55 protein-coding genes (2 of these 55 running past the window's edge) are annotated in these 55,802 nt (G+C 65.8%); 33 read left to right on the top strand and 22 right to left on the bottom strand.

The annotated features are described in order from the left end of the window. Both H1S04_RS01400 and H1S04_RS01395 read right to left on the bottom strand, forming a co-directional pair. Positions 1–628: the 5' portion of an ABC transporter substrate-binding protein gene (locus H1S04_RS01400; protein ID WP_181743777.1), read on the bottom strand. The gene continues 353 nt to the left of window position 1, outside the view; 628 of the gene's 981 nt are visible here — the first part of the coding sequence; the start codon lies at positions 626–628; the stop codon falls past the left edge of the window. A gap of 113 nt (positions 629–741) precedes the next feature. Then, entirely contained in the window at positions 742–1,467 is a 726-nt protein-coding gene (locus H1S04_RS01395) for an SDR family oxidoreductase (protein ID WP_220185066.1), read from the bottom strand. Positions 1,468–1,766: 299 nt separating this feature from the next. Between H1S04_RS01395 and H1S04_RS01390 the strand changes: the two genes are divergently transcribed. The 10 genes from H1S04_RS01390 to H1S04_RS01345 all read left to right on the top strand — a co-directional run bounded on the left by H1S04_RS01390 (position 1,767) and on the right by H1S04_RS01345 (position 10,957). Next, positions 1,767–2,540: an SDR family NAD(P)-dependent oxidoreductase gene (locus H1S04_RS01390; protein ID WP_181743775.1), complete on the top strand. Its 774-nt coding sequence runs from the start codon at positions 1,767–1,769 to the stop codon at positions 2,538–2,540. Then, a complete protein-coding gene (locus tag H1S04_RS01385; RefSeq protein ID WP_220185065.1) occupies positions 2,537–3,610 on the top strand; it encodes a class II aldolase/adducin family protein in 1,074 nt (357 codons plus the stop codon). The genes H1S04_RS01390 and H1S04_RS01385 overlap by 4 nt, the downstream gene beginning before the upstream one ends. Then, positions 3,603–4,850 (top strand): FGGY family carbohydrate kinase, encoded by a 1,248-nt coding sequence (locus tag H1S04_RS01380; RefSeq protein ID WP_181743773.1) that lies wholly within the window; start codon positions 3,603–3,605, stop codon positions 4,848–4,850. The genes H1S04_RS01385 and H1S04_RS01380 overlap by 8 nt, the downstream gene beginning before the upstream one ends. Before the next feature lie 13 nt (positions 4,851–4,863). After that, the gene (locus H1S04_RS01375) at positions 4,864–5,904 is read left to right on the top strand and encodes a LacI family DNA-binding transcriptional regulator (protein WP_181743772.1); all 1,041 of its coding nucleotides are present in this window, start codon (positions 4,864–4,866) and stop codon (positions 5,902–5,904) included. Positions 5,905–6,092: 188 nt separating this feature from the next. Continuing rightward, positions 6,093–6,653 (top strand): adenylyl-sulfate kinase, encoded by a 561-nt coding sequence (locus H1S04_RS01370; protein ID WP_181743771.1) that lies wholly within the window; start codon positions 6,093–6,095, stop codon positions 6,651–6,653. Positions 6,654–6,674: 21 nt separating this feature from the next. Beyond that, the gene (locus H1S04_RS01365) at positions 6,675–7,403 is read left to right on the top strand and encodes an SDR family oxidoreductase (protein ID WP_181743770.1); all 729 of its coding nucleotides are present in this window, start codon (positions 6,675–6,677) and stop codon (positions 7,401–7,403) included. Between the two features lie 13 nt (positions 7,404–7,416). Next, positions 7,417–8,241: a class I fructose-bisphosphate aldolase gene (locus H1S04_RS01360; RefSeq protein ID WP_181743769.1), complete on the top strand. Its 825-nt coding sequence runs from the start codon at positions 7,417–7,419 to the stop codon at positions 8,239–8,241. Between the two features lie 3 nt (positions 8,242–8,244). Continuing rightward, entirely contained in the window at positions 8,245–9,390 is a 1,146-nt protein-coding gene (locus H1S04_RS01355; protein WP_181743768.1) for a Gfo/Idh/MocA family protein, read from the top strand. Further along, entirely contained in the window at positions 9,387–9,965 is a 579-nt protein-coding gene (locus tag H1S04_RS01350; protein ID WP_181743767.1) for a D-lyxose/D-mannose family sugar isomerase, read from the top strand. Before H1S04_RS01355 ends, H1S04_RS01350 begins: the two co-directional genes overlap by 4 nt. Next, positions 9,962–10,957 carry a carbohydrate kinase family protein gene (locus H1S04_RS01345; protein ID WP_181743766.1) on the top strand — a complete coding sequence of 332 codons (996 nt, stop codon included), beginning with the start codon at positions 9,962–9,964 and terminating at the stop codon, positions 10,955–10,957. The genes H1S04_RS01350 and H1S04_RS01345 overlap by 4 nt, the downstream gene beginning before the upstream one ends. Positions 10,958–11,313: 356 nt before the next feature. Here the strand turns inward: H1S04_RS01345 and H1S04_RS01340 are convergent, their stop codons facing one another. The 7 genes from H1S04_RS01340 to H1S04_RS01310 form a co-directional block, all read right to left on the bottom strand. Continuing rightward, positions 11,314–12,045 carry an SDR family oxidoreductase gene (locus H1S04_RS01340; RefSeq protein ID WP_181743765.1) on the bottom strand — a complete coding sequence of 244 codons (732 nt, stop codon included), beginning with the start codon at positions 12,043–12,045 and terminating at the stop codon, positions 11,314–11,316. A gap of 7 nt (positions 12,046–12,052) precedes the next feature. Next, positions 12,053–12,781: an SDR family oxidoreductase gene (locus tag H1S04_RS01335; RefSeq protein WP_181743764.1), complete on the bottom strand. Its 729-nt coding sequence runs from the start codon at positions 12,779–12,781 to the stop codon at positions 12,053–12,055. A 16-nt stretch (positions 12,782–12,797) separates the two neighbouring features. Further along, complete coding sequence (locus tag H1S04_RS01330) at positions 12,798–13,562, bottom strand: SDR family NAD(P)-dependent oxidoreductase (RefSeq protein ID WP_181743763.1); 765 nt, start codon at positions 13,560–13,562, stop codon at positions 12,798–12,800. Between the two features lie 2 nt (positions 13,563–13,564). After that, positions 13,565–14,863 carry a D-tagatose-bisphosphate aldolase, class II, non-catalytic subunit gene (locus tag H1S04_RS01325; RefSeq protein ID WP_181743762.1) on the bottom strand — a complete coding sequence of 433 codons (1,299 nt, stop codon included), beginning with the start codon at positions 14,861–14,863 and terminating at the stop codon, positions 13,565–13,567. Continuing rightward, positions 14,860–15,834: a sugar kinase gene (locus H1S04_RS01320; RefSeq protein WP_181743761.1), complete on the bottom strand. Its 975-nt coding sequence runs from the start codon at positions 15,832–15,834 to the stop codon at positions 14,860–14,862. The genes H1S04_RS01325 and H1S04_RS01320 overlap by 4 nt, the downstream gene beginning before the upstream one ends. A gap of 1 nt (position 15,835) precedes the next feature. Then, positions 15,836–16,720: a sugar phosphate isomerase/epimerase gene (locus H1S04_RS01315; protein ID WP_181743760.1), complete on the bottom strand. Its 885-nt coding sequence runs from the start codon at positions 16,718–16,720 to the stop codon at positions 15,836–15,838. Between the two features lie 112 nt (positions 16,721–16,832). Next, positions 16,833–17,792, bottom strand: a complete 960-nt coding sequence (locus tag H1S04_RS01310; RefSeq protein WP_181743759.1) for a sugar-binding transcriptional regulator — start codon at positions 17,790–17,792, stop codon at positions 16,833–16,835. Between the two features lie 222 nt (positions 17,793–18,014). On the opposite strand from H1S04_RS01310, the gene H1S04_RS01305 reads away from it, so the two are divergent. The 7 genes from H1S04_RS01305 to H1S04_RS01275 all read left to right on the top strand — a co-directional run bounded on the left by H1S04_RS01305 (position 18,015) and on the right by H1S04_RS01275 (position 24,354). Next, positions 18,015–19,454: an extracellular solute-binding protein gene (locus H1S04_RS01305; RefSeq protein ID WP_181743758.1), complete on the top strand. Its 1,440-nt coding sequence runs from the start codon at positions 18,015–18,017 to the stop codon at positions 19,452–19,454. An 84-nt stretch (positions 19,455–19,538) separates the two neighbouring features. Then, positions 19,539–20,417, top strand: coding sequence for a carbohydrate ABC transporter permease (locus tag H1S04_RS01300; protein WP_181743757.1), 879 nt, complete (start codon positions 19,539–19,541; stop codon positions 20,415–20,417). 3 nt (positions 20,418–20,420) lie between these two features. Next, the gene (locus tag H1S04_RS01295) at positions 20,421–21,257 is read left to right on the top strand and encodes a carbohydrate ABC transporter permease (protein WP_181743756.1); all 837 of its coding nucleotides are present in this window, start codon (positions 20,421–20,423) and stop codon (positions 21,255–21,257) included. A gap of 3 nt (positions 21,258–21,260) precedes the next feature. Continuing rightward, positions 21,261–21,533, top strand: a complete 273-nt coding sequence (locus H1S04_RS01290) for a DUF2160 family membrane protein (protein ID WP_181743755.1) — start codon at positions 21,261–21,263, stop codon at positions 21,531–21,533. 2 nt (positions 21,534–21,535) lie between these two features. Further along, positions 21,536–22,588, top strand: a complete 1,053-nt coding sequence (locus tag H1S04_RS01285) for an NAD(P)-dependent alcohol dehydrogenase (protein ID WP_181743754.1) — start codon at positions 21,536–21,538, stop codon at positions 22,586–22,588. 18 nt (positions 22,589–22,606) lie between these two features. Next, positions 22,607–23,668, top strand: coding sequence for an ABC transporter ATP-binding protein (locus H1S04_RS01280; protein WP_181743753.1), 1,062 nt, complete (start codon positions 22,607–22,609; stop codon positions 23,666–23,668). A gap of 5 nt (positions 23,669–23,673) precedes the next feature. After that, positions 23,674–24,354, top strand: coding sequence for an HAD family phosphatase (locus tag H1S04_RS01275; RefSeq protein ID WP_181743752.1), 681 nt, complete (start codon positions 23,674–23,676; stop codon positions 24,352–24,354). A 334-nt stretch (positions 24,355–24,688) separates the two neighbouring features. On the opposite strand, the gene H1S04_RS01270 is transcribed toward H1S04_RS01275, so the two are convergent. Further along, on the bottom strand, positions 24,689–25,783 hold the full coding sequence (locus tag H1S04_RS01270) for an NAD(P)/FAD-dependent oxidoreductase (RefSeq protein WP_181743751.1): 1,095 nt from the start codon (positions 25,781–25,783) through the stop codon (positions 24,689–24,691). 267 nt (positions 25,784–26,050) lie between these two features. On the opposite strand from H1S04_RS01270, the gene H1S04_RS01265 reads away from it, so the two are divergent. The 5 genes from H1S04_RS01265 to H1S04_RS01245 all read left to right on the top strand — a co-directional run bounded on the left by H1S04_RS01265 (position 26,051) and on the right by H1S04_RS01245 (position 29,297). After that, positions 26,051–26,644, top strand: a complete 594-nt coding sequence (locus H1S04_RS01265; protein ID WP_181745359.1) for an NADPH-dependent FMN reductase — start codon at positions 26,051–26,053, stop codon at positions 26,642–26,644. 60 nt (positions 26,645–26,704) lie between these two features. Continuing rightward, positions 26,705–27,274, top strand: coding sequence for a DoxX family protein (locus tag H1S04_RS01260; RefSeq protein ID WP_181743750.1), 570 nt, complete (start codon positions 26,705–26,707; stop codon positions 27,272–27,274). Between the two features lies 1 nt (position 27,275). Continuing rightward, entirely contained in the window at positions 27,276–27,587 is a 312-nt protein-coding gene (locus tag H1S04_RS01255; RefSeq protein ID WP_181743749.1) for a GNAT family N-acetyltransferase, read from the top strand. A gap of 23 nt (positions 27,588–27,610) precedes the next feature. Then, a complete protein-coding gene (locus H1S04_RS01250) occupies positions 27,611–28,258 on the top strand; it encodes an isochorismatase family protein (RefSeq protein ID WP_181743748.1) in 648 nt (215 codons plus the stop codon). A gap of 64 nt (positions 28,259–28,322) precedes the next feature. Beyond that, positions 28,323–29,297, top strand: coding sequence for a glutathione S-transferase family protein (locus tag H1S04_RS01245; RefSeq protein WP_181743747.1), 975 nt, complete (start codon positions 28,323–28,325; stop codon positions 29,295–29,297). 70 nt (positions 29,298–29,367) lie between these two features. On the opposite strand, the gene H1S04_RS01240 is transcribed toward H1S04_RS01245, so the two are convergent. Together H1S04_RS01240 and H1S04_RS01235 are read right to left on the bottom strand one after the other, a co-directional pair. Continuing rightward, a complete protein-coding gene (locus H1S04_RS01240) occupies positions 29,368–31,164 on the bottom strand; it encodes a monovalent cation:proton antiporter-2 (CPA2) family protein (RefSeq protein WP_181743746.1) in 1,797 nt (598 codons plus the stop codon). A gap of 364 nt (positions 31,165–31,528) precedes the next feature. Beyond that, positions 31,529–32,410, bottom strand: coding sequence for a LysR family transcriptional regulator (locus H1S04_RS01235; RefSeq protein ID WP_181743745.1), 882 nt, complete (start codon positions 32,408–32,410; stop codon positions 31,529–31,531). 104 nt (positions 32,411–32,514) lie between these two features. On the opposite strand from H1S04_RS01235, the gene H1S04_RS01230 reads away from it, so the two are divergent. From H1S04_RS01230 to H1S04_RS01210, 5 genes are read left to right on the top strand one after another with little or no spacing between them, the layout of a single operon-like run. Next, entirely contained in the window at positions 32,515–33,513 is a 999-nt protein-coding gene (locus H1S04_RS01230) for a hydroxyacid dehydrogenase (protein ID WP_181743744.1), read from the top strand. An 11-nt stretch (positions 33,514–33,524) separates the two neighbouring features. Then, the gene (locus H1S04_RS01225; protein WP_181743743.1) at positions 33,525–34,202 is read left to right on the top strand and encodes an RraA family protein; all 678 of its coding nucleotides are present in this window, start codon (positions 33,525–33,527) and stop codon (positions 34,200–34,202) included. 50 nt (positions 34,203–34,252) lie between these two features. Continuing rightward, positions 34,253–35,209 (top strand): tripartite tricarboxylate transporter substrate binding protein, encoded by a 957-nt coding sequence (locus tag H1S04_RS01220; RefSeq protein ID WP_181743742.1) that lies wholly within the window; start codon positions 34,253–34,255, stop codon positions 35,207–35,209. Further along, the gene (locus H1S04_RS01215; protein WP_181743741.1) at positions 35,209–35,670 is read left to right on the top strand and encodes a tripartite tricarboxylate transporter TctB family protein; all 462 of its coding nucleotides are present in this window, start codon (positions 35,209–35,211) and stop codon (positions 35,668–35,670) included. Before H1S04_RS01220 ends, H1S04_RS01215 begins: the two co-directional genes overlap by 1 nt. Before the next feature lie 25 nt (positions 35,671–35,695). Next, on the top strand, positions 35,696–37,204 hold the full coding sequence (locus H1S04_RS01210) for a tripartite tricarboxylate transporter permease (protein WP_181743740.1): 1,509 nt from the start codon (positions 35,696–35,698) through the stop codon (positions 37,202–37,204). Positions 37,205–37,955: 751 nt separating this feature from the next. Here H1S04_RS01210 and H1S04_RS01205 read toward each other — a convergent pair. After that, positions 37,956–38,897 carry a ring-cleaving dioxygenase gene (locus H1S04_RS01205; RefSeq protein ID WP_181743739.1) on the bottom strand — a complete coding sequence of 314 codons (942 nt, stop codon included), beginning with the start codon at positions 38,895–38,897 and terminating at the stop codon, positions 37,956–37,958. Positions 38,898–39,015: 118 nt separating this feature from the next. Here H1S04_RS01205 and H1S04_RS01200 point away from each other — a divergent pair, with 118 nt between their 5' ends. Next, a complete protein-coding gene (locus H1S04_RS01200; RefSeq protein ID WP_181743738.1) occupies positions 39,016–39,933 on the top strand; it encodes a LysR family transcriptional regulator in 918 nt (305 codons plus the stop codon). Here H1S04_RS01200 and H1S04_RS01195 read toward each other — a convergent pair. Then, positions 39,885–41,396, bottom strand: a complete 1,512-nt coding sequence (locus H1S04_RS01195) for an MFS transporter (protein WP_181743737.1) — start codon at positions 41,394–41,396, stop codon at positions 39,885–39,887. The two genes, H1S04_RS01200 and H1S04_RS01195, sit on opposite strands and share 49 nt — an antisense overlap. Positions 41,397–41,502: 106 nt before the next feature. On the opposite strand from H1S04_RS01195, the gene H1S04_RS01190 reads away from it, so the two are divergent. Then, entirely contained in the window at positions 41,503–42,072 is a 570-nt protein-coding gene (locus H1S04_RS01190; RefSeq protein WP_181743736.1) for a TetR/AcrR family transcriptional regulator, read from the top strand. 323 nt (positions 42,073–42,395) lie between these two features. Here H1S04_RS01190 and H1S04_RS01185 read toward each other — a convergent pair whose 3' ends face one another. Continuing rightward, the gene (locus tag H1S04_RS01185; protein WP_255435423.1) at positions 42,396–43,166 is read right to left on the bottom strand and encodes an IclR family transcriptional regulator C-terminal domain-containing protein; all 771 of its coding nucleotides are present in this window, start codon (positions 43,164–43,166) and stop codon (positions 42,396–42,398) included. 110 nt (positions 43,167–43,276) lie between these two features. Here H1S04_RS01185 and H1S04_RS01180 point away from each other — a divergent pair, with 110 nt between their 5' ends. Genes H1S04_RS01180 through pcaF form a run of 3 tightly spaced genes read left to right on the top strand, consistent with a single transcriptional unit; the run spans position 43,277 to position 45,853 of the window. Continuing rightward, positions 43,277–43,984, top strand: coding sequence for a 3-oxoacid CoA-transferase subunit A (locus H1S04_RS01180; RefSeq protein ID WP_181743734.1), 708 nt, complete (start codon positions 43,277–43,279; stop codon positions 43,982–43,984). After that, complete coding sequence (locus H1S04_RS01175) at positions 43,981–44,652, top strand: 3-oxoacid CoA-transferase subunit B (RefSeq protein WP_181743733.1); 672 nt, start codon at positions 43,981–43,983, stop codon at positions 44,650–44,652. Before H1S04_RS01180 ends, H1S04_RS01175 begins: the two co-directional genes overlap by 4 nt. Before the next feature lies 1 nt (position 44,653). After that, on the top strand, positions 44,654–45,853 hold the full coding sequence (gene pcaF / locus H1S04_RS01170) for a 3-oxoadipyl-CoA thiolase (RefSeq protein WP_181743732.1): 1,200 nt from the start codon (positions 44,654–44,656) through the stop codon (positions 45,851–45,853). A gap of 39 nt (positions 45,854–45,892) precedes the next feature. On the opposite strand, the gene tdh is transcribed toward pcaF, so the two are convergent. The 5 genes from tdh to H1S04_RS01145 all read right to left on the bottom strand — a co-directional run bounded on the left by tdh (position 45,893) and on the right by H1S04_RS01145 (position 54,330). Beyond that, a complete protein-coding gene (gene tdh, locus H1S04_RS01165; protein WP_181743731.1) occupies positions 45,893–46,918 on the bottom strand; it encodes an L-threonine 3-dehydrogenase in 1,026 nt (341 codons plus the stop codon). Next, positions 46,918–48,108 carry a glycine C-acetyltransferase gene (locus H1S04_RS01160; protein WP_181743730.1) on the bottom strand — a complete coding sequence of 397 codons (1,191 nt, stop codon included), beginning with the start codon at positions 48,106–48,108 and terminating at the stop codon, positions 46,918–46,920. The genes tdh and H1S04_RS01160 overlap by 1 nt, the downstream gene beginning before the upstream one ends. 84 nt (positions 48,109–48,192) lie before the next feature. Continuing rightward, positions 48,193–48,753: a helix-turn-helix domain-containing protein gene (locus H1S04_RS01155; protein WP_181743729.1), complete on the bottom strand. Its 561-nt coding sequence runs from the start codon at positions 48,751–48,753 to the stop codon at positions 48,193–48,195. 44 nt (positions 48,754–48,797) lie between these two features. After that, positions 48,798–51,452: a hypothetical protein gene (locus H1S04_RS01150; protein WP_181743728.1), complete on the bottom strand. Its 2,655-nt coding sequence runs from the start codon at positions 51,450–51,452 to the stop codon at positions 48,798–48,800. A 205-nt stretch (positions 51,453–51,657) separates the two neighbouring features. Continuing rightward, a complete protein-coding gene (locus tag H1S04_RS01145) occupies positions 51,658–54,330 on the bottom strand; it encodes an excinuclease ABC subunit UvrA (protein ID WP_181743727.1) in 2,673 nt (890 codons plus the stop codon). Between H1S04_RS01145 and H1S04_RS01140 the strand changes: the two genes are divergently transcribed. Continuing rightward, positions 54,329–54,670: a hypothetical protein gene (locus H1S04_RS01140; protein ID WP_181743726.1), complete on the top strand. Its 342-nt coding sequence runs from the start codon at positions 54,329–54,331 to the stop codon at positions 54,668–54,670. The two genes, H1S04_RS01145 and H1S04_RS01140, sit on opposite strands and share 2 nt — an antisense overlap. Positions 54,671–54,782: 112 nt before the next feature. On the opposite strand, the gene H1S04_RS01135 is transcribed toward H1S04_RS01140, so the two are convergent. Beyond that, positions 54,783–55,493, bottom strand: a complete 711-nt coding sequence (locus tag H1S04_RS01135; protein WP_181743725.1) for a sulfite exporter TauE/SafE family protein — start codon at positions 55,491–55,493, stop codon at positions 54,783–54,785. Between the two features lie 247 nt (positions 55,494–55,740). Continuing rightward, a protein-coding gene (locus H1S04_RS01130; protein WP_181743724.1) for an inositol monophosphatase crosses the window boundary here: on the bottom strand, positions 55,741–55,802 show its 3' end. 787 nt of this gene lie beyond the right edge of the window; only the last 62 of its 849 coding nucleotides appear in the window; the start codon falls outside the window, past its right edge — the gene reads right to left on this strand; it ends in the stop codon at positions 55,741–55,743.

The raw sequence follows: 55,802 nt of genomic DNA, 5'->3' as shown, positions 1-55,802 counted from the left end.
CGGCCAGCGAGGCGTCGTTGTCGTTATACTGGGTTTCCAGAACTTCGATCTTGGGGAAGCTGGCGGCCATCTCGGCCTTGAACCCTTCCTCGCGCTGATCGGTGGTCGAGACGCCCGGCCGCAGGTTGGACACGTAGACCTTGCCCTCGCCGCCGATCTTGTCGGCCATGTAACGCGCCGCCATCCGGCCGCCGCCCAGATTGTCCGAGGCAATATAGGCCAGCGGGAAATCCCCGTCGCCCGCGCCGTCCTGATATTTGCCATCGTCGATGAAGGTATCGACGGTGATGACCGGAATGCCCGCGTCAGAGGCGCGGCGTAGCGGCTCGATCATCTGCGTGCTGTCGGTCGGCGCGATCAGGATGGCGTCGGGCCCGCGCCCGATCACCGCATCCAGAACCGGGGTCTGCAGGACCGGGTCGAACTCCTCCGCGCCCTGAAAATCGACCTTGATGCCAAGTGCCTCGGCCGCCGCCTGCGCGCCCCTGTTCATGGTGATGTAGAAGGCGTCGGTGGTCAGGCCCGGCACCAACGCGATGGTGATGTCCTCGGGCGCCTTGGCGTCCTGTGCCAGACCGGCGGTGGCCATCGCGCAGGCAAGCGCTGCGGAGATGAAAAAGGTCTTCATGCTGTCTCCTCCTGTTGGGTGCGGCCCTTGCCGGGTCCGCTTTGGACCGCCGCGCCTCCTCGCGACGGGTGGCCCCCGGCGGCAATGAGGCCTGCCGGGCAAGCCTTTGGCTGTCAGATCTGCTGGGCCCGCGGCAGAATCACCAGATCGCGGATGGTCACGTTGCGCGGCCGGGTCAGCATGAACAGGGCCGCCTCGGCCACGTCCTCGGATCGCAGGCCCATGCCTTCGGCGGCCTTGCGGTCGATCTCCTCGGGATCGGAAATCCCCCAGAGATCGTTCAGCACCACGCCGGGCGCGATGGCCAACACCCGTACATTCTGCGGGCCGACCTGCTGGCGCAGCCCGTGCACGAAGGATTGCACCGCATGTTTCGAGGCGGAGTAGACCGGCTCCCACGGGATGGCCTGGTGACCCGCGACCGAGCTGGTCACCAGGATGTCACCGCCGCCGCGCGCGATCATGCCGGGCAGGACGGCGCGCACCATCTGGAAGACCGATGTGACATTGGTGGCCAGCACCCGGTCAATGGCGCCGGGATCGGCGCTGGCGACGTCCCCGGCAAGGTAGATTCCGGCATTGGCCATCAGGATGTCGACCGGCCCGAGCGCCTGCTCAACCTGCGCCAACACCTTCTCGGGGGCGTCCGGCGCGGTCAGGTCGGCTGCCACGGCGATGGCATCGGGGCCCAGCCGTTCGGCCGCAGCCTGCAATTTGTCGACAGAGCGCGCCAGCAGCGCCACCCTGGCGCCCTCACGGGCGAGTGCCTCGGCGGTGGCCAGCCCGATGCCGGAACTCGCTCCGGTGATCAGCGCCACCTTTCCCTGAACTTCAGACATCACCCCTCCCTGTCGATCGCCCGGGGCGGGACCGGCCCGCCGGGGCCTCCTCGCCCCGTCAGAGGCTGCCAGTATAAATTACGCGCGTAAAGAAAAAACTTCCTAATGCTGCCATGATACCCCGAACGGCGATGATGATGAGGGCGGCAGCGCGGCAGATGTGATCCGCGTTGTCGTGATATGCCAAAATTGAAATTGACGCATGTAAATAATATGCCGCATGATTTCATCCATGGTAGGGCGCCAGCCGGCGGACGCGGGCAGCCCTCTGCGAAATCGCGCGGCGAGGGAGAAAGGCGATGTATTTGCAGAAATTCGATCTGGGCGGCCGGCTGGCATTGGTCACCGGTGGCGCACAGGGAATCGGCGCCGCCTGCGCCGACGCGCTCGCCGAGGCGGGGGCGCGGGTGGTGATCGCCGATCTGGACCTGGTTGCCGCCACGACGAAGGCCGATGCCATGCGCGCGGACGGTCGTCAGGCGCAGGCGGTCGCGCTCGACGTGACCGACAGCGCGGCCGTTGACGCCGTTGCCGAAGCGCTCGAGGCCGAGGGCGGCGTCGATATCCTGATCAACAATGCCGGCATCGTGCAGTCCAACATGCCGGCCGAGAACTGCCCCGACGATCATTGGCGGCGCCACATGGCCGTCAACCTCGACGGGGTGTTCTTCTGTGCCCGCAGCTTCGGGCGGCGGATGCTGGCACGGGGACGCGGCAGCATCGTCAACATGGGGTCGATGTCGGGACTGATCGTGAACAAGCCGCAGGAGCAGAGCTTCTACAATGCCTCCAAGGCGGGGGTGCATCACCTGACGAAATCGCTGGCCGCCGAATGGGCGGCGCGCGGGGTCCGGGTCAATGCCGTCGCCCCCACGGTGATCGAGACCGAACTGGTCAGCCGGGTGCTGAAGGACATCCCCGAAATGGAACGGGTCTGGCTGGACATGACGCCGATGGGACGGCTGGGACGCCCGGATGAAATCGCCTCGGTGGTGCTGTTTCTCGCTTCGGACGCGTCCAGCCTGATGACCGGGGCCATTGTCTCGGCCGATGCCGGCTATACCTGCTGGTGAGAGACGTGGTGGCGCATCCCCAAAGCGCGCTCTGGGACGAGTTCCTGGCGGTCTCGGCCCGGATCGGCGGCGATATCGGGCTGATCCAGGGGGCGGGCGGAAACAGCTCGCTCAAGGATGGCGGGGTAATGTGGATCAAGGCCTCGGGCTGCTGGCTGGCCGAGGCTGCGAGGCAACCGATCATGGTGCCGCTTGATCTGGCGGCGCTCCGGGCGCGGGTGCTGGCGGGCAATCTGGCCGAAGCCGAGATCGCGGCGATGGCCCTGCCGGGCGGACCGGGGGGCCTGCGCGCCTCGGTCGAGGCGCCCTTTCATGCGCTGTTGCCCTCGCGTTGCGTGATCCATGTCCATTGCGTCGATACCATCGCCACGGCCATTCTGGCCGATGCCGGCGCCCGTCTTCAGCAGCGGTTGGGGGGGAGGAACTGCCACTGGCAACCCTATGTGAAACCGGGCGTGCCGCTGACCGAAGCGCTGCGCGCGTCGGGTGCGCAGACGGCCCCGGTCATCGTGCTGGGCAATCACGGTCTGATCGTCGGGGCTGATACGCCCCGCGCGGCCGAGGTGCTGATTGACGGGATACGGCGCCTTCTGGGCGGCACTGGCACCCCGGCGATGTCGGTGATGGCCGCGCCGTTGGCCGGACTGGACGGAACCGGCTATGCGCCGGCGTCTGCGCCGGGCGCTCATGACCTCGCACTGTCGCCGGCGCTGCGCGCGCTTGCCGGAAATTGCGCTATCGCGCCGGATTTCGTCGTCTTCTTCGGGCCTTCGATCCCGATCCTGCCGGCGGGGCCGGATCTGCCTGCGCGCCTTGCCGCGCTGGCGGCGCAACCGTTGCCGCTGAACGCCGTGGTGTTGGTCGAGGGGTATGGCGCATTGATCCGCACCGACGCCATGCGCGGGACCCAGGCGTTGCTGACCGGCTATGCCATGGTCCTCAAGCGCTATCTGATGAATGGCGGCGGTGAGATCCGGTATTTCACCGCCGCCGAATGCGCCGAATTGCTGAACTGGGATGCCGAGAAATATCGTCAGGCGCAGAACCGGGCAGAGGCCACCGATGGCTAATGTCGCCATCATCGATATCGGCAAGACCAATAGCCGCGCCATTCTGGCCGATCTGACCACGCGGCGCGAGATTGCCCTGCGCCGAATGGAAAACCGGGTGCTGCCGGGTCCGCCCTATCCGCATCTGGATGTGGAGCTGCAGGCCGCGTTCATCTTCTCGGCGCTGGCGGCATTCGCGGAGGTGGCGCCGCTTTCGGGCATCATGGTGATCGGCCACGGCGCGACGGTGGCGCTGGTGGACGATGACGGACTGGTGCTGCCGGTGCCGGATTACGAATTCGCCGGGCCGGATGAACTGGCGACGGAATATGACCGCCTGCGGCCAGATTTCGCGGTGACCGGATCGCCCCGGATGCCGGGCGGCCTGAATATCGGCGCCCAACTGCATTGGCTGCGCCACCGCTTTCCCGATCGGGTCGCGCGGGCCCGCCATGCGCTGTTCTGGCCGCAATACTGGACCTGGCGGCTGACGGGGCGTGCGCTCAGCGAAATTTCCTATGCGACCAGTCATGGCGATCTGTGGTCGCTGACGGATGGGACGGCGGCGGGGGGTGCGATGGCGCGGGTGACAGGCGGGCTGTTTCCGCCGCTGGCGCCTGCCGGTGCCGTCGCCGGCGTGCTGCGTCCCGCTCTCGCGGCGGCGCATGGTCTGCCAGCCGGCATCCCCGTCCATGTCGGTGCCCATGACAGCAGCCTCGCACTGGTGCCCCATGCCGGTCGCGGCCCGAGGACGCCCGCGATCGCCATGTCCACCGGCACCTGGCTGACCGCCTTCGCCATCGGGGTCGAGGCGATGCCGCCCCAGGCGGCGCCCGGCGTCATGGCCAGCCTCGATATCTTCGGCCGGCTGGTGCCGAATTTCCGTTTCATGGCTGGAAAGGCGCGGGCAGATATTCTGGCCGCCCCTGCCGACCTGCCCGCGCGCCCGGCCGAACTGTGCCGCATTGCTCAGGACCCGTTGACCGGCGGCTTCCGGTTGATCGACGGGACCGGGGCGCCCGTCCGGCCCGGCGACGAGGATCCGGCGCCCGGGCTGGATCGGCTGCTGGCGCAGGAGACCATCGCGGGGCTGCGCGCCATCAGTGCGCAAGGTCCGATCCATGTGACCGGGCCTTTTGCGGAAAACCGCGAGTTTATCACGGCGCTGAAAGGAGGCTGGCCTTTCCCCATTCATCCGCGCAGTTATGAGGCGAGCCTTGTCGATCAGGTCGCCGCGCTGTTCAATGAGGGTCAGGGTTGAGCATGGGACCGGCATGATCAGGAAGACCATCCGCACGATGGAGGAACTCGCCGGCGAAATCGACGTTTCGCGCCCGACGCTGTCGCGCTATTTTCACGACCCGTCCAGTGTGCGCAGCAACACCCGCGCCAAGATCGAGGCACAGCTGGCGGCGGTCGACTATGTGCCGAATTTCTTCGCCCGCAACCTCAATCGCAAGCGCACCGGCATGATCGGCGTTGTGGTGCCGCATCTGAACGACATCTTCCAGACGAGCCTCATCAACGCCATCGACGCCGCCGCCGGGCAGAGCGATTACAAGATCATCGTCCAGAACTCGGACAACGACCCCGCGCGCGAGGTGGCAGCGATCGAGGCACTGCGCTCAATGAATGCCGACGGCATCCTGATCGCGCCGCTGGGGCTGGCCTCGGACACTGAAATGCTGCGCCGGACCGAGGCGCATCTGCCGCTGGTGCTGATCGATTCCCGCGCCGATACCGAGCTCGACGCCTTCGATTTCGTCGGCAATGACAACCAGCACAGCATCGGGTTGATGGTTGATTACCTGATCCGCTCGGGCCATGATCCGGTCTTTCTGCCCATGCCGCGCGTGAACATGAACGCGGTCGAACGCAGCGAGGCCTATCGCGCCGCCATGGCCCGCCACAATCGCCCGGCCGAGGTGCTGGCCGGCGCAGTGGCAGGCCCGCATTGGGATTTCGAGCGCCACGGCCATGCGGTGATGAGCGCCGAATTCGCCGCCGGCCGGCATACCCGCGCAACGGTGCTGTGTGCCAGCGACCGGATCGCCATGGGGGCGTTGAAGGCGGCGCATGAATTCGGGCTGTTCCCGCAGGGCAAGGTGTCGGGCTTCCATCTGGCGGGCCATGACAATGATGCGCTGACGCGGTTTCTCCATCCCGGCCTGACCACGGTGGAGCAGGATGTGCCCCGCATCGCGGCCGAGGCGGTCTCGATCCTGCTGAGCCGGATCGAGACCCCGCGCCACGCCGGTGACCCCCATGACTTCCGCAGCATCCCCGCCCGGCTGGTGCTGCGCGATTCCGCCTGATCGGGCATCCAGACTGTCCAAACGGCCCAATCAGGACAACGAGGACTCTGCATGAAAGAAATTTTCGAAAGAAACGCCATCCGCCGCCCTGAAACCGATCGGCTTCTGAACCACAGCCTGACGGTTAAGGCGGTGCGGCTGAGGGGGGAGGCGGGACCGGCCGCCACCGACGCAGGGATGTGCCGGGCATGAAGCAGCTCGTGCTGGTCAACGGTCCACCGGCCAGCGGCAAGTCGAGCGTCACCCGCCTGCTGATCCGCGCGCTGACCGGGCAGGGGGTTGCGGCGATGCCTTTCTGCCTCGACAGTGTTAAGGAGGGGCTGCTGGCCGAGATCGGCACCGGCGACCGCGAACATGACCGGATGCTCGGCCGCGCCGGCTATCACGCGATCTTCAACCTCGTGGCCGAGATGCCCGACAGCGTGGTCGCGGTGATCGATGCCTGGCACGGTTTTCAGCCCGAAAGCGTGCTGCGCGACCATCTGGCGCGCGCCGGTGTCACGCGCGTGATCGAGATCTGGGTCGCCGTCGCACCCGCCGACGCCAACCGCCGCTATCGCGACAGCGCCGGTCACCACCACGCCGGGCATCCGCCCGCCAGCGCTGCCGCCGACGCGCTGCGGGACCTGACGGCGCGCGCGCGTCCGGTGGCGCTGGGTCCAGTGATCGAGGTCGATGGCAACAGCCCGGCCGGGGACGAGTTCGTGGCGCAGGTTCTGGCCGCCCTGCGCGCAGAGGAGACAGGCTGATGCTTCGGATAGGAGGGGCGAATGGCGGATTATGACAAGGGGGCGATCCTGGTGACGGGCGCCAGCGGCGGGATCGGCGGGGCGACCGTGCGCCTGCTGCGGCAGAAGGGGGCCGATGTCATCGCCGCCGGACAGAACGGCGAAAAGCTGGATGTGCTCGCGGCGGAAACCGGTTGCCGGGTCTTGGCCTTCGATCTGACCTCGGAAGCCAGCGTCCGCGCCGCGCTCGATGGGCTGGACCTGTGGGGGGTGGTCAATTGCGGCGGTTTCGGCGGCGAGATCGCCACACCCATGGACACCGATATCGACATCTTCGACAGGGTGATCGCCATCAATGCGCGCGGCGCGCTGCTGGTGACGAAATATGCCGCCGCCAGCATGATCCGGTTGGGGCAGGGCGGGGCCATCGTCAATGTTTCCAGCCAGGCCTCGCTGGTGGCGCTGAAGGGGCATGTCAGCTACGGCGCCTCGAAAGGGGCGCTGGATAACATCACCAAGGTCTCCGCGCTGGAACTGGGGCCCTACGGCATCCGCGTGAACAGCGTCCATCCCACGGTGGTGATGACGCCCATGTCCGCCTGGTATTGGGGGCGCCCGGAAATCGAGGGGCCATTCCTCGCGCAGATGCCGCTGGGTCGTTGGGCCACCGAGGAGGAGATCGCCGCGCCCATCGCCTTCCTGCTCTCCGATGGCGCGTCGATGATCTCGGGCGCGGCGCTGCCAATCGACGGCGGCTTCACGGCGGTTTGAGGAGGAGGGAAAGATGAAACAAGCCCGCATGATGCGTCTGTTCGGCACCTCGGGGAACTGCTTCGACGTGGCGATCGATCACGGCATGTTCAACGAACACAGTTTCCTCGGCGGGATCGAGGATATGCGCCACGCAATCGAGGTGGTGGCCGAGGCCCGGCCCGACGCCATCCAGCTGCCGCCCGGCACCGCGCCGATCCTGCAGTCGCGCCCCGGCAAGGACCGCCCGGCACTGGTGCTGCGCACCGACATCGCCAATGTCTATGGCACGCCCTTGCCGCGCAGGCTGTTCTCGGCGGTGATCGACCGCGCCGTGGAGCAGGCCGTCCGGCTGGACGCCGCCTGTGCGGTGGTCAACCTGCTGATGCTTCCCGACGAACCCGAGGTCTACGAGGCCTGCATCCGCAACATCAACCGCCTGAAGCCCGCCTGCGACGATGCCGGAATGCCGCTGATGATCGAGCCGCTGGTGATGCAGGACAATTCGAAGGGCGGCTATATGGTCGACGGCAATATCGACAAGATCCTGTCGCTGGTCCGGCAGGCGGTCGAACTGGGTGCCGACATCATCAAGTCCGATCCCTGCGACGATCCGCAGGAATATCACCGCGTCATCCAGATCGCTCAGGGGGTGCCGGTGCTGGTGCGCGGCGGTGGCAAGGTCTCGGACCGCGAGATCCTGTCGCGAACCAGGGTGCTGATGGAACAGGGTGCGCGCGGCATCGTTTACGGGCGCAACGTCATCCACCATGCCGATCCGGCGGCCATGACCGCGGCGCTGATGGCGATCGTCCATGACGGCGCCTCGACCGAGGACGCCATGGCGAGGCTGGGCTAGACGATGCGCAGGATCACCTTCGGCATCATCGGCTGCGGCCTGATGGGACGCGAATTCGCCTCGGCCGCGGCGCGCTGGATGCATCTGACCGACATGCGCGCTCGGCCCGAGATCGTTGCCGTCTGCGACACCAATCCGGCGTTGATGGAGTGGTATACGGAGAACCTCCCCTCGGTCACCCAGCAGACCACCGACTTTCGCGCGCTGCTGGCCAACCCCGGTATCGAGGCGATCTATTGCGCCGTGCCCCACGTCCTGCACGCCGAAATCTATCCCGAGATCATCGCCTCTGGCAAAGCTTTGCTGGGCGAAAAGCCCTTCGGCATGGATCGCGCACAGAATGCCGCGATCATGGCGGCGCTGCGGGATGGGCCGGGGCAACTGGTGCGCTGCTCCTCGGAGATGCCGTTTTATCCGGGGGCGCAGCGGGTGATCGACTTTGCCCGTTCGGGCGGGTTGGGCGATATTCTGGAAGTCGAATGCGCCTTCCTGCATTCTTCGGACATCAACCCCGACAAGCCGATCAACTGGAAGCGCATGGTGGACGTGAATGGCGCATATGGCTGCATGGGCGATCTGGGGATGCATGTCTGCCATGTGCCGCTGCGCATGGGCTGGCGGCCCGAACGTGTCGGTGCCACCCTGGTGAAACGGGTGAGGACGCGCCCCGACGGCCAGGGCGGCCGCGTCCCCTGCGAGACCTGGGACAATGCCACCATCACCGGCATGGTTGGCGAAGGCGCGGAGGCATTTCCGCTGGTTCTGAAAACCTGGCGGATCGCGCCGGGGGAATCGAACACCTGGTCCATCCGGGTGCTTGGCATGCGCGGCTCGGCCGAGTTCTCGACCAAGAATCCCCGGCAATGGCGGTTCATGCGCTATGCTCCCGGCGGGGGGCAGACATGGCAGGTCGAGGATCTGGGCTATCAATCGCTGTTCCCGGTCATCACCGGCGGCATCTTCGAGTTCGGCTTTACGGATGCGATCTTGCAGATGTGGGCGGCCTTCGTGGATGAGCTGGCCGGCGGCGACGCGCGCGGCTTTTCCTGCGTCACCCCCGAGGAAGCCGGCGCCCATCACGCCATCCTGACCGCCGCCCTGACGGCCGGTGTCGAGGGCCGCGTGGTCGATGTGGAGTATCCGCAATGAAACGGTCCTGCATCAACGCCGCCATTCGCGACGCGGAAACCATGCCGGCCGCGCAGGTCTGGGCATCGCCCGATTTCGGCTCGGGCGATTTCGACCGGCGGGTGCTGGTGCGGCTGTGCACCCGCAACAGCACCTTCGATACGGCCGGCGAACGGCCCCATGCCGAAAAACTGCTGTTCTCGGGTGTCGGACAGGAATCCCCCTTCCACGTCCATCGCATGAAGCTGGAGGACATCATCCTGCCCGGCGGCGGCATGTTGTGCATCGGGTTCACACCCGAAGGTGCCGACGTCCCGCGGACCGGCGAACCGGTCCCCGACCGTGTCCGCATCGACGGCGCCGAACACCCTGCTTGCTGCCGCGTCCACCGGCCGGAGGCGGGGCAGGGCATCACCGTCCCGCGCGGCATGCAGCACCGCTGCCGGGCCGAGGGCGCGCCCACCTTCGCGGGCGAGGTCAGCCAGTGCAATGACGATCCTGCCGCCAACTTCTTCCTCGAACCGCTCGGCGGGTTTTCGGCAATCGAGGAGGACGCGTCGCCCTATCGTCTGTTGTGGAACGAGGCCGAAGCATGACGCGGGCCGGCATTGCCTGCGCCGGCAACTGGATCCTCGATGTCGTCCATGACATCCCGGTCTGGCCGGAAAAATCGGATCTGGTCCAGATCCGGGCGCAGACCAGCGGACTGGGCGGCGGCCCTGCCAATGTCGCCGCCGGGCTGGTGGCGATGGGGGCGGATTATCCGGTGGTGCCGGTCGGATTGGTCGGCGCGCGCGCCCTCGGGGACGAGATGATCGCGCTGGCGCGGGCGGCGGGGCTGGAGGTGGCGCGGATCGGCCGGACTGCGAAGGCGACCACCGCGCAGACCCATGTGATGAACGTGCCGGGCGATAGCCGCACCTTCTTTCATCACTCGGGCGCGAATGACCTGCTGGATGCGGACCGGATCGACGTCGCGGGCCTCGCCGCGATGGGGCTGAAGATCTTCTATCTCGGCTACCTGAACCTGCTCGCTTGGCTGGATGCGCCGGGTGCCGATGGCCGTCCCCGTGCGGCTTCGGTGCTGGCCGAGGCGCGGGCGGCGGGGATGCTGACCTGCGTCGATCTGGTCTCCTCGCAAAGCGCGCGCTTTCGCCAGACCGTCTTCGGCTGCCTGCCCGAGATCGACGTCCTGTTTCTCAACGAGATCGAGGCTGCCCGTGCGACCGCCCTGCCGATCAGCGGCCCCGCTGACGAGGCCGGCCTGATCGCCGCCGCCCATGCGCTGGCGGCGGGTGGGCTGCGGCGCGCGGTCATCCTGCACTCGAGCGCGCTGACGGTCTGGCTGGAAGACGGGCAGGCGCGGGTCCATGTGCCCACGCCGCTGCCGCCCGACAGGATCGTCAGCCCGGTCGGGGCGGGCGATGCCTTCGCGGCGGGGGTGATCCACGGGCTGCACGAGGGCTGGGGGCAGGTGGCCTGCGTCGATCTGGGTTTTCGCGCCGCCGCCGCCTGTCTGGGCGCCCGGACGGCGACGGAAGGCCTGGGAAAATTCCTGCTGAAAGACCTCGAGCGCCGATCCCCCTGAAGCGCGGGCAAGCGCGGCGGCGCCCCCCGTCGGCTGATCGGCATGGGATCGCCGTGCCGTGGCCTGACGGGGTGGCGAGACCGCAACGACCGGATCGGCAGATGTTCAACAACTCTGCTGCACGCTGAAGATGCGCCGCGCAGACCTATTCGCGCCGAGCGTGCCTTTCCCGCCTGTCCGGCCGGAACCACCACGCGCAGATCTGCATAATTTCGCCAGCCGGCTGCGATCCCCGATCGACCGTAACGACGTCAGCTGGCCCGCCAGTCTGGCTCGGAAGGGTCGGCCCGGGTATCCGCCCAAGAGCGCGCCCGCTCCCGGCCAGACGGAAACGGCCGATGGGCCGCAGAATCTCGCTAACGGATCGTGAAACCGCCATCGGCCATCAGCGTCTCGCCATTGATGATCCCCGCGTCTTCGGAGGCCAGATAGGCGGCCGCCGCCGCGATCTCGGCGGGTCTGGCGAAGCGGCCGACCGGGATCTCCTGCCGCGCCTTCACGCCTTTCTCGCCCGACCATCCCACCAGCGCCATCGGCGTCTCCACCACCGTGGGCGCGATGGCGTTGGTGGTGATGCCGAAGGGCGCCCATTCCAGTGCGAGGATCTTTGTCAGCAGGATCAGCCCGGCCTTGCTGGATCCGTAGGCGGCGTGTTCGTCGATCGCCACCACCCCCGCCTGCGAGGACAGGTTGATGATCCGCCCTGCGCCCGAGGCTTTCAGGAAGGGCAGCGCCGCGACCGCCATCAGCCAGGGCGCGCGCAGGTTGATCCGCATGGTGCGGTCCCACAGCGCCACATCGGGCTTCGCCGCGGGAAAGACCACGCCCAGCCCCGCATTGTTGATCAGCACATCTATGCCCATCCCGGTCCCGATCCCGGCCACGGTTTCGGCAATGGCCACCGGGTCTTCGAGGTCCAGCTGAAAGGCGCGGTGATCCGCGCCCAGCCGTGCGGCCAGGTCGTCCGCGGCGGCGATATCCACCAGCGCCAGCCGGGCGCCAGCCGCCGCGAAGCGCTCGGCCAGGGCGGTGCCGATGCCGCCCGCCGCGCCGGTGATCAGCACGGTCTTTCCGGTGAAGTCGCTCATGTCGCCCTCAGATGTCGAAATTGGTCGGCAGAACGATCATGTCGCGGATGGTCACGTTGCGCGGCCGCGACAGCATGAACATGATGGCGTCGGCGACCTCGGACGGTTCGATCAGGCTGCCGTTTTCCTTGGCCTTGCGCAGGTTCTCCTCGGGCCAGTCCGCCAGCAGCGCCGAGATCACCGGTCCGGGCGAGACCTGGCCCACGCGGATACCCTGCTTGTTCAGCTGCCGGCGCATGGTCTGGACGAAACAGGTGATCGCCCATTTCGAGCCGGAATAGACCGGCTCCCACGGGACGGGGAAATGGCCGGCCACCGAACAGGTGACGATGATGTCGCCGGTCCCGCGTTCCGCCATATGCGGGATCACCGCATGGACGTTCTTCATCACCGCATTCACATTCAGGTTCAGCATCCTGTCGATGGTGGCAGGGTCGGTTTCCACCAGATCCCCCCCGATATAGGTGCCGGCATTGCAATGGAGGATGTCGATATGGTCCACCTTTTCAAGGATTTGGGGCACCATCGCCGCGCAGCTTTCCGGGTCCAGCAGGTCTGTCACCTGCGGGATCGCCCGTTCGCCCAGCCGTTCGCGCAGCTGTTCCAGTGCCGCCGCGTCGCGGTCGACCAGCACCACGGTGGCGCCCGCATCGAGCAGCGCCTCTGCCGTGGCGAGGCCGATCCCCGATGCCCCGCCGGTGATCGCCGCGATCTTGCTCTTCATTTCCGTTCCCATGTCTTTCCCCAATCCGTTAATGCGTCAGATAACCGCCATCGGCGACCAGCACCGATCCGGTGACATAGCTCGCCGCGTCCGAGGCGAGAAACAGCACGCAGGCCGCCATCTCCTCAGGTTGACCGAAGCGGCCCATCGGCGTGTTTTCCGTCCAGACCCTGTTCCAGTCGGCATTGGCGATCCCGCCTGCCGTCATGTCAGAGACGACATAGCCCGGCGCCAGGGCGTTCACCCGGATGCCACGGTCGGCATATTCGAAGGCCATGGTCTTGGTCATGGTGTGGATCGCGGCCTTGGACGAGTTATAGGCCACCTGCAATTGCGGCTTGTTGGCCACCATGCCCGAGATCGAACCGATATTGACCATGGCGCCCCCGCCCTGGTCCAGCATCGGCCGGATCGCGGCGCGGGCGATCCGGAACGGCGCGATCAGGTTGGTATCGAAGATGTAATGCATGCGCTCGTCGTCGAAATCGTGGAAATCGCCATTCGCCGCCACGCCGGCATTGTTCACCAGCACGTCCAGTTTGCCGAAGCGGTCCAGCGTCGCCTGGACGATCCGTTCGGGCGCGTCGGCATCGTTCACATCGGCCTGCACCCAGTCGAAGCGGTCGGGCGTCTCGGCCAGCAGCGCCTTCAGCGCCGGGGTTTCGCTGCGGCTGGTCAGCATGCAGCGCGCGCCCGCTTCGCCGAAGATGCGCGCCACCGCCAGCCCGATGCCGCGATTGCCGCCGGTGATCAGCGCCACCTTTCCGTCCAGCCGGAAAATATCCATCGTCATTGTCATGCTCCGCTATAGTCGGGGGCCGCGCCGGCACGGCAGGCGGCGTGATAGGAATCGAGGCTGCGGCCCACCCATTGGATGACCGCCTCCTCGGGGTTGAAGGGGGTGTCCGCCAGCGCCGCCGCCGCCGGCATGTGCTGGCGGATCAGGGGTAGGGGGATGCCCTGTCCGGCGAGCGTCGCAAACAGCCGCGCCACCGCCGCCTGCGCGGCCTCGGTCGGCCAGTAATAGCGGATGCGGTCGGACAGCGAATAATGGCGCAACAGGTGCTGCGCGGCCGTATCGCCCGGATAGTGCCGCTGCCAATGGCCCGGCTGGGCCAGCATCTCGGCCTCCATTACCGCCATCAGCGGTCGGTCGCCGTAATCGGGCTCCAGATCCGAGGCGATCAGATCCAGCGCATAGAGCGCCTCGCGCAGCACAAAGGTCAGCTCCGGTCCGACCTTCAGGATGGCGAAACCGTCGGCCACCAGATCCGACAGGGCTGCGGGGCCCTGATAATCGGTCGAATGGGCCTCGAAGACCAGACCCGGCACGCCGGTCAGCACCGCCGCCAACGGCGCGGCCAGGTCGGGGCGATAGGTGACGACGTTCTGATTGCCGAATTCGACGCCCGGCTGGACCACCACGGCGATGACGCGGTCGAGCGCGCCGGTCAGCCCTGCATCGGCGAAGGTGCGGCGGTGGATGTCCAGTGTGCGCCGGGCGGCCTCGGGCGAGGTCGGGGTGATCGCATCCAGCGCGTGATCGGCGCCGCCGGGCGGGGGCACCTCGGTTCCGATGACGTAAAGCGGCATCGCGCCGCCCATGGCGCGGGCGCTGCGTTCGGCCACCCCAGCCAGCCGCGCAGCGCGTAGCGCGGTGGTTTCGTCATCCAGCGCCTCGGGCTCGCCCTTGGCCCCCATGGAGGCATCCAGATGGATCTTGCGAAACCCCGCCGCGACATAGGCGGCAATCATCTTCTCTGCCTCGGCCATGGCGTCTTCCGCCGGTTGGTCGCGCCACGGGTTCGGCCCCAGATGATCGCCGCCAAGAATGATCAGTTCGGGCGGACAGCCTTCCTGCGCGGCCAGGCTGAAGACCAGATTGGCGAAATCCTGCGGCGTCATGCCGGTATATCCGCCCAGATGGTTGACCTGATTGCAGGTGGCCTCGATCAGCACCGGCGCGCCGGTTTCCACACCCGCCCGCAGGGCCGCCCGCAGGACCAGCGGATGGGCCGAGCAGACCGAGGTGATCCCGGCCGGGCGTCCCGCCACCCGTTCGGGCGCCAGTTCGGTCAGCGCTGCAAGGCTCATGCCGATCCCTCCTGTTTTGCGATGAAGGCGTCAAGCTCGGCCCGTGTGCCCGCGCCCTCCATCGGGCCCAGCACGGTAACATTGCGTGCGCCTGCCGCGTTGCCATAGCGCAGGGCGTCAGGGATGCTCAGGCCCAGACGGCGGCAGGCGACATAGGCGCCGCCAAAGCAATCGCCCGCGCCGGTCGGATCGCGTTCTTCGACGCGGAAGCCCGGATGGTGCACCGGCTTCGCGTCGGGGGTAAAGACGGTGGCCCCGGAAGCCCCCTGTTTCAGGGCGATTTCCTTGACGCCCATCTCGAACAGGCGGGTAATGGCGGCGTCCTGGCCGGTGATGCCGGCGGCGCGCTCCAGCTCGTCACCCGAGGGCAGCAGCAGGTCCGAAAGCGCGATGAGACGCTTGAACAGCACCTCGGTTTCGGCGTCGCGGGCCAGTTCCTTGCGCAGGTTCGGATCGACAGACAGGCTGCCGCCGCGCGCCCTGATGCGTGGCGCGGCATATTCGATGACGCTGCGGGCGGCGGGCATGGACAGCGCCGTGCCCATCACATGCAGATGGCCCGCCCGGTCGATCAGCGCGCGCACCGCATCCGACAGCCCGAAACGCGCTGCCGCCGAGGTGGCAATGTTATAGACGAAATCGCGCGAGCCATCGGCGCGGTAGCGCACGAAGGCGCTGCCGGTGGGGAAATCCGCATCCTCGGAGACGGCCGAGACATCGACCCCGTCGCGGCGCAGCCGGTCGAGATTGACCGCGCCGAAATCGTCGCGGCCGACCGCCCCGATCATCGCCGCCGACCCGCCGATGCGGCCGCATTGATCGATGAAGATCGCCGGCGCGCCGCTGGGATAGGGGCCGGTTAGCGGCTGTGCGGCCCGGAAACCCTCGCCGATGGTGGTGGCGACGATCTCGACCAGGATTTCGCCCACGCAGACCGTGGGGCCAAGCGCGTCGGGGGTCAGCACCGCCATGTCAGGGCCGGGCATTGGTGGCGCGGCGGCGCTTGGCCTCGGCCATTTTCTGCTCGATGAACCCCTTGGCATGGGCGGCCAGCGGGTCGTTCTCGGTCCAAGTGTCGCGCCAGATCGCACAGGCCAGCGACAGCCCCTCGTCGACCACCGCGGTCGAGAAGCTTTCGAAGACGATGTCGCGCTGGTAGTCGATATCAAGAAGCGCATCGAAGATGCGGTCGAAGTCGATCACCCCGTCGCCCAGATAGCCGCGATTGCTTTCGCCGATATGGAAATAGCCCAGCCTGTCGCCCGCCAGCCGGATCGCGGCGGCGGGATTGGCTTCCTCGATATTCATGTGGAAGGTGTCGAGATGAAGGCGGACATCGTCGCGGCCGGTGTCGTCAAGAAATTTCAGGCCCTGCGCGGTGGTGTTCAGCAGGTTGGTTTCGAAGCGGTTCACCACCTCGAGCACAAGATCCACGCCGGCGGCCCTGGCGATCTCGGCGGTTTCGGCAATCGCCTCGACGCTGTTCTTCCAGCCGTCCTCCGTGGGCTGGCGGTCGTATTTCGTATGCGCGGAATAGAGGATTCCGCCCAGCTTGTTGCCGCCGATGTCGCGCACCGCGTGGACGGCATCCGCCAGCATCCGCTTGCCCCCCTCGACGGTCTGGGCATCGGTCGCCGACACGTCCTTGTCGCGCGGCAGCCCCATGGTGACGCCGATCTGCACATCCAGCGACTGCGCCTTCTTCGCCAGCCGGTCCAGATCGAACAGTTCGGGCCGCAGATAGGCGAATTCGATGGTGCGGTAACCGTGCTCGGCCGATTTCTCCAGCGCGTTCTCCAGCCCCTGTTGGGTCTGGCCGCCCGTCCAGACAAACGAGTGAATCCCCAAACGTCCCATGCCGTGCCCTCCCAGCCGGTGAATGATGAGGGGACGTTACATTTGCATTCAGAACAATACAAATGGAAATTTTGTACCGGACAAGATTGGCTGCTCGGTCATGCCGCGCCGGTCAGGGCGCGCCCTGCAGCAGCGCCTCGGCGGTGAGGTCATCGGTGATGAGGGTGTTGGCGATGCCCCGGCGCAGCACGGCGCGGATGATCTCGGTCTTGTGGGGACCGGCCGCGACCAGCACCCGCGTGGGCACGTTAAGCAGCGTGTCCAGCGGAATGCCCACGCTGCGGGAGCTGAGCGGATTGGGCACCTCGACCCCGTCCTTGTCGAGGAAAATTCCGACCACATCACCCACCGCACCCGCCGCGATCAGATCCTCGGGACGGACCTCGGGTGGCAGTCCTTCCTGCACCAGATAGGATTTCGGCGACACATCGCTGCAGGTCAGGATGGCCGCATCCAGCCGGTCGAACTTGGCGAAATGTTCGCGGAACTGTTCCTGCGACAGGAACAGGTCGCGGTCGACACCCTTGGACAGAAAGTTCGGCGCGGCGAGAATCGAATAGCTGGCCCCCAGCCGTTCCGCCAGGCCGGACACGATCGCGAAGGAGTTGAAGGTGGCGCCCCGGACGGTGCCGCCGAACATGGAAATCACCTCCAGCTCGGGATGGCTCTGGCGGGGCAGGTTGGTGATGGCGCTTTGCAGGGTGATGCCCCAGGATACCCCGATCTTGCGCCAGTCGTCCGCCTCCAGCCGGCGCAGCAGATAGCTGGCGAGCGCGGCCCCCGCGGGATAGTTGTAATCGTAATGCTCGGGGTCCGCTGGGGCTACCATGGCCTGCTGCAGGCCATAGGCGGCGACCAGTCTTTCCTGCAATTCGATCCGGGGCAGGAAGGGCGATTCGATCTGCACCTTCACCATGCCCAGTGCCTTCGCCCGCTGGATGGCCTGATTGACCCGCAGCCGGGTCACATCCAGGTGGCGCGCAATGTCGGCCTGGGTCATGCTGTTGACATAATAATGCCAGCAGACCTCGGTGATGAAGGCGTCGCTGTCATCGACTTTTTCTCTGGCCATGCTGCGTCCGGTCCCTGCTGTAATCTGTCCGCTTGTAATTCCAATCACTTGGGAACAACCAGCCCCGCCAGTTCAGCATACAATTGCCTCGCTAAAAATACAGATGAAAATATCACTTGAGTGAGTCGAAATACATTTGTAAAGATTGCCGCAGGGGAGGGCGTCTGCGGACGAGGAGACCGCAGCCCTGCGCACCGAACTGACAAATCTGGGAGGATTGACATGAGCTTCGCATACAAGCTCGGCGCATCGGCCATTGCGTTTGCCGTGACTGCCGGGATGGCCTATGCACAGGACGCATCCACTTTCTGGGCCGAAGCGGCCAAGCCCTATCAGGGCGTCACGCTGCACGGCGTCACCGAATCGACTCCGCCATCGAATTACGTCAAGGACGTGCTGGCGCCGGAATTCGAAAAGCTGACCGGCATTCGCGTCGACATCGAAACCACGTCCTGGGATCAGATGTATGACAAGGCCATCAAGGACATGGAGGCCAAGACCGGCATCTATGACATGGTCTATATCGAACAGGACATCATCTATGCGTATCTCTCGCGCAATTTCCTGGTCGATACGACCAAGCTGCTGGCGGACAAGCCGGAGCTGAAATCGCCGAACTATGACGAGGCGAACTTCACCAGCTTCGCCAATTATTTCCGCGGCGAGAACGGCGATCTGTATGGCATTCCGGTCGAAGCCTTCATCAAGACCTACCTGTATCGCACGGACCTGTTCAACGATCCCGCGATTCAGGCCGCTTACAAGGAAAAGACCGGCAACGACCTCAAGCCCGCGACGACCCATGAGGAATATACGGCGATTGCCGAATTCTTCACCGAATACGGCAAGGAGAACGGGCTCGATCTGTGGGGCACCACCGCGCAGGCCCATACCGGCCACCCGGCCAGCTGGTACGAATTCGTCGAATCGATCGAGCCGACCTTCGGCGTCTACAACTGGGGCATCGACGCGGCCAACAACTATGCCGCCACCGTCGAGAATGGCGGTCGGATGAACTCGCCCGAGGCCAAGGCGGCGATGAAATACTGGCTGCATCTGCGCGACATCGCGCCGCCGGAATCGGTGCAGTCGACCTGGACCGAAACCGCGACCACCATGGCCGCCGGACGCGCCGCGCAGGGCCTGATCTATGGCGAGAACGCCGCCTGGATCGCCTCGGACGAAAACCAGTCGAAGGTCGTGGGCAAGATCGGCGTCGCCATGCCGCCGCTGTCCGAAGGCGTGCTGGCGCAGGCCGAGGCGGGCGAGGGTTATGTCGGCTATTATGACGGCGGCGCCTTCGGTATCCCGGTGACCTCGAAAAATCAGGATGCGGCGATGCTGTTCCTGCAGTTCATCGCACAGAACGATGTCCAGCCCGACTGGGCACTTGCCGGCTCGCGTATCACCAACAACGCCACCTATGACGATCCGAAGGTCAAGGAACTGGACGCCAAGCTGGGCGGCTATTTCACCATGCTGAAGGATCAGGGCAAGCTCTATGCGGGCGCGCCGCCCTATCCCTTCCATGCCCAGGTGCGCGAGGCGGTGGCGCCGATCTTCTATGACATCCTGACCGGCAAGATCGACCCGGATACCGGCCTCGACCAGATGGCCCAGAAGACCGAGGAAGAACTGACCGCGCTCGGTTACCGCAAGTAACGCTTCCCTGCAGACGACCGGGGCCGCGTGCGGCCCCGGTTCCCGAAAGCCCGACCTGACCCCGTGACGCCGGAGGATCCGCGCATGCACTCCAATCGTTTGGGCTGGCTGCTGCTGGCGCCCACGATGATCATTCTGTTCTTCTTCGGAGTGGTCCCCTTCTTCTACGTGATCTGGGTGTCCTTCCACCAGTGGAACCCCTTCGCGGCCAATCCGAACATGGTGTTCAACTGGGCCTCGAACTATCGCCAGGTGGTGTTCGACGCGCAGCTGCTCGCCTCGCTGGGCGTGACCTTCGCCTTCGTCTTCTTCGCGGTGGTGTCGGAACTGATCCTCGGTTATCTGCTGGCGCAGGCCTTCATGAAGGACTTCCCCGGCAAGGCCTTCTTCCGCACCATCCATACGCTGCCGCTGATCATGGCGCCTATCATCGTCGGCTCGATCTGGAAGCTGATGACCACGCCGTCCATCGGCATCATTCCCAGCCTGGTCCAAAGCTGGTTCGGCCTTGATCTGAACATCGGTCAAAGCGCCGCCGCCGCTTTCATCACCACGGTGGTGATGGATGTCTGGCACTGGACGCCGCTGGTCACCCTGTCGCTGATCGCGGCGCTGGTATCGCTGCCGCCCGACCCGTTCGAGCAGGCCCAGATCGACGGCGCGAACAAGCGCCAGATCTTCTGGCACATCACCCTGCCGATGATCGCCCCTGCCGTCGTCGCCACCGTCTTCATCCGCCTGATGGACGCGCTGCGCACCGTGGACGAGGTGCTGATGCTGACCGGCGGCGGCCCCGGTTCGGCCACCCGCTATATCGGCGTGCATATCTTCAAGGAAGTCTTCCCGCGCACGAATTACGGCTATGGCTCGGCGATTTCGGTGGTGGTCCTGTATATGACCATCGTCATCTGCTGGCTGCTCTACGTGGGCCTGATCGCGCCCCGCAACACCCGGAAAGGTTAAGCCATGAAGACGCTCCGCCCCTGGCTGATGATCCTGTTCTGGACCTTCATCAGCTTCCTGACGCTGTTCCCCATCTACTGGCTGTTCGTCGTCTCGGTGAAACCGGCGGTCGAGCTGTTCTCGACCCCCGATGTGATCCTGACCAAGTTCTACTGGAAGAACTATATCGACGTGCTGAACGACCGCACCCTGCGCAGCTACATGATGAACTCGCTCATCATCTCGACCGGGAATGCGGTGCTGTGCACGCTTCTGGGCTTTCTGACCTGCTATGCGCTGTCGCGCTTCAACCTGCCGGGCAAGGAAAGCATCTTCTTCTGGACCATCACCAACCGCATGGCGCCGCCGGCCGTCTTCCTGCTGCCGATGTTCCTGCTGCTGACGCAGGTCTACGCCATCGGCGATTTCAAGCTGGCCGATACCCGGATCGGGATGATCCTCGTCTATTGCACCTTCAACCTTCCCTTCGCGATCTGGACCCTGCGCCCGACCGTGGACGGCATTCCGAAGGAACTGGACGAGGCCGCTTATGTCGACGGGGCCAGCCCCTGGAAGGTGATCACCGAGGTGGTGTTCCCGCTGGCCCGGCCCGGCCTCGCCGTCACGCTGATCCTGACCTGGGTCTTCGCCTGGAACGAATACCTGCTGGCCGCGACGCTTACCAACTTCAACGCCCGCACACTGACCACGGGCCTGTCGGAATATGTCACCACCACCGGCACCGAATGGGGGATCATGGCGGCGATCTCGGTCTTCACGCTGATCCCGGCGCTGATCGTCTTCAGCTTGGTGCAGCGTCATATCGTGACTGGTCTGACCTTCGGCGCGGTGAAAGGATAAGCCATGGCTGACGAACTGGACAAACTCGCCCAAGAGGAAAACCCGGCCCTCGTTCTGGCCCGTCTGATCGAGGAGAACGAGGAGCGCGCCCCCGGCATCCGGCAGGGCTTCCTGCCGATCGAGACCAACTGGTTCGACCGCGTGTTCATCAGCGTGGTGCTGTGGGTGGCGCTGTCGCTGTTCTGGTTCCGCTTTCTGGAGCCGCTCGGACTGTCGATCTGGCTCGGCGTGGCGCTTTCCCTGATCGCCGCCATCTATATCATTCGCGAGGGATAGCCATGGAAGCGCTGGTTCTTGAACGCAAGGATGAACTCTTGCTGCGGGATTTCCCCGCCATCGACCGTCAAGAAGAAGTCCTCGGCCCCCATGATGTGCGCATCAAGCTGCATACGGTGGGAATCTGCGGATCGGATGTGCATTACTACACCCATGGGCGGATCGGCCCGTTCGTGGTGACGGAACCCATGATCCTCGGCCACGAGGCTTCAGGCACGGTGATCGAGATCGGACCCGCCGTCACCACGCTGAAGGTCGGTGATCGCGTCTGCATGGAGCCGGGGATTCCCGATCCCAATTCCAGGGCCACCCGGCTGGGGATGTATAATATCGACCCGGCCGTTCGCTTCTGGGCCACGCCGCCCGTTCACGGCATCCTGCGCCCGACCTGCGTTCACCCCGAGGCCTTCACCTTCAAGCTGCCGGACAATGTCAGCTTCGCCGAAGCCGCCATGGTCGAGCCGCTGGCCGTGGGCGTCCATGCCGCCACCAAGGCGCGCGTCAGGCCCGGCGATATCGGCGTGGTGCTGGGGGCAGGTCCGATCGGTCTGGTGACGGCGCTGTCGGCGCTGGCAGCCGGTTGCGCGCGCGTCTATGTCGGCGATCTGGCCGACAAGAAGCTGGAAATCGCCGCCAGCCTGTCGCCCGCCCTCATCCCCGTCAATGTCACCCGCGAAAACCTCGTCGAGCGCGTCAAGGCCGATACCGAGGGCTGGGGCGCGGATGTGGTGTTCGAGGCCACCGGCTCGCCCCGCGCGGCGGCGGGGGTGTTCGAGCCGCTGGCGCCTGGCGGCTGTGTGGTGATGATCGGCGGCCAGCCCGACCCGATCAGCTATGATGCCGGCGCGGCGATGGTGCGCGAGGCGCGCGTCGAAAACATCTTCCGCTACGCCCATGTCTTTCCGCGCTGCGTGGCGATGCTGGCCTCGGGCGCCATCGACGTCAAACCGCTCATCACCCGCAGCTTCGACTTCAAGGACAGCGTGCAGGCTTTCGAGATCGCCGCCTCGGCCCCGCCGGCCGATGTGAAGATGCAGATCGTCCTGCCCCAATAACTTTCACCGGAGGCCGCCATGGCGAATGTGAAAATCGACAACGTGATCAAGCGCTATGGGGCCGTTCAGGTCATGCATGGGGTGAATGTGGACATCGAACACGGCGAGTTCGTCGTGCTCGTCGGCCCTTCGGGCTGCGGGAAATCGACGCTCCTGCGGATGCTGGCGGGGCTGGAGGAGATCAGCGACGGCACCATCTCGATCGGGGACAAGGTGGTCAATGATGTCTCGCCCAAGGATCGCGACATCGCCATGGTGTTTCAGTCCTATGCGCTTTACCCGCACAAGACCGTGGGCGAAAACATGGGATTTCCGCTGAAGATGGCCAAGCGCCCCAAGGCCGAGATCGACGAGAAGGTCGGCCGCGCGGCGAAGATCCTCGATCTTGCGCATCTGCTGGACCGCTTCCCCAAGCAGCTTTCCGGCGGGCAGCGCCAGCGCGTCGCCATGGGCCGCGCCATCGTGCGCGACCCGCAGGTCTTCCTGTTCGACGAACCGCTGTCGAACCTCGACGCCAAGCTGCGCGTGACCATGCGCGTCGAGATCAAGGAACTGCATCAGCGGCTGAAAACCACCATCGTCTATGTCACCCACGATCAGATCGAGGCGATGACGATGGCCGACAAGATCGTCGTCATGCGCGACGGCCGGGTCGAACAGGTGGGCGCTCCGCTGCATCTCTACGACTACCCGAGCAATGTGTTCGTGGCCGGCTTCATCGGCTCGCCGTCGATGAATTTCCTGCGCGGCAGGATCGTCAGCGAAGGCGGCGCCAAGCAGTTCGCCTCGGAAAGCGGGCTACGGCTGCCGCTGCCCGACACCCCGGCGGAGGTGGGGGCCGAGGTGATCTATGGCATTCGTCCCGAACATATCGGGGTGGGAGATGCGGGCATTCCCGTCGATGTCGTGGTGGTCGAGCCGACCGGGTCGGAAACCCAGATCTTCGCCAAGGCGGGGGGCGATGTGATCGACGCCATCGTCAAGGACCGCATCAGCGCGGCGCCCGGATCGCAGATCCATTTCGTGATCGACCCGGCCAATGTCCACCTGTTCGACGCCCAGACCGAACAGCGGATCTGACCGCGATGACGCGCGCGGTGATCTTTGACCTTGACGGGGTGCTGGTCGACAGCGAACCCCTGTCGCTTGGCCTGCTGGCCGAGGAAATGCGCGCCCTGGGCATCGCCGACGCCACGCCTGGGGAGGTTGGCCGGCAGTTTCTGGGCGTCGCGCTGCCGGTGATCCGCGCCTATGTCGCCGACCGGCTGGGCCGCCCCGTGCCCGACGCCTTTGTCGAGCGTTTCGAGGACCGCCTGCTGGCGCTCTATCCCGAGCGGCTGCGGGTCATTGACGGTGTGCCGGACCTGCTGGACCGGTTGCAGGCGGCGGGGATCGGCATGGCGATCGCCACCGGCGGATCGTTGCGCCGCATGGGCGAGACGCTGCGGGTTTCGGGGCTGGAGCGCTGGTTTCAGGGCCGCGCCTTCAGCGCCGATCAGGTGGCACAGGGCAAGCCCGCGCCCGACCTGTTTCTGCTGGCCGCGGATCGACTTGGTGTCGCCCCGGCAGATTGCGTCGTGCTGGAGGACTCCCCCCATGGCGTCACCGGCGCATTGCGCGCGCGCGCTCGCGCGGTGGGGTTTGTCGGCGGGACGCATCTGGCGCTTCGGCGCGAGGATCACGCCGCATTGCTGCGCGCAAAGGGCGCGGCCCCGGTGCTGGACGACATGACTGGCATGTTCGCGGCGCTGACCGCCGCAGCCTGACACGGCCCCGCAACATCGCGGAGCGGGCCGCGCGAGGGTCGACGAGGCCTGGAAAGCCTCGGACGGCCGCGCCGGGCGGTGCCCAAGCCCCACGTCTATCGGCAGCACGCCCTGCCGCGCGCGGCGCCTGCGGCCTTCCATCCGCAGATGGCCAGCCACTCACGCCCCGCCGCCATCACCTGTTCAGGTTGATGCAGCCACCGTCGGCGGCGCGCTTGAACCGCGGGAGGAAAGGCCGGTCGCGAGGGGGCAGCTTGGTCCGGCGCGGCGCCGGGCCGACCTGTCCGGCCGCGCGCGATCAGACATTTCACGCGCCGCCCGAGGCCCTGTGCAATTACGGCCGAGCCGGGGTCAGGCCCAGCGTCCGGGCCAGTTCCTGCGCGGCCGCGCCGCCCGCGCGGTTTGCCCCGATGGTCGATGCCGAGGGACCATAGCCGACCAGATGCACGCGCGGGTCCTTCGCCACCTGCGTGGCCAGCCGCCCGGCCATGACGATGCCGCCATTCGGTTCGCGCAGATCAAGCGGCGCCAGATGATCCAGCGCGCTGCGAAACCCGGTCGCCCAGAGGATGACATCCACCGCTTCCTCGCGCCCGTCGGCCCATCTGACCCCGGTGGGGGTGATCTCGGAAAACATCGGCAGGCGGTTCAGCACGCCGCGTTCGCGCATGGCGCGGATCGCCGGCGTCATCGGCAGCCCGGTGACCGAGACGACCGAACCGGGGATCAGCCCCTGGCGGACGCGCTCCTCGACGATGGCGACGGCGGCACGACCGTCCTCGGGGGTAAAATCGCCCGCGCGAAACTCGGGCGGACGGCGGGTGACCCAGATCACCTCAGTCACGCGCGAGATCTCGTCCAGCATCTGCAGGGCCGAGATCCCCGCGCCGACGATCAGCACCCGCTTGCCGGCGAATGCGTCGGCGGTGCGATAATCGTGGGTGTGCATCTGCCGGCCCCGAAACAGCTCGCGCCCCGGATAGTAGGGGATCTGCGGGGCGTCCCAGGTGCCGGTGGCATTGATGATGCCGCGGGCCGAGAAGGTTTCCTGATCGGTCTCGACCCGGAACCGGTCGCCCCGGCGGCAGACCACGCGGACGGTGACGGGGCGATAGACGGGAAGCTGGAAGCGCTGCTCGTAAGCCTCGAAATAGGCAGGCACGGCTTCGGCGGCGCGCACCTCGGTCTGGCCGGGGTCCAGCACCTCGGCAAAGCCCATGCCGGGCAGATCGTGCAGGCGATTGATGGTCTTCATGGTCAGGCTGGGCCAGCGGAACTGCCAGGCGCCGCCGGGCCGGGGCGACTTGTCCAGCACCAGATAGCCCTTGCCGCCCTGCAACCCCATCTGATGCAGATGATAGGCCGAGGACAGTCCAGCCTGACCACCGCCAATTACAATGATATCAATTTTGTAGGCGAGATTGCTCATCTCTTTTCGCGCCCTGAACCGGCCCTGTTTCCGCCAGCCTAGCCCGGCGACCCGCCGGCCCGCAAGGCGGCGGCGGACCGGAGAAGCAAGGTTGCGCAGGGGCGCAAGAGAGCGAGGGACTCCGCGCATATCGTTCGGCATTTCCGAACGCCGCATTCCAAATGACCATGCTTGCGCGGAACCCGTCCTGATCGTAGCTTTCCTGAGCAAGACGTTGACCTGCTGACCATGGGGTTGGCGGAACCTGAACCGGAAAAGATCGGGACAATCATGAACAAACCGAAAATCGCCATCATCGTCGGCTCGACCCGCGATACGCGCTTCGCCGACAAGCCGGCCCAATGGCTGCTGGAAAACACCCGCAAGCGGGACGACATGGACTTCGAACTGGTCGATCTGCGGGATTACGACCTGCCGCTGTTCAACGAGGTCGCCTCGAACCTGTGGGTGCCCTCGGCCGACCCGCGTGTGGTGAAATGGCAGCAGAAGCTGGCCGAATTCGACGGTTATATCTTCGTGACGGCGGAGTATAACCACTCGGTCAGCGGTTCGCTGAAGAACGCGCTGGATCAGGCCTACAAGGAATGGAATCACAAGCCGCTGGCCGCCGTGGGCTATGGCGGCGTGGGGGCGGCCCGCGCGATCGAGCATCTGCGCGGAATCGGGATCGAATTGCAGATGGTTCCGATCCGCAACGCCGTTCACATCGGCGGCGGAGAGTTCATGAAGGTCAGCCCGATCGGTCAGAATGCCGAGATGGCCGAGATCGATGCGGTCCTTCAGCCCTCGCTGAACGCCATGCTCGATGAACTCGCCTGGTGGACCGACGCCACCAAGGCGGCCCGCGAAAAGACCGCGTGACAAGGTGAAGGGTGCGCCCGAGCGGGGGCGCCCTTTTTCATTCCGGCTGGAGGAGACGCGATGAACCGCAATTCCGATACCCGCCTGATCCTGCCCTTCCTCGAAGGGTTTTACGAACGATTCGCCCAACCGCTGGCCTTTTTCGGATTGCGCGTCACCGTCGGCGCTCTTCTGATCGTCGAGGGCTGGCCGAAGATCAAGGCGCCCTATGCCATGGCCGGTTTCACCGAAAGCATCGGCTTGTATCCGGGCTGGTTCTGGTCGGCGCTGCTGGCCGTCATGCAGTTCACCGGGGGTCTACTGATCCTCGCGGGCTTTCTGACCCGTCCGGCGGCGCTGGCGAACGGGCTGATGCTGGCCGTGACCTTCTGGTTCCACTGGACCCATCCTTATGGCGATCTGGCGCTGACGCCCTCGGGTATGTCGGCCGCGCAGGCCCTGGGCCAGACGCTTCTGACCGAGGACGGCCTGCGCAACCTCGCCGCCGATGGCGGGGCCATGTTCCTGCATCAGGTCCAGTTCAAGGCGGAAGGTCTTTCCGCCCTGTGGACGGTCGCGGCGCTGTTCCTCGCGGCATTTGGCGCCGGGCCGCTTTCCGTCGACCGGACCATTCTGAAAAGGGAGTTCTGAGATGACCACCACCATTACCAAGGAAGATGACGGCCGCCATGGCCGCTATGTCGCCCGGATCGACGGAATCGACGCCGAGGGCGAGATCACCTTCACTCATCGCGGCCCCGGCGTCATCAGCGCCGACCATACCGGCGTGCCCGAAGCGATGGCCGGCAAGGGCGTCGCCAAGGCGCTGCTGGACCATCTGCTGGAAGATGCGCGCGAGAACCATTTCCGCATCATCCCGATCTGCCCCTTCGTGCGCGCCCAATACGCCCGCCATCCCGAATGGGCCGAACTGTTCACGACGAAGCCCGGCGAAGACCCCTGATTCACCCTCTGGAGGAAAAGACCATGGCCAAGACCCAAGCCGAACCGATCCGCGATCCCGTCACCGATCATCTGCTGACGCCCGAGAATTGCGCCCTGGTGCTGATCGATTATCAGCCAGAACAGTATCGCACCGTCACCTCGTCCACGGTCGAGGAAATCAACCTCAACGTCATCGCGCTGTGCAGGCTGGCGCGGGCCTATGACATTCCGGTGGTCGTCTCGACCGTGGGCGTCGATATGGGCGTCAATACCGGCACGGCGACCGAGATCATGGCCGAGCTGCCCGGTGTGACCGAGATCGACCGCACCGGCGTCAATGCCTGGGAGGATGCCGATTTCCGCGCGGCGGTCGAGGCGACGGGCCGGCGCAAGATCGTCATGGCGGGACTGTGGACCGAGGTCTGCCTGACCTTCCCGACACTCGACATGCTGGCCGAGGGTTATCAGGTCTATCCGGTCGCCGATGCGGTGGGCGGAATTTCGCATGTCGCCCACGATCAGGCGCTGGAACGGATGCGCGCGGCGGGCGCGACCCCGATCACGGCGATTCAGTTCGGGTCCGAGCTGATGCGGAACTGGGCGCGCGAAAGCTCGCAGAAGTTCCGCGAGGTGCTGCAATGGTATTTCCCCAAGCGCTTCGGGCTGATGAAGGAAGGCAAGATCCGCTGAGCGGGTCGCGACATGCCGGGACGCCCGCGCGGGCGTCCCGGATTTCAATGGAAAGGAAAGACCTATGGGTTTGCTCGTCGACGGGGTTTGGCAGGATCAGTGGTATGACACCTCCAGCAGCGGGGGAAGGTTTCAGCGCAAGCCGTCAAGCTGGCGTAACTGGATCACCCCCGACGGCGCGCCGGGTCCGACCGGGACGGGCGGCTTTGCCGCCGAGAGCGGGCGTTATCACCTGTATGTCTGCCTCGCCTGTCCCTGGGCGCACCGGACGCTGATCTTCCGTGCGCTGAAGGGGCTGACGCCGCATATCGACATTTCCGCCGTCCATCCCGACATGCTCTCCGAAGGGTGGGAGTTCCGCACCGATTTCCCCGGCGCGACCGGCGACCGGCTGTTCGGTCTGCCATACCTGCGCGACATCTATCTGAAGGCCGATCCTCATGCCTCGGGCCGGGTGACTGTGCCGGTGCTTTGGGACAAGAAAACCGGCACCATCGTCAGCAATGAAAGCGCCGAGATCATCCGCATGTTCAACTCGGCCTTTGACGGGCTGACCGGCAACACCGCGGATTACTGGCCCGAGGATCTGCGTCCCCAAATCGAGGCGCTGAATGGCCGTATCTATGACACGGTGAATAACGGCGTCTACAAGGCCGGCTTCGCCACCACGCAGGAAGCCTATGACGAGGCCGTCATTCCGCTGTTCGAAAGCCTCGACTGGCTGGACGATCTGCTGTCGACGAACCGCTATCTGACCGGCGACCGCCTGACCGAGGCCGACTGGCGCCTGTTCACGACCATGCTGCGCTTCGATCCGGTCTATCACACGCATTTCAAATGCAACCGGAAATGGCTGCGCGAATATCCCCATCTCTGGGCCTGGACGCGGGAACTGTATCAGATCCCCGGCGTGGCCGAGACGGTGGATTTCAACCATATCGTGCGGCACTATCACTATAGCCACGACACGATTAACCCCTATCGGATCATTCCGATCAATCCGGTCATCGACTGGATGGAGCCGCATGGCCGGGGGTGAACCCGGCTGCGTCCCGATAATCGGATCGCAGATGCGGGGCCGGCGATTCCGGCCCCGCAACTTCGCAGGCTCAGCCGCAGGCCTCCTCCTCGGAAGGTTGCGGGCCGCTCTGCTTCGGCCGATTGGTCAGCGGTTCCGGGACGGGGTTGGTCAGCAACTGGTCGCGCCCGGCCATCATTCCGCCCTGCGTCTGCTCGATCAGCCGGTCGGCGTCGCGGCGGCGGATATCGGCGAGCGTTTCCTCGACCGTGCTTTCCGAACAGCCAAGTTCGCGCAGCCCCTCGGCCCCCATCAGGAAGGCCGACTCGGCGGTCTCGCGGATTTCGTAATCGACGCCGGCGCGGCGCAGCTCCATCGAATGGCCGCGATCATAGCTGCGCACCAGCAGCTTGGACTGCGGAAAGGCGTGCTTCACCAGTTCGACGATCTGGTTCGCAGCCTTGCGGTTGTCGACGCAGACCATGATGACCTCGGCATCCTCGGCGCCCGAGGTACGGAGGATGTCGAGCCGCGTGCCGTCGCCGTAATAGACCTTGAACCCCCAGCGCTCCGCCTCGCGGATGCGGTCGGGATTGCTGTCGATGACCGAGACCTCGACGCCCTGCGCCAGCAGCATCTGCAGCGCGATCTGGCCGAACCGGCCGAAACCGATCACCAGAACCCGGCCCTTGAGGTCGCGCGCGGGCTCCACCCCTTCCATCGAGGTTTCCTCGCGCAGCAGGTGATCCGAAGCGAGAAGGATCAGCGGCGTGACCGCCATCGACAGGATGACCACGCTGGAAAAGATCGCCGATTCCCGTCCGCTGATCAGCCCGTCGCTGAGGGCGGCGGTATAAAGAACGAAGGCGAACTCGCCCCCTTGCGCGAACATCGCCGTGCGGTGCAGCGCCGCCAGGTTGGTGCTGCCGAAGGCGCGGGCGACGGTATAGATCGCGATGGCCTTGAACACGACATAGACCGCCAGCATCGCGAGCAGCAGCGGCCATTCGGCGGCGACGATGCTCAGATCCAGCGACATGCCGACGGCCATGAAGAACAGCCCCATCAGCAGGCCCCGGAACGGCTCGATATCGCTTTCGATCTGGTGACGATAGCTGGAACCGGAGAGCATCACCCCGGCCAGAAACGCGCCCATCGCCGAGGAGAGGCCCACGGTTTCCATCAGCAGGGCCGCCCCAAGCACCACCAGAAGCGCCCCCGCCGTCAGCACCTCGCGGGCGCGGGCACGGGCGAGAAGCGCGAAGAACGGGTCGAGAAGCCAGCGCCCGACGACCAGCAGCACGATCAGCCCGGCCAGCGGCAACAGGATCGCCTGAAGGCCGCCGGTTTCGGTCTCGGTCGGCGACAGGAAGGCTATTGCAGCCAGAAGCGGCACGATCATCAGGTCTTCGAACAGCAGGATCGAGACGTCCTTCTGCCCCTCGGCGCTGGCGATTTCCCCCCGGTCGGCCAGCATCGACATGATGACGGCGGTGGAGGACATCACGAAACCCGAACCGGCGACGAAGGCAATCACCCAGGGCAACCCGAAGATCAGATGCCCCGCGCCGGTCAGAAGCAGGATCGCGACCGACACCTGCGCCAGACCCAGCCCGAAGATCTGTCCGCGCATGGCCCATAATTTCTGCGGTCTGAGTTCCAGCCCGATGACGAACAGGAACATCACCACGCCGAGTTCCGAGAAATGCAGGATCGCTTCGGGGTCGTTGAACAACCCGATGATCGACGGCCCGACAATCGCCCCGGCGGCGAAATAGCCCAGAACCGAGCCGAGCCCGGCGCGGCGGAACAGCGGCACCGCCGCGACGGCGGCGCCCATCAGCACGACGATCGGACCGATCGTGTCACCCAATCCCTCGCTCGCCATCGCGATTCTCCCTCGTTTCGTTCAGGCTGATTGTTCATGCGCGCCGGGGCGTGTTGCAAGTGCGGCCTTCGTGGCGGCGTCCGGTGCGAAGCTGCGGGCGGATCGCTGCGCGGATCGAGCGAAAAAAAAACGGCCGTCGGACAAGCGGCCGTCCTTTGCGGTGAATGTTGCAACCGCCGTCGGAATTTCCGATGGCGGTTTCTTCATGACAGGAGTGTCGAGAGGCCGTGGGCCCGGTGCTCGCCTGCGTCGCGAACCTGCGACCGCGGGCCTTATCCCAACCGAGATATGAGAGGTCGATGCGATGTATGACAGTCAGTGCGATCATCATAAAACGTTTTGAAGCCTGGCAATCCAAGCACTTTCACGACGGCATCCCGTATTCGCCGCTGACCTCTGCAAGATGATCATGCAGCTCCTGGATCAGGCTGGCGCGCGGGCTTTGGTGGCGCATCAGCAATCCGATCTGGCGGTAAATCGGCGGAACGCCAAAGGGCAGGACCAGAAGATCAGCCGCCAGGTCGAGGATCGCGATGCGCGGCACAATCGACACGCCCAACCCATTCGTGACGCAGGCGGTGATGGCCGGGATCGTGTCCACTTCCGCGATGTCATGCAGCGGCAGGTTCATCCGGCCCAGTTCGGACTCGATCAGGTTCGCAAGCGGCACATCGGACCTGAACCGGATATAGGGATGGCCGGTCAGGATATCATTGACGCGGCCGGGTGCCGTGCCGGGCGGTGCGATGACGCACAGCGGCTCGCGGATGAAAGGCTGCCAGCGCAGGTCTCGGTTCGAGACGATGTTCTCGGCGATCACGGCGGCGTCCAGACGACCGGCGGCGACATCCTGCACCAGCGTCCCCGACATGCCGACGCGCAGCTTGATCTTCAGCTGCGGATGATTCGCCGCCATGCGGGAGATCGCCTGCGGCAACAGCCCGATGGCACTCGTCCGCACCGAGCCGATGCCGAATGTGCCGATGATGCGCCGCCCGGAAATCGCGTCGATGGCGTTCTCGGCGGCTCTGACCAGTTCTTCCGCCGCCGCAACCATCTGGTGCCCTGCTGAGGTCAGTGTCGGGGGCCGGTTCTCGCGATTGAACAGCTGCGCGCCGACTTCGCTTTCAAGGCTTTGGATCTGCTGACTGACGGCCGAGGGCGTCAGCGCCACCTTCTCGGCGGCACGGGCAAAGCTGCCGGTTTCGGCAATGGCAAGCAGAGTGCGAAGCTGGCGCGTGTCCATAAATTCAGTTTTCCTTACCTTAATATCAATAATTACGCGCTTTCATTTAGTAAATCAAATCGTATCACTGATCGCAGCTCGAATATCATCGAAAGTGGGGGGAGATGACCGAGACCATCCTGATCACTGGGCCCAGTCTGGCGCCCGAGGCCGATGCGGTCCTGAAAGCCGCCGGTTACCTGCCGGTCTATGTGCCACCCTATACCGAGGGCGACGGTCTGCTGAACATCGTGGCCGAGGCCAGGCCCGCGGGTATCCTCGTCCGCATGGGCCGCATCGATGAGCGTATCTTCGAGGCGGCGCCGCAATTGCGGGTGATCTCGAAACACGGGGTCGGGGTCGACAATATCGATGTCGACGCAGCCAGTGCGCGTAACATTCCGGTCATTGTCGCCTCCGGGGCGAATGCGGTCTCGGTGGCCGAACATGCCATCGCGCTGCTGTTCGCGGTGGCCAAGCAGATCGTGCCGCTGGATCGCAGCCTGCGCGAGGGGCGTTGGGAAAAGCCGGGTTTTCAGGGCCGCGAACTGGCCGGCTCGACCCTCGGCCTGATTGCATTCGGCGCCATCGCGCGGCAGACGGCGCGCTATGCCAAGGGGTTGGGGATGACGGTGCTGGCCCATGATCCCTTTGCCCGCGACGAGGTTTTCGCCGCCGAGGGCGTGACCCGCGCCCCCGATCTGGACGCGATGCTGGCCGCAAGCGATATCGTCAGCCTGCACAGCCCGCTGACCCCGCAGACCCGCAACCTGATCAACGCCGAACGGCTGGCACTGATGCGGCCCGGCGCCATCATCGTCAACACCGCCCGCGGCGGTCTGATCGACGAAGACGCGTTGCTGGCCGCCCTGCGGGCGGGCCACATCGCCGGGGCGGGGCTCGACAGCTTCGCCAAGGAACCGGCAGACCCGGACCACCCCTTCTGGACCGAGATGCGCATCGTCGCCACGCCCCATATCGGCGGCGTGACCTCGGCTGCAAATCTGCGCGTCGGCGTCGAGGCGGCGCAGGGGATCGTCGATGTCCTGGCCGGGGCACCGGTCCCGCAGACCCGCATCATCAACCACGAACGCCTTGCCGCCGCCACGCGCGCCGCAAGCTGAGGAGCACGCCCATGTCCATCGGATTCCGCATTCTGGAACGCCAACGGGTGGCGCCCCCCGACTGGGTGGCGAAATATGCGACCCTGCCGGTGGCCAATGTCAGCGACAGCATGGCCCGCATGAGCGCCGCCGGCGACCGGTTGCGCAAGATCCATCGTACCGGCCAGCTGGCCGGACCGGCGCTGACGGTCAAGGCACGTCCCGGCGACAACCTGATGTTGCACAAGGCCATCGATATGGCCCGGCCGGGCGATGTGATCGTCGTCGATGCCGGCGGCGATCTGACCAATTCGCTGATGGGCGAACTGATGCTTGCCCATGCGATCAGGCGTGGCGTAGCGGGCTTTGTGCTGAACGGCGCCATCCGCGATGTCGATGCCTTCGTCGAAACCAATCTGCCGGTCTGGGCGGCGGGGGTGACGCATCGCGGCCCCTACAAGGACGGCCCGGGCGAGATCAACGTGCCCATCGCCATTGACGGCATGGTGATCGAGCCGGGCGACCTGATCCTTGGCGACAGCGACGGCGTGCTGTGCGTGCCCTTCGATCAGATTGCCGAGGTCCACGAAAGGACCATCGCCAAGCAGGAGGCCGAGACCCGCCAGATGGCCGCCATTGCCGCCGGGACCAATGACCGGTCCTGGGTCGATGTGGCGCTGAAGCGGCTTGGTTGCGAAATCCCGGCATAAGCCGGATCAACGGCCATCGGCCCGGCGCCATGGCCACAAGGGAGGAAGACATGAACACCAGATTTGCCCTGCCGCTCGCGGCAGCCATCTCGCTCGCGGCCACCACCGCGGCGCTTGCCGACTGGCCCACCGACCGGCCCATCGAGATGATCGTGGCCTATGCACCCGGCGGCGGCACCGATATCATGCTGCGCACGCTGGCCCCCTATCTCGAGGCCGATCTTGGCACGCAGATCCCGGTCATGAACCGGCCCGGGGCCTCGGGCGAAATCGCCTATACCGCGCTGGCGCAGGCAAAACCCGATGGCTACACCATCTCGTCGCTGAACACGCCCGGCTTTCTGACCATGCGCATCGACCGCAAGCTGCGCTTCGATCCGGACGATATCTGTCCGATCGCGCGCATCGTCGAGGATCCCGGCATGTTCGTCGTGCAGGCCGCGTCCGAGTTCAACAGCCTGGCCGATCTGGTGGCCTATGCCAAGGACAACCCCGGCGCGGTCTCGATCGGCACCACCGGCGTCGGCACAGACGAGCATCTGGCCATGCTGCAACTGGAACAATCGGCCGGCGTCGATCTGACCGCAGTGCCCTTCGGCGGCGCGAACGAGGCCAAGACCGCGCTGCTGGGCGGCCATGTTACCGCGATCGGGTTGAATGTCGGCGAATTCGCCAGCGCGGAGCCGGGCCAGATCAAGGGCCTTGCGCAATTCGCCGGCGAACGCTCGATCCTGGCGCCGGAGCTGCCGACCGCGACCGAACAGGGCTTTGATGTGCTGATGTCCTCCGAACGCGGCCTGGCCGCGCCCTGCGCGGTGCCCGAGGATCTGCGTGCCAAACTGTCTGACGCCGTGGACAGGGCGCTTGCCAATCCCGAATTCCAGGAAAAGGCCAGACAGCAGGGGCTGGCGCTGTCCTATCAGTCGGGCGCCGACTGGTCGGCCGCGATGCCCGAACGGCTGGCGCGCTATGAGGAGATTTTCAAGCTGATCAAGGAAAACCAGTGATGGCCGGGCCGGCTGCGTCCGACAAGGGCGACCGTCCCGATCTTCTGACGGCGGCGATATTCGTGGGGTTTGGCGCACTCGGCCTGTGGCAGACGCGGGTGCTGGAGGGCGGCACGCTGGCGCAGATGGGACCGGGCTTTCTGCCGCGTGTCGTCTGCGTGCTGCTGATCGTCCTTGGTCTGGTGATCGGTTTCGCGGCGCTGCGCCGCGACGCCGAGCCGATCGAGCCGATCAAGCTGCGGCCGGTCATCATCATCACCCTGTCGATCGTCGCCTTCGCCTATGCCGCCACGCATCTGGGCTTTGTCATCGCCTCGTTGCTTCTGGTGATCGCGGGATCGCTGGCCGATCCGGGCGGAAAATGGCGCACGACGCTATTGCTGGCGGCGGGGCTGACCGCCTTTGGCGCCATCGTCTTCGTCTATGGGCTTGGGGTGCAGGTGCCGCTCTGGCCGGTCTGAACATCGTGCGTCTGGGGAGGGCGTCATGAATTTCGTGGATCTACTCATGCTTGGGTTCAGCGAGGCGATGACGCCTGCCAACCTTGGCTTCTGTCTGCTGGGCGCGCTTCTGGGCACGCTGATCGGCGTGCTGCCGGGGATCGGGCCGACCGCGACCATCGCGGTGCTGCTGCCGATCACCTTCTTTCTGCCGCCACTCGCGGGCATCATCATGCTGGCTGGCATCTATTACGGCGCGCAATATGGCGGTTCGACCACCGCCATTCTGGTGAATCTGCCGGGCGAGGCCTCGGCCGTGGTGACAACACTCGACGGCTATCAGATGGCCCGGCAGGGCCGGGCGGGCGCGGCGCTGGCGGTGGCGGCGCTGGGATCCTTCTTCGCCGGGACCGTCGCCACCTTCGCCATCGCCGTCGCCGGGCCGACCCTATCCAGCTTCGCGCTGAATTTCGGGCCGGCGGAATATGTGGCGCTGATGGTCTTTGGCCTTCTGGCGGCCACCATCCTGGCCAGCGGCCCGGTGCTGAAGGCCATCGGCATGATCCTGATCGGGCTTCTGCTGGGCATGGTCGGCACCGATCAGGCGACGGGCGCCGAACGCCTGACCTTCGGCGCGGTCGAGCTGTTCGACGGCATCGATTTCATCGTCATCGCCATCGGCCTGTTCGGCTTTTCCGAGATCATCTCGAACCTGGAACGCAGCGGTTCGGAGGGCGTCACCGTCGCCCCGCTGACCCGGCTCTGGCCCACGCGCGAGGATTTCCGCAACTCCTGGGCCGCCGTGCTGCGCGGCACCGGTCTTGGCACGCTGCTGGGCCTGCTGCCGGGGGGCGGCGCGACGCTGGCCTCGTTCAGCGCCTATTCGCTGGAAAAGAAGGTTTCGCGCCACCCCGAGAAATTCGGCACCGGGGTGGTCGAGGGCGTCGCCGCCCCCGAAGCCGCCAATAACGCCGCCGCGCAATCCTCGTTCATTCCCCTGCTCACGCTGGGGATTCCATCCAACAACATGATGGCGATGATGCTGTCGGCCTTCATGATCCACGGCATCACCCCGGGCCCATCTGTGCTGACCAACCAGCCCGAGATCTTCTGGGGCCTGGTCGCCAGCATGTGGATCGGCAACCTGCTGCTGGTGGTCATCAACCTGCCGATGATCGGACTGTGGGTGCGGCTGTTGACGGTACCCTATCGTCTGCTCTACCCGGCGATTCTGCTGTTCTGCTGCATCGGCGTCTATTCGATGAACAACCGCATCTTCGACGTGATCCTTGCCGCCGGCTTCGGCCTTCTGGGGTATGTCTTCCGCAAGGCGAAATGCGAGCCGGGGCCGCTGCTGCTGGGCTTCGTCCTTGGCCCGCTTCTGGAGGCAAACCTGCGCCGCACGCTGTTGATCACCCAGGGCGACCCGAGCATCTTCATCGAGCGGCCCATCAGTCTGGTGATGCTGATCGCCACCGTGGTGCTTCTGGGCCTGATGATCTTTCCGGCCTTCCGCAAGACCCGCGAAGAGGCGTTCCAGGAAGAGGAAGCCTGATCCGATTTGCATGCCAGCTTGCCAGCCCCGCCTGCGATCTGCAACCGGGGCTGGTCTCTGTCTGCAGGCCCTGCTGATATGGTCGCCACGACGCATCGTACCGCAAACCTGACGGGCTTACGAAACCCGCTTCATTGCTTGGTTGGTATTCCGGTCGCAGCCCGAAATGCAATCTTGCCGTCGATGACAAGACGGTTTCTCGCGTCCTTTGAGTGATGCCTGTCGAATACCATGACGATCCGTGCAGGATCGTCTGAGGTTCCCGCGGTTCGGTGTCTCACATGAATTCTTGGCCCGCTCGGCACGAAATCAGTCGCGGAGGCAACGATACGCAAAACCACCGCACTGTTGTTCTTCAGGACGGAGGTTTGCCCGCAATCGCCGCAAACGTAGGAGGTGTCATTTCCCAATCTTATCCCCCTGCCATGTGGCTGGTTCGGCATGACTTGCTTGCCAATCCGGCCGCTTCGACGGAAAGGATCGGGGGGCGCCGCAATCAGACCCCACCGCGGATTGCGGCAATAGTGGATGTCGATCTACTGGCATAGACGCGGAAGACGGCGCTCACCGCCTGTCGAAGATATTTTCGGGACAGGGTTCCCCTGACAGCTCCCTTCGGATTCCAGTCAGGCATAGACCCGTAAAGAAAAGGTTGGCCGCAACGCGGCCAACCGACGTGAACTTGCCGTAGGTGTAAAGGGCTGGCAGACAGGCGGTGCCCCTTGAGGGCTGGTTCCGGCCGAGCGCGGCCTCAGTCGAGCGGTTTCAGCCCGGCCTCGATCTGCGCCCGCCGCGGCTCCAGAAACGGGGGCAGGGACAGGCCCTCGCCCATGGTCTCCATCGGTTCGTCCACGGCGAAGCCGGGGCCGTCGGTGGCGATCTCGAACAGGTTGCCGCCGGGCTCGCGGAAATAGAGGCTGCGGAAGTAATAGCGCTCGACCTCGCCCGAGGAAGGGATGCGGAACTCGTCCAGGCGGTTCGCCCATTCGTGAATGGTCTTGATGTCCGGGGTGCGGAAGGCGACGTGATGAACCGCGCCCGCGCCCTGACGCGCGACCGGCAGGTCGGGCTGGACGGCGACATGCAGTTCCGCTGCGGGACCGCCTTCGCCCATCTCGAACACATGGACCTGTCCTTGCCCGTCGGGGCTGGCGTAATCGCGAACCCGGCGCATGTTCATCACCGTGGTCAGCACCGCCTCGGTCGGGGCCAGATCGGCCACCGAGATGGTGATCGGACCGAGGCCGCGGATCTGATGTTCCGCCGCGACCGGGCTGCGCTCCCACGGGTCCGCGGGGCCTTCGACATCGCCGGTCAGCCGGAAGCGCTGCCCCTCGGGGTCTTCGAAATCCAGCGTCGCGCGGATATCGGTGGTGCCGATATCGCCGACCGTCAGACCCTTGTCGCGCAGACGCCCGGCCCAGAAATCCAGGCTGGATTCGTTGACGCGCAGGCCGGTGCGGCTGATCGAATGGGTGCCGCGCCGCTCGCGCGAGACGGGCCAGTCGAAGAAGGTGAGGTCGGTCCCGGCGCTGCCTTTGCCATCGGCAAAGAACAGGTGATAGGCCGAGGTGTCGTCCTGATTTACGGTCTTCTTCACGCGGCGCAGGCCCAGCGTGTCGGTATAAAAGCGATTATTCGCCGGCGCGTCGGCGGTGATCGCGGTCAGGTGGTGAATGCCGGTAAGGTCCATGTCGGTCTCCCTTTCGCTGAGGTGAATATCGACCCTCGCAACGCCTGACGCCAGACGGACAAATTCGAAGGTAGCGTTCGAATATTGCGAACGGCACGCGGGCTGCTATGATCCCAGTATGCGTTATGACCTTGACCAGATCGAGACTTTCCTCGCGGTGATGGAACTGGGCACCGTCACCGCGGCCGCGGCGCGGCTGAACCTGTCGAAATCCGTCATCTCGAAGCGGATCACCGATTTCGAGGCGGTGATCGGCGCGGCGCTGTTCAAGCGCAATGCCGGCCGCATCACCCCCACCGAGGCCGCGATCAGGCTGGCCGAGCGCCTGCGCCCGGCGCTGTCGGAACTGGTTGCGGCCACCGAAAGCGCGGGCTGGGGAATGGACGGGGCGGCCAGCCTGCGCGGATCGCTGGCGATCGCCGCGCCGATGACCTTCGGCACCATGTATCTGACGCCGATTCTGGCGCGCTTCGCAACCGCCCATCCGGCGCTGGAGCTGCGCATCGACTACGAGGACCGGTTGCGCGACCTGACGCGCGAGGGCTTCGATCTGGGCATCCGCATCGGGCATGCCCGTGACAGCGCGTTGATGGCGCGCAAGCTGTGCGAGGACCGCCCCGTGGTGGTGGCAAGCCCCGCCTATCTGGAACGCGTGGGGACACCTACCACCCCGGCCGAGCTGGCCGCACATCCGGTGATCGGCTACAGCCATGTCCCCAACGCCCAGATCTGGCAGTTCAAACAGGGAAACCGCATGGTCTCGCCCGCGGTCAAGGGTCGGCTGATGCTGAACAATGGCGAGGCGATCCGCGACATGGCGGTCGAGGGTCTGGGGCTGGCGATGCTGCCGGGCTTCATCGTTGCCCCCGCTCTGGCCGAGGGGCGGCTGGTTCGGGTGCTTCCCGATATCGAACCGCGCCCGCTGCCGATCATGGCGGTGTGGCCGCCGGTCACCCCGATGCCGATCAAGCTGCGGATGCTGGTCGACTATCTCGCGGCCGAACTGGCGGTGCCGGACTGGCGCGGCGCCCGGTAGGCCACGCGTCGGATCAGGACCGCCATTGCGATAAGGATCACCACCGCCACGACCGTGACGCCGATGAAGGCGCTCTCGAAGGCCCTGCGGGCGAGCGACGTGACCGCGGCCGCCTGTTCGGGGGGCAGGGCCTCGGACAGGATCAGCGCCTCGTCGAGACTGTCGCGGGCTTCGGGCGCGATGGCGAGATGGTCGGGCAGGACCAGGCTGCGCGTATAGATCGCGGTCATCAGGCTGCCCAGAAGGGCCACGCCAAGCGCCCCGCCCAGCTCATAGGAAACCTCCTCGACCGAGGCAGCCATGCCGGCGCGGTCTTCGGGCGCGGACAGCATGACGGCGCTGGAGGCCCCGGTCATGGCGGCGCCCACAGAAAAGCCCATCACCGCCAGCGCCGCGATCGACAGCGCGGCCGACCCGTTCCGCAGCAGCAGATAGGCCACCAGCGACAGCCCCGTCGCCAGCAGCGCAACCCACAGCACCCGCATCGTCCCGATCCGGGGCAGGGCCAGCCCGGTCAGCGGTCCGGCGAAGAAGGCCGCGGCCGGGATCGGCAGGATCACCAGCCCCGCCTGCAGGGGAGTGAGGTTCTGGACCAGCTGCACATGCTGGCTCAGCACCAGTTCCACCCCCACCAGCGCGCCCGACGCGGTCAGGGCGGTAGCCACGCCCGCCGAGAAGCGCGGGTTGGAGAACAGCGTGAAGTCGATCAGCGGATGGGCGCTGCGGCGCTGTCGGCGTACGAACAGCGTCAGAAACGCCAGCCCGAGGATCAGCGCCGGCAGCGCCAGCGCCGGGTCCGGGCTGCGCTTGCTGATTTCCTTGATGGCGAAGGTGACGCCGACCAGACCGACCAGCACCTGCAGCGATCCGATGAGGTCCCAGGGCCGGTCGGCGTGGCCGGGCCGGTTTTCCAGCAACACCGCCCCCGCCAGCAGCGCCACCAGCACCACAGGGACGTTGATGAGAAAAACCGAGCCCCACCAGAAATGTTCCAGCAGCAACCCGCCCAGCACCGGGCCCAGTGCCGCCCCGCCCGAGGCGACGGCGGCCCAGACGCCGATGGCGAAGGCGCGTTCGGATTCGTCGGTGAAGGTCAGCCGGATCAGCGACAGCGTGGCCGGCATCATCATCGCCGCCCCCACCGCCAGCAGCACCCGTGCCGCGATCAGCACCTGCGGCGTGGGCGCGAAGGCAGCCAGAGCCGAGGCCGCCCCGAACACCACCAGTCCCAGAAGGAACATCCGCTTGTGCCCGACCCGGTCGCCGAGCGTGCCGAGCCCCGGCAGCAGCCCCGCCACCACCAGCGGATAGGCATTCACGATCCACAGCTTTTCGGTGGCGCTCGCGCCCAGATCATGGGTCAGCCGGGGCAGCGCCGTATACAGCACCGTCATGTCGATGACGATCAGCAGCAGCGCGCTGGAAACCACGGCCAGCACCAGCCAGCGATTACGGGACAGCATTGCCTTTCCTTTCTCATGGGCGGGATGACACGGCACACTATAAATACATACGTATTGAAATGAAAGATGCTATTCAGTATCTTTGTATGGAAATCAGGAGGGCCGCATGGCCGGACGCCCGCGCAGCATAGACAGGGACAAGGTTCTGGATGCCGCCGAAAGCATTGTCGCGGCCGAGGGGGCTGCGGGGCTGACCTTTGACGCCGTGGCCCGCGCCGCCGGGATTACCAAGGGAGGCGTGCAGTATTGCTTTGGCACCAAGGATAAGCTGATCGACGCCATGATCGACCGCTGGAGCGACGCCTTCGAAGCCGATATCGCCGGACTGGTTGGCCTTGACGCCGACCCGCTGGACATCATTCGCGGCCATCTGACGGTGACGCGGGACGAAGACGCCGCAGATCACTCGCGTTCGGCGGTGATGATGACGGCGCTTCTGGATCGCCCCGAACGCGTGGCCGAAGGGCGCGCGTGGTATACGCAACGCCTTGCCGGTCTGGACATGGACCGGGCCGAGGACCGCCGGGTGGCGCTGGCGTTTCTGGCGGGCGAGGGGGCGTTCCTGCTGCGGGCGCTGGGGCTGATCGAATTTGACGATGCCGGCTGGCGGAACCTGTTCGACGACATGCTGGCCATGCTGAAGGCACGGCACGACGGCGAGGCTCCGAACCCATAGGGGACAGATCGCTGCTTCACGGTTCATCTCAGGCCCCAGATGGGACGCCGGGCAGCTCAACCTTGCGGACCCACCGTCCGGCCCATCCGTTCCAAACAGGCGATGTGGGCGCCGATTACGGCCGTGAAGCGCACTTTGGGACCTGATCGGCGCAGGTATCTGCTTCCCCGCGCAGCGCGGCAGGAAGAAACTCCACAACCCCCAAGGGGCGCCAAGCATCGCCATGCGATGCGGGAAAATCGCGAGGCGTTTCTCGCCGTCACTTTTCCGGCAGGGTCATGCCTCGGGCGGTGATTTCATGCGCCCGCAACCTGACGCACCGGTCAGGTCAGCATCGGACGCAGCATCGCCTGCGCCTGCAGAAGCGCGGGCAGAAACTGCACCTGCAGGTCCTCGACGCTTTTCTGCACCGCCGCCACGCCGACATTCAGCGCCGCCACCACCCGGCCCCGCGCATTCATCAGCGGCACCGCGATGGAGCGCAGGCCGATCTCGACCTCCTGGTCGATCACCTCGAAGCCGCGGCTGCGCACCAGTTCCAGCCGGGCCATGATCTGCGTCGGAACGGTCAGCGTCAGCGCCGTGCGCGCCGGCAGCGGGCCTGCGCCCAGCACCGCGCGGGCCTCAGCCTCGGCCAGCGATGCCAGCAGCACCCGCCCCATCGAGGTGCAATAGGCCGGCAGCCGCGAGCCGGGGCTGAGGCCGATGGACATCACCCGCTGGCGCGCGGCGCGGGCCACGTAGACGATCTCGGCCCCGTCGAGGATCGAGACCGAGACGCTTTCGTTCAGCGTTTCGGACAGGCGGTCCAGCGTTGGCTGGACCAGGCGAGGCAGGGGCATCGTCGCCAGACAGGCCGTCCCCAGCCGCAGGACCCGCGGCGTCAGGGTGAAGAACTTGCCGTCGTAATCGGCATAACCAAGCTCGGCCAGCGTCAGCAGGCAGCGCCGGGCGGTGGCGCGGTCAAGGCCGCTGGTCGCGGAAACCTCGGCGATGGATTGGCGCGGACGCTCGGCGGTGAAGCTTTCGATCACCGCCAGCCCCTTGGCCAGCCCGCCCATCACATCCCGTGCTGCCACCATTTCGCGCCTCATTTGTGCGATTGTCGAACAAATAACGTATATCGCACAAATTGGGTTGCTGTCGAGGCTGATTTGCCCCTAATCCTCGGCCCATCTGATGAGCTGTTCTGTGGGAGAGGGGAATGGACAAGACAATTGCGTCAACGGCCGAGGCGGTGGCCCCGATCAGGGATGGCGCCACGGTGATGATCGGCGGCTTTGGCGGATCGGGCGCGCCGATCGAACTGATCCATGCGCTGATCGACCACGGCCCGAAGAATCTGACGGTCATCAACAACAACGCCGGCAACGGGCATGTCGGACTCGCGGCGCTGATTGAACAGGGGTTGGTCAGCAAGCTGATCTGCTCGTTCCCACGCTCGGCCGATCCGAAGGTCTTTACCGACCTCTATCTGGCCGGCGGAATCGAACTGGAACTGGTCCCTCAAGGCACGCTTGCCGAACGCATCCGCGCGGGCGGCGCCGGGATCCCCGCCTTCTATACGCCGACGGGCTTTGGCACCCAACTGGCCGAGGGCAAGCGGATCGCTGAATTCGAAGGCCGATCTTACGTGCAGGAACGATGGCTGAAGGCCGATTTCGCGCTGATCAAGGGCGAACTCGGCGATCCCTATGGCAACCTGACCTATCGGATGGCGGGGCGGAACTTCAATCCGCTGATGGCGATGGCGGCTGCCAACACCATCGCCCAGGTCAGTCGCATCGTGCCGGCGGGCGACATCGATCCCGAAGCCGTCATCACCCCCGGCATCTTCGTCCAATCGGTGATCGAAGTCCCGCGCCCAGCGCAGGAGGAAGTGCTGAACCGCGAGGAGGCTGCTTACCCATGACCCGCAAACTCACCAACGCCCAGATCGCCTGGCGCGCCGCACAGGACATCGCCGATGGCGCTTACGTCAACCTCGGCATCGGTTTCCCCGAAATGGTGGCCAAGTTCCAGCCCGCGGGACGCGAGGCGATCTTCCACACCGAGAACGGCATCCTGAATTTCGGCGAGGCTCCCGCACCGGGGCAGGAGGACTGGGACCTCATCAATGCCGGCAAGAAGGCGGTAACGCTGAAGCCGGGTGCGGCATTCTTTCACCATGCCGACAGTTTCGCCATGGTGCGCGGCGGTCATCTGGATGTGGCCATCCTCGGCGCCTATCAGGTCGCGGAAAACGGCGATCTCGCCAACTGGTCGACGGGACCCAAGGGCGTGCCCGCCGTCGGGGGGGCGATGGATCTGGTCCATGGGGCGCAGCGGGTCGCGGTCCTGACCGATCACGTCACCAAGGACGGCAAGCCGAAACTGGTCAAGCGCTGCAGCCTGCCGCTGACCGGGGTGGGCGTGGTCACCCGCATCTATACCAGCCTCGCCGTGATCGATGTCGAGGATGGCCATTTCGTCCTGCGCGAAAAGCTGCCGGCGATCCCGCTGGACGAGCTGCAAGCGCTGACCGGGGCAGAGCTGCATCGCCCCGGCCCCATCACCGACCTGACCGTACCGGAGCTGTGAGATGACCGAGGCCTATATCTGCGACTATATCCGCACCCCCATCGGCCGTTACGGCGGCGCGCTGTCTGCCGTTCGCGCCGACGATCTGGCCGCGGCACCCTTGAAGGCGCTGATGGCGCGCAATCCGGGCGTCGACTGGGAGGCCGTGGACGACGTCTATTACGGCGCCGCCAATCAGGCGGGTGAGGATAACCGCAACGTCGCCCGCATGGCGGTGTTGCTGGCGGGGCTGCCCATCGCTGTGCCGGGCACGACGATCAACCGGCTCTGCGGGTCGGGCATGGGCGCGGTGCTGGCCGCCGCCCGCGCCATCAAGGCGGGCGAAGCCAGCCTGATGATCGCGGGCGGCGTGGAATCGATGTCGCGCGCGCCTTTCGTTCTGCCCAAGGCCGACAGCGCCTTCTCCCGCAATGCCGAGATCTACGACACCACTATCGGCTGGCGCTTCGTGAACCCGGCGATGCAGGCCGCCTACGGCACCGATTCCATGCCCCAGACCGGCCAGAACGTCGCCGATGATTACGGCATCAGCCGCGCGGCGCAGGATGCCATGGCGCTGGCATCCCAGCAGAAGGCCGCCGCCGCCATCGCCAATGGCCGCCTCGGGCGGGAAATCACGCCGGTCTCGATCCCGCAGAAGAAGGGCGATCCGGTCGTCGTCGACACCGACGAGCATCCCCGCACGACCACGGCAGAGACTTTGGCCAAGCTTCGCCCGCTGTTCCCGAACGGTTCGGTCACGGCGGGCAATGCCTCGGGCGTGAATGACGGGGCGGCGGCGCTGATCATCGCCTCGGCCGAGGCGGCGCGCGCCCATGGGTTGACGCCCATTGCCCGCATTCTTGGCGGGGCGACGGCAGGGGTCGAACCGCGCATCATGGGGATCGGTCCGGCGCCCGCCTCGCAGAAGCTCATGGCGCGGCTGGGGCTTGCACAAGCCGATTTCGACGTGATCGAGCTGAACGAGGCTTTCGCGGCGCAGGGCCTCGCCACCTTACGATTGCTGGGGATTGCCGATGATGACCCGCGGGTGAACCGCAATGGCGGGGCGATCGCGCTCGGTCACCCCTTGGGCATGTCGGGCGCGCGCATCACCGGCACGGCGGCGCTGGAGCTGGCGCTGACCGGGGGCAAGCGGTCGCTGTCGACCATGTGCATCGGCGTGGGGCAGGGCATCGCCGTCGCGCTGGAACGCGAGTGACGGAAAGGCCGGGTCACGCGCCCGGCCTTTCCTTTGCCATCAATCCCAGTCGAGGACGATCTTGCCGCTTTGGCCCTGCCGCATCGTCTCGAACCCGAGAGCGAAGTCGTCGACCGGCATTTCGTGCGTAATCACCCCGCTGATATCCAGCCCGTTTTCCAGCATGGCCAGCATCTTGTACCAGGTCTCGAAGATCTCGCGTCCGTAAATACCTTTGATGGTCAAGGATTTCAGGACGATCTTGCTCCAATCCACTGGGGTCGATCCCGGCGGGATGCCCAGCATGGCGATGCGCCCGCCCATGACCATGGATTCGACCATCTGGTCAAAGCCGCGCGGGTTCCCGGACATTTCCAGACCCACGTCAAAACCCTGACGCATGCCAAGGCGGCTGCGGACGGCGGCCAGATCCTCGGAGGCGACGTTGACCGTGACCACATCGGCCACTTTGGCGGCCAGGTCCAGCCGGGTCTGGTTCACATCGGTGATGACCACATGGCGGGCGCCGACATGGCGCGCCACCGCCGCCGCCATGATCCCGATGGGGCCCGCGCCGGTGATCAGCACGTCCTCGCCCACCAGATTGAAGCTGAGCGCGGTATGAACCGCATTCCCCAGCGGGTCGAGGATCGCGCCGATCCGGTCGGGCACGCTGTCGGGCAGCGGCACCACGTTGAAGGCGGGCAGGCGCAGATATTGCGCGAAGGCGCCCTGCACATTCACCCCGATCCCTCGGGTTTCCGGGTCCAGATGGAACTGGCCCGACCGGCTTTGCCGGCTGGTGGTGCCGATCAGATGCCCTTCGCCCGAGACGCGCTGACCGACACGCAGATCCCTCACGTCGCGGCCCAGCTCGACGATCTCTCCGGCGAATTCATGGCCGGTGATCATCGGCACCGGCACCGTGCGCTGCGCCCATTCGTCCCAGTTCCAGATATGGATGTCGGTGCCGCAGATGCCGGTCTTGCGGATGCGGATCAGCACGTCCGAGGGACCGATTTCCGGCACCGGCTCGTCCTGGAGCCACAGCCCGACTTCGGGTTTTGCCTTGACCAGAGCCTTCATCAGATCACTCCTGTTTCCCGTCCGGCCTCGCGGAAGGCCTGCAATGCGATATCCAGATCCTCCATGGCGATGGCCGCGTTCATCTGGGTGCGGATACGCGCCTGACCGCGCGGCACGACCGGGAAGAAAAAGCCCGCGACATAGACGCCGCGCGCGTCGAGTGCCTCTGCCATGGCCTGCGCCAGCGAGGCCTCGCCCAGCATGACCGGGACGATGGCGGTTTCGCCCGGCAGCAGGTCGAAACCGGCCTCGGCCAGCCCGTCGCGCCAGTAGCGGGTCTTGCGGAACAGATCGCCGCGCAGGTCATCGGCGCCTTCGACCAGATCGATCGCGGCCAGGCCGGCGGCGGTAATGGCGGGGGGCAGGGCATTGGAAAACAGATAGGGGCGGGCGCGCTGGCGCAGCAGATCGATCACCGGCTGCGGCCCGGCGATATAACCGCCGAGCGCACCGCCCAGGGCCTTGCCCAGCGTGCCGGTGATGACATCGGCGCGGGTGCCGAAATGCGCGGCGGTGCCGGCCCCTTTCGGTCCCAGTATCCCCGCCGAATGGCAGTCGTCCACCATCAGCAGCGCGCCATATTGATCCGCCAGCGCCCGGATTTCCGGCAACTTCGCCAGATAGCCGTCCATCGAGAAGACGCCGTCCGTGGCGACCATGATGAAGCGCGCCCCGTCGTCGCGGGCTTGTTGCAATTGCGCCTCCAGATCCGCCATGTCGGAATTGGCGTAGCGATAGCGCCTGGCCTTGCAGAGCCGGATGCCGTCGATGATCGAGGCGTGATTCAGCGCGTCCGAGACGACCGCGTCTTCCGGCCCCAGCAGCGGTTCGAACAGCGCGCCGTTGGCGTCGAAACAGGAGGCGAACAGGATGCTGTCATCATGGCCGAGCCAGCGGGCGATGCGCAGTTCCAGTTCGCGGTGCAGATCCTGCGTGCCGCAGATGAACCGAACCGAGGCCATCCCGTAGCCATGGGTCTCCATCGCCTCATCGGCGGCGGCGCGCAGCACCGGGTGATTGGCCAGCCCGAGATAATTGTTGGCGCACAGGTTGATCGCCTGACGATTTCCCAGCGTGATCCGGCTGCCCTGCGGGCTGGTGATCAGCCGTTCACGCTTGGTCAGGCCGTCCGCGGCAATGGCCGCCAGCTGGGCATTAGTGTGGTCCAGAAATTCCGCTGCATCCGCCATAAATGAATCCTCTCCGCTTTAACGGAAGATACGATCGGGACCAGATTCGTGCAAGATAGAAGATAAAATCCGGGATCACGGATTTCAGCTGTTCCTGACGATCATCAGCACCCGGGTCGGATCCTCCCCCGCCGTCACACTATGGGGGCAATCGGCGGCATAATTCGCCGCGTCATCGACCCGCAACTCTGCCGTCTCGCTGCCCGATCTGACCGTGACCGCGCCCTCCAGCACCAGCAGATCCTCGCGGCAACCGGCGCGATGGGGGGCAGAGTCCAGCACGGCATGGGGCTTGAAGCGAATCTCATAGATCTCGTGGTCCCCGACCGATTGCGGCGCGCTGAGGATGCGGATCACCACATCGCGGCCACGGCCTTCGATGACCGGGGCGGCTGCGGCCGGCACCACGCGGATTTCGGGTTCCACCCGGTCTTCCAGCAGCCCGGCGAAATCGACCTGCAAAGCCTGCGTCAGGTTCCACAGCGTTGCGACCGTGGGACTTGATTCGCCACGCTCGATCTGACTGACCATCGAGCGGCTGACACCCGACAGCTTCGCCACCGCCTCGAGGCTGAGCCCCTTGGCGCGGCGCGCCTCTTTCAGGTGGGTGGCTAGTCGGGTGACGATATCGGGGTTCTGGGCCATGGCAGCAAGCTGTGCGCCGGGGCGCGATCTGTCAATACGGGCGATCAGTATTCGCCCGCCTCCTCGGGCTGGTCGGCGCAGAAACGGTTGCCCGACGCGGCATTCGTCCAGCATTCCCAGCCATTCTCAACGCTGTGACCGCCGACCTCGGCCCCGTTCAGATAGCGCTTGCCCTTGCTGTCGCGGGTGACGGTGCGGTCGCCGTCGGGCCAGACATAAAGGCCGGCCTGGCCGTCGTCGTCAAATTCCAGCACGTGAAAGACGAAATACTGGCACGGCTTTTCCGAGATGACCCTGCCCGCCGCATTCTGCACGCGGCAGGTCCTCGGCAGGCGCGGATAGTCGCCGCGCGACCATGCCGTCAACAACGCCCAGTTTGCTGCACATGCCGGTTGCTGATCGGCGCCGTCGGTCTGACGACAGGCGCGCAGGAAGGCATGGGATGCCCGGCTGAGGCCGTAGGCGGTGATCTCGGGCGGTGTCTTGTGGCCGGGTGCGGCGATCGTCACCCCATAGGGGATATCGTTCCAGTCCAGCCGGTCCCGGTTCGCGACGATCAACTGGCCGTAAAGCAGGCAACCCTCGCCATCCCACGTCTCGGCGCGGTCGTGGAAACAGGCGCGCTCGAACTGTGCCATGGCGGCGGCGGCGTTCACGGGCGCGCCCTGTCCCGCGGCTTCCATCTTTCCCAGCGATGTGCAGGCCGAGGGGGTCATTTCCCAGTCGTCGGAATCGCAGATGAAGGTCAGATAGCGCCGCGCGGTGGCGTAATCACGGGTGTTGCGCATCGCGTGTTCGCCGCCCCAGAAGCAGGCCTGATCGCCCTGATAGCTGGGGTCCCTGATGAACATCGCCGAGGTGCAGCCCAGGGCATAAGCGGCACTGGCGGCTGCGAAATCCCCCCGCTGCTCCTGCAGATAACCCAGCGAGGCGCAATTCCCCATCGCCTGCGCGCCAGCCTTGCAGCCCTTCTGCAACGCCGCGAGCCGCTGCTCCGGCTGGCCCGGGTCCGCGGTGGTGGCGCCCTCGGCCCCGGCCTCGCGCGGCTCGAACAGACGCGCCAGCGCTGCGCAGCCCGCGATCCGGTCGGAACGGCAATTCTCGCGCAGCAGCTTTTCCGCCACGGACATATCGGCTGCCGCCTTGGCTTGGCGATAGGCATGCAGCGCGCTGTTGCACGCGTCGCTGGCATAACGTGTGCTGACCGTCCGGCAGGCTTCGGCATATTCCTCGTATCGGGCGAGGGCCGGGCCAGCCGTCTCGGGCAGGTCGGCGGGCAGCGTCGACGCGAGGTCCGAACAGCCCGGCGCATCCGCACCGGGCTGCTGACACAACGCGATCGCCTTCGCGGCGGCGCGGCGGCGGGTCGCCGCATCGGCCCTGCTCCGCTGATTGCTGATCGCGACGCAAGCGGTCACGTTCCCGGCCGCGCATCCGTCGCTCAGGGCCGCGAAGGCCGTGGCCAGGCGGTTTTCATCCGGCGGGGCGCCGCGGTTGTCGGCCCCGTTCAGAAAAGCCGCGTAGCCGGCATATGCCCGGCTGCAGACGCCCTGATCCGCGTCACGCGCGCAGGTCGGGGTCAGGATCTGCGCCAGCGCATATTGGTCATCCGGGGCGAAGGGACTGCCGACCACCTCGGCCTTCATGCCGATCAGTTGGACCAGTTCCGCGCAGACCCAGCCGCGCACCTGACGGCACATCTGCAGGTAGGCCTGAAGGGCGGTCAGATATTCGGCCCGGTCTCCGGTTTTGAATTGCAGTTCGGGCCGCCCCAGATACAGGCAGCCGTCCAGCCGGCCGGCATCGCAGCTGACCTTGCCGAGTTCGGGCTCCATCCGGGGCGGGAAATTCGCGTCCTCTTGCTGGGAAATCGAGGCTGCCTTTTCGATCCAGCCGCCCAGTTCGGGCTTGATCAGCTCCTCGCAATGCAGCGGCAGGCCGCCCATGCAGCCCAACAGATCGAACCGGGTCAACTCTGCTATCAGCGCGTCGTCATGGGGGCGGCTGTCCCAGGCCGCCCTGGTGTAATTGAGGCAATCAGCGGTCTTGCCGTTCTGGCAGTTCCAGCGCCACCGTTCGGTCTGGTCGTCGGGCGGCGTCGGGCTGAGGGCGTCGAACACATCGCCGCGCCGGTCGAGGATGCCCACGTAATTCGCCCCCGTGGTGCAATAGGCATCGTCCGGCAGGGGCGAGCCGGGGCCCAACACCTGACCCACGGCCTTCAGGCTGATCGGGCCGATCGAGATCGCATACCAGCCATTGACCGACTGAAAGACGGACATCAGCGGCAGATAAGCGGAGTTTTCGCGGGCATAGGTCTGCACCTCGGGAATGGTGCGGCGCGAGGCGACAATCACGTGACAGCTGTTCGGGGGCGCCAGAAAGCGCGGCGCGCCCGCGTTCTGCCGCTGTCCGAAATCGCAGAAATGCGCCATGCGGTCGACGGCGGCAAAACCCTGCAATGCGCCATCGGTGATCCGCAGGTAATCGCGGCCGGACCCGTCAAAGCGCAGATCGCCGATGGTGACGCGCGTTCCGGCCGGCACTTGCCCGATCCGTCTGCCGCCCGGTGCGTCCAACACCTCGGTCATCGCGCAGACCTGCCGGTAGGCGGGGGGCTGATAGTCGGGCAAGGTCTCGGCATGGGCGGCGGCGACCATGAGGAGCAGGGCAGGCCACAGGCTGCGAAACCGGAACATCACATCTCCTCTCGCCGCAAGGTCTTGCCCCTGCGGTATTATCCGTTGCTATCGGGCGGAAATAAGGGGGTCAATCAGGCCCGACGGACCCGCCGCGAGACCGGAAGACCGGTGAGCGCGTGCAGGTTCGTCCTCTCCTCCGCGTTGGGGCGCCGCTGGCGGCGATGCGGGTCCGGGCGGCTGCGCCGCCGATCTGGTGGCGTTATTAGTCTGGCAGGGGGCCTTCGCAGAAGGCCTGAAGCGCCGCGGCAAGATAAGGCGCCGTGCGGCTGCCCGCGGCCTGCGCAACCTCGGGCGGGGAACCTTCGGCGATGATCCGGCCGCCATCCTCGCCCGCGCCGGGACCGAGATCGATCACCCAATCGACCTGCGCCACGGCGCGCATGTCATGCTCGACGATCACCACCGTATTGCCCGCATCCGCCAGTCCCTGAAGCTGGCGCATCAGCCGATCCGCATCGAAAGGATGCAGCCCCGAGGTCGGTTCGTCCAGCACATACAGCGTCTGACCGCGCTGCATCCGCTGCAACTCGGTCGCCAGCTTGATGCGCTGCGCCTCGCCGCCCGACAGTTCGGTCGCGGGCTGCCCAAGACGCAGATAGCCCAGCCCGAGCTGCTGCAGCAGGGTGAGGGCGCGCATGATCTGCGGCTCGGAGGGGAAGACCTCATGCGCCTCATCGACGCGCATCGCCAGGACTTCGGCGATGTTCAGGCCCTGCCAGGTGATTTCCAGCGTCTCAGCGTTGTAGCGGCTGCCATGGCAGGTGGCGCAGGGGGCATAGACGCTGGGCAGGAACAACAGCTCCACCATCATGAAGCCTTCGCCCTCGCAGGTCGGGCAACGACCTTGGGCGACGTTGAAGGAAAACCGGCCGGGGCCGTAACGGCGCCTGCGTGCCTCGGGCGTGGCGGCGAACAGTTTGCGGACATGGTCGAACAGGCCCGTATAGGTGGCGAGGTTTGATCGCGGCGTGCGGCCGATGGGCTTCTGGTCGACCTCGATGATGCGGCGGATGTCGTCCATCCCGTCGGTGATCCGGCCGCGCGTGGCCTCCTGCGCGGCTTCCAGCAGGGGATCGGCATCGCCTTCCTCGGCCAGTGGCGGGGCGAGGCCGAGCGCTTCGCTGACCAGATCGGGCAGCGCCTGTGCGACCAGGCTGGATTTCCCCGATCCCGACACCCCGGTCACGGCGGTGAAGCAACCGAGCGGGAAGGCCACATCCAGATCGTGCAGGTTGTTGCGCGTCACCCCCGCCAACTGCAGCCAGCCTTGCGGCTCGCGCGGGGATCGCGCGGGGGGCTTCGGCGGATCGAACAGATAGCGCCGCGTCACCGAGTCCGCCACATCGGCCAGGCCGGGCAGGGGGCCGCTATAGATCACCCGGCCGCCGCCATCGCCGGCGCCGGGGCCGACATCCACCAGCCATTCCGCCTGCGCGATCAGGTCCAGATCATGTTCAACCACGAAGACCGAATTGCCCGCCGCCTTCAGCCCCTGAAGAATCTGCAGCAACGATTCCCCGTCCGCCGGATGCAGCCCCGCCGAAGGCTCGTCCAGCACATAAACCACCCCGAACAGTTGCGAGGACAGTTGCGTGGCCAGCCGCAGCCGCTGCAGCTCGCCCGAAGACAGTGTCGGCGTCGCCCGGTCCAGCGACAGATAGCCCAGTCCGAGGTCGATCACCGGGTTGATGCGCTCGATCAGGTCGGCGGCAAGGCGCTGCGCCGCCACCACCTTTTCATCCGACATGTTCGGGGTCCGGCGAATGTCGGGCGCGGCCTTGTGGGCCGAGCCACCCGCCGCCACCCGTTTCGACACCGCCGCATCGCGGGCCAGCTTGTCCAGAACCTCGCCCGCAAGGCCGGTGCCGTAATCGCCCTGCGCCACGGGGCGCAGCAGATCGCGCAGATTCAGCAGCGTCAGATCGCCGAAAGCGGCGATGTCCAGCCCCTCGAAGGTCACCGACAGCGCCGCGCGTTTCAGCCGCTTGCCATGGCAGGTCGGACAGTCACGCCCGATGATATATTGCGACACCCGCTTCTTCATCAGCGCGCTTTTGGTATTGGCGAATGTGTCCAGCACATAGCGGCGCGCGCCGGTGAAGGTGCCCTGATAGCCCGGCTCCATCCTGCGGCTGACGGCAACGCGGGTCTGTTCGGGCGTCAGGCCGGGATAGACCGGCACCGTCGGCGTTTCCTCGGTATAGAGGATCCAGTCGCGGTCCTTCTGCGGCAGGTCGCGCCAGGGCGTGTCGACATCATAGCCCATCGAGACGAGGATATCGCGCAGGTTCTGCCCGTGCCATGCCGGTGGCCATGAGGCGATGGCGCGCTCGCGAATGGTCAAGCTGTCATCGGGCACCATGGTCTGTTCGGTCACATCATAGACGCGGCCGATGCCGTGACAGGTCGGGCAGGCGCCCTGCACCGTATTGGGCGAGAAATCCTCGGCAAACAGCATCGGCTGATCGGCGGGATAGACGCCGGCGCGGGAATAGAGCATCCGCACCAGGCTGGAGAGCGTGGTCACGCTGCCGACCGAGGACCGCACGTTCACCGCCCCCCGCGCCTGTTGCAGCGCCACCGCCGGTGGCAGGCCGTCGATGGCGTCGACCTCGGGGGTGCCCGCCTGCTGGATCAGCCGGCGGGCATAGGGGGCGACCGATTCCAGATAGCGCCGCTGCGATTCCGCATAGATTGTCCCGAAGGCCAGCGAGGATTTCCCCGATCCCGAAATCCCGGTAAAGACCACAAAGGCGTCGCGCGGAATATCGACATCGACATTCTTGAGATTGTGTTCGCGCGCGCCGCGCACGTGAACAAAACCAGCGCGATCCGTTTTGAAAGACTCTGGAAGGCGCGGAAAATTCAGGCTCATGTCATCCTCCTCCGCGCTGATGCCGTCTGATCGCGGTCGTCCCCGGCCCGATCATGCGTCGGCGGAACGGGTTGCCCCAGCCAACACGCGGCCCGCAGGCCTTGTCAAGAATTGGCTGGCGGGACAGGCGCGCAATAAGCTGTCGGACATATCCCCCGTGCTGATGGCCGAGGATTTCATGCTCGCACCCACAGGCTGGTTGCTGACCGGGCGGCAGGGGGTGATTTCGCCGATCTCCGTCACAGCAAGAAGCGACCGCCGGTCTTCTGATGGCGCGTCGCTTGCGGCATGTATATGTGCGGGCTTCGACGATGTCCTGTCGGTCTCGGGGGATGTCTGATGCGCGTGAGGGCGATGACGATCCCATGATCCTTGTCCGGGTCAGCCCTCAGCGCCGGTTGGGGAGATCACCGGGGCGGGGACGGCTCCACAAGGCCCTCGGGCTTTTGCTGCTACCCCTTCAGCACCAGCGCCGCGCCGCTGACGATGGAAAAGATCAGAACCGCCAGCCGCAGGCCCGGCCCGTTGATCCGCGAATGGACGTGGCGCGACAGCACGCTGCCGATCAGCACCGCCGGGATCAGATAAAGCGCCGCAAGCACCTGCATCTGACCGATGCGTCCGGCGATCAGCAGAATAACCAGCGAGATAAGCTCTCCGATCAGAAAGCAGGTGGCGACGGTCGAGCGCAGGACCGGTCCGGGCGCGTGCTGATACAGCAGGGCCAGAGGCGGCCCGCCGATGCCTGTCGCCGTCTCGGTGACGCCGGTGAACAGGCCGACGCCGACCGCCGCCGACGGCGTCGGGTTGAAGGGAGGCGACAGCAACGCCACGACGGCCGCGAGGATGGTCAAAAGGCCCACCGCGATCTCAAGCTGTCGCACCGACAGCGCGAGCAGCACTCCCATCCCCAGAAAGGTGCCGAAGAAGCGTCCGAAGGTGATCCAGCCGGTGCCCTGCCGGTCGATGGCGCCACGTTCGCGCCAGGCAACGAGGAAGTTCAGCGGCAACATAAGGATCAGCAGCGTGACCGGCAGATAGCTGGCGTCGAAAAAGCCGAAAACCGGCGCGACGATAAGTGCGAAGCCGATCCCGACGGCACCCTGAATGAAGGCCGAGATGCCGACCAGCAGCGAGAGGGCAAGAAAAGCGGTAACGGTCACAGCGGCCTCGGTTCGATCAGATTGTCAGCGGTCGAAGGGATGCGCTGAATTGGCGCGGTGGCGACAGCGCAGACCCCATGCCATCGAACTTCGGCCATCAGGCCGGCGGCGTCCAGTCGACCGGCCAGTTTTTCATCAGCCCCGCCGGCCCATTGGTAAAGAGCCCGATCATGCCAAGATCACGGATGACGGCTCTTCCAATGTGACCGCGGGGGCAAAAAGCCCGGACCTCGACCGGGCGCCACGCCTACCGTATTTCGATCGTGCCGCCAATCTCCGCGATCATGGCCTGCACCGTCTCCAGCGTGC

This window comes from Paracoccus sp. S1E-3, from assembly GCF_013868135.1.
Taxonomy (GTDB): domain Bacteria; phylum Pseudomonadota; class Alphaproteobacteria; order Rhodobacterales; family Rhodobacteraceae; genus Paracoccus.
This window is presented reverse-complemented; position numbering and strand designations above follow the sequence as displayed.

Coding starts and splice junctions, on each gene's coding strand:
- H1S04_RS01325 (WP_181743762.1), bottom strand. CDS start 14,863: ATGAGCCTTGCAGCGCTGACCGAACTGGCGCCCGAACGGGTGGCGGGA.
- H1S04_RS01155 (WP_181743729.1), bottom strand. CDS start 48,753: ATGGCCCAGAACCCCGATATCGTCACCCGACTAGCCACCCACCTGAAA.
- H1S04_RS01350 (WP_181743767.1), top strand. CDS start 9,387: ATGAAACGGTCCTGCATCAACGCCGCCATTCGCGACGCGGAAACCATG.
- H1S04_RS01355 (WP_181743768.1), top strand. CDS start 8,245: ATGCGCAGGATCACCTTCGGCATCATCGGCTGCGGCCTGATGGGACGC.
- H1S04_RS01280 (WP_181743753.1), top strand. CDS start 22,607: ATGGCGAATGTGAAAATCGACAACGTGATCAAGCGCTATGGGGCCGTT.
- H1S04_RS01300 (WP_181743757.1), top strand. CDS start 19,539: ATGCACTCCAATCGTTTGGGCTGGCTGCTGCTGGCGCCCACGATGATC.
- H1S04_RS01225 (WP_181743743.1), top strand. CDS start 33,525: ATGTCCATCGGATTCCGCATTCTGGAACGCCAACGGGTGGCGCCCCCC.
- H1S04_RS01295 (WP_181743756.1), top strand. CDS start 20,421: ATGAAGACGCTCCGCCCCTGGCTGATGATCCTGTTCTGGACCTTCATC.
- H1S04_RS01345 (WP_181743766.1), top strand. CDS start 9,962: ATGACGCGGGCCGGCATTGCCTGCGCCGGCAACTGGATCCTCGATGTC.
- H1S04_RS01370 (WP_181743771.1), top strand. CDS start 6,093: ATGAAGCAGCTCGTGCTGGTCAACGGTCCACCGGCCAGCGGCAAGTCG.
- H1S04_RS01340 (WP_181743765.1), bottom strand. CDS start 12,045: ATGAGCGACTTCACCGGAAAGACCGTGCTGATCACCGGCGCGGCGGGC.
- H1S04_RS01290 (WP_181743755.1), top strand. CDS start 21,261: ATGGCTGACGAACTGGACAAACTCGCCCAAGAGGAAAACCCGGCCCTC.
- H1S04_RS01250 (WP_181743748.1), top strand. CDS start 27,611: ATGGCCAAGACCCAAGCCGAACCGATCCGCGATCCCGTCACCGATCAT.
- H1S04_RS01210 (WP_181743740.1), top strand. CDS start 35,696: ATGAATTTCGTGGATCTACTCATGCTTGGGTTCAGCGAGGCGATGACG.
- H1S04_RS01255 (WP_181743749.1), top strand. CDS start 27,276: ATGACCACCACCATTACCAAGGAAGATGACGGCCGCCATGGCCGCTAT.
- H1S04_RS01245 (WP_181743747.1), top strand. CDS start 28,323: ATGGGTTTGCTCGTCGACGGGGTTTGGCAGGATCAGTGGTATGACACC.
- H1S04_RS01140 (WP_181743726.1), top strand. CDS start 54,329: ATGTCATCCTCCTCCGCGCTGATGCCGTCTGATCGCGGTCGTCCCCGG.
- H1S04_RS01270 (WP_181743751.1), bottom strand. CDS start 25,783: ATGAGCAATCTCGCCTACAAAATTGATATCATTGTAATTGGCGGTGGT.
- H1S04_RS01395 (WP_220185066.1), bottom strand. CDS start 1,467: ATGTCTGAAGTTCAGGGAAAGGTGGCGCTGATCACCGGAGCGAGTTCC.
- H1S04_RS01235 (WP_181743745.1), bottom strand. CDS start 32,410: ATGGACACGCGCCAGCTTCGCACTCTGCTTGCCATTGCCGAAACCGGC.
- H1S04_RS01390 (WP_181743775.1), top strand. CDS start 1,767: ATGTATTTGCAGAAATTCGATCTGGGCGGCCGGCTGGCATTGGTCACC.
- H1S04_RS01275 (WP_181743752.1), top strand. CDS start 23,674: ATGACGCGCGCGGTGATCTTTGACCTTGACGGGGTGCTGGTCGACAGC.
- H1S04_RS01320 (WP_181743761.1), bottom strand. CDS start 15,834: ATGGCGGTGCTGACCCCCGACGCGCTTGGCCCCACGGTCTGCGTGGGC.
- tdh (WP_181743731.1), bottom strand. CDS start 46,918: ATGAAGGCTCTGGTCAAGGCAAAACCCGAAGTCGGGCTGTGGCTCCAG.
- H1S04_RS01285 (WP_181743754.1), top strand. CDS start 21,536: ATGGAAGCGCTGGTTCTTGAACGCAAGGATGAACTCTTGCTGCGGGAT.
- H1S04_RS01200 (WP_181743738.1), top strand. CDS start 39,016: ATGCGTTATGACCTTGACCAGATCGAGACTTTCCTCGCGGTGATGGAA.
- H1S04_RS01220 (WP_181743742.1), top strand. CDS start 34,253: ATGAACACCAGATTTGCCCTGCCGCTCGCGGCAGCCATCTCGCTCGCG.
- H1S04_RS01240 (WP_181743746.1), bottom strand. CDS start 31,164: ATGGCGAGCGAGGGATTGGGTGACACGATCGGTCCGATCGTCGTGCTG.
- H1S04_RS01190 (WP_181743736.1), top strand. CDS start 41,503: ATGGCCGGACGCCCGCGCAGCATAGACAGGGACAAGGTTCTGGATGCC.
- H1S04_RS01380 (WP_181743773.1), top strand. CDS start 3,603: ATGGCTAATGTCGCCATCATCGATATCGGCAAGACCAATAGCCGCGCC.
- H1S04_RS01205 (WP_181743739.1), bottom strand. CDS start 38,897: ATGGACCTTACCGGCATTCACCACCTGACCGCGATCACCGCCGACGCG.
- H1S04_RS01260 (WP_181743750.1), top strand. CDS start 26,705: ATGAACCGCAATTCCGATACCCGCCTGATCCTGCCCTTCCTCGAAGGG.
- H1S04_RS01375 (WP_181743772.1), top strand. CDS start 4,864: ATGATCAGGAAGACCATCCGCACGATGGAGGAACTCGCCGGCGAAATC.
- H1S04_RS01305 (WP_181743758.1), top strand. CDS start 18,015: ATGAGCTTCGCATACAAGCTCGGCGCATCGGCCATTGCGTTTGCCGTG.
- H1S04_RS01145 (WP_181743727.1), bottom strand. CDS start 54,330: ATGAGCCTGAATTTTCCGCGCCTTCCAGAGTCTTTCAAAACGGATCGC.
- H1S04_RS01335 (WP_181743764.1), bottom strand. CDS start 12,781: ATGGGAACGGAAATGAAGAGCAAGATCGCGGCGATCACCGGCGGGGCA.
- H1S04_RS01215 (WP_181743741.1), top strand. CDS start 35,209: ATGGCCGGGCCGGCTGCGTCCGACAAGGGCGACCGTCCCGATCTTCTG.
- H1S04_RS01160 (WP_181743730.1), bottom strand. CDS start 48,108: ATGGCGGATGCAGCGGAATTTCTGGACCACACTAATGCCCAGCTGGCG.
- H1S04_RS01315 (WP_181743760.1), bottom strand. CDS start 16,720: ATGGGACGTTTGGGGATTCACTCGTTTGTCTGGACGGGCGGCCAGACC.
- H1S04_RS01310 (WP_181743759.1), bottom strand. CDS start 17,792: ATGGCCAGAGAAAAAGTCGATGACAGCGACGCCTTCATCACCGAGGTC.
- H1S04_RS01195 (WP_181743737.1), bottom strand. CDS start 41,396: ATGCTGTCCCGTAATCGCTGGCTGGTGCTGGCCGTGGTTTCCAGCGCG.
- H1S04_RS01365 (WP_181743770.1), top strand. CDS start 6,675: ATGGCGGATTATGACAAGGGGGCGATCCTGGTGACGGGCGCCAGCGGC.
- H1S04_RS01360 (WP_181743769.1), top strand. CDS start 7,417: ATGAAACAAGCCCGCATGATGCGTCTGTTCGGCACCTCGGGGAACTGC.
- H1S04_RS01185 (WP_255435423.1), bottom strand. CDS start 43,166: ATGAGGCGCGAAATGGTGGCAGCACGGGATGTGATGGGCGGGCTGGCC.
- H1S04_RS01180 (WP_181743734.1), top strand. CDS start 43,277: ATGGACAAGACAATTGCGTCAACGGCCGAGGCGGTGGCCCCGATCAGG.
- H1S04_RS01330 (WP_181743763.1), bottom strand. CDS start 13,562: ATGACGATGGATATTTTCCGGCTGGACGGAAAGGTGGCGCTGATCACC.
- pcaF (WP_181743732.1), top strand. CDS start 44,654: ATGACCGAGGCCTATATCTGCGACTATATCCGCACCCCCATCGGCCGT.
- H1S04_RS01230 (WP_181743744.1), top strand. CDS start 32,515: ATGACCGAGACCATCCTGATCACTGGGCCCAGTCTGGCGCCCGAGGCC.
- H1S04_RS01175 (WP_181743733.1), top strand. CDS start 43,981: ATGACCCGCAAACTCACCAACGCCCAGATCGCCTGGCGCGCCGCACAG.
- H1S04_RS01150 (WP_181743728.1), bottom strand. CDS start 51,452: ATGTTCCGGTTTCGCAGCCTGTGGCCTGCCCTGCTCCTCATGGTCGCC.